This window comes from Streptomyces sp. DH37 (assembly GCF_029813835.1).
In the GTDB taxonomy this organism is placed as follows: Bacteria; Actinomycetota; Actinomycetes; order Streptomycetales; family Streptomycetaceae; genus Streptomyces.
This window is the reverse complement of record NZ_JARVKV010000027.1, coordinates 1-55,286: the sequence shown is the minus strand read 5'-3', so window position 1 is coordinate 55,286 and position 55,286 is coordinate 1. Positions and strand designations below refer to the sequence as shown.

Here is a 55,286-nt window from a genome sequence, read left to right as displayed (position 1 = left end):
GCGGCCGGTGGCCAGCGCGTGGTAGCCCGGGTCGATGTAGTCCGGGCCCACCTTGTGCGGGGAGACGTCCAGCCCGGCCGCCGCGAAGGCGGCCATCAGGCCGGTGGCCACGGTGGTCTTGCCGCTGCCCGAGGAGGGCGCGGCCACGACCAGCCGGGGAAGGGTCGTCCTCATGGGGCTGTCACCGCTCGGTTCACCGCTCGGTTCACCACTCGATGCCCCGCTGGCCCTTCTGGCCGGCGTCCATGGGGTGCTTGACCTTGGTCATCTCCGTCACCAGGTCGGCGGCGTCGACCAGTGCCCGCGGCGCGTTCCGCCCGGTGATCACCACGTGCTGGACGCCGGGACGGGTCCGCAGGACCTCGACCACCTCGTCGGTGTCCACCCAGCCCCAGTGCATCGGGTAGGCGAACTCGTCCAGCACGTACAGCCGGTACGTCTCGGCCGCCAGATCGCGCTTGACCTGCTCCCAGCCCTCGCGCGCCGCCTCCTCGGAGGAGAGGGCGTCCCGGGCGTCCCGCTGGATCCACGACCAGCCCTCGCCCATCTTGTGCCAGGCGACGGTGCCGCCCTCGCCGCTCGCGCCCAGCACGCGCAGCGCCCGCTCCTCGCCCACCCGCCACTTGGCGGACTTCACGAACTGGAACACCCCGATCGGCCAGCCCTGGTTCCAGGCGCGCAGCGCCAGCCCGAAGGCGGCCGTCGACTTGCCCTTGCCGATGCCGGTGTGGACCGCCAGCAGCGGTCGGTTGCGGCGCTGACGCGTGGTGAGTCCGTCGTCGGGTACGACGCTCGGCTGTCCCTTCGGCACTACGCGGCCCTCCTGTGGTCGTGCGGGGTCTGCAGGGAACGGACGAGTCCGGTGACGGTGTCGGCGCGCAGCTCCCCCAGCGTCACCGCCGGGCCGCCCAGCCCGGCGGCGAGCGCGCCCGCCAGGCCCAGCCGCACCGGCCCGGACTCGCAGTCGACGACCACCGACGCCGTGCCGTCGGCCGCCAGCAGGCGGGCCGCCTGCCGCGCCCGCACGACCGGCTCGGGGCCGCCCGTGGCCCGGCCGTCGGTGACGGCGACCAGCAGCGGACGCCGCGAGGGGTCGCGCAGCCGCTCGACCCGCAGCACGTCGCGGGCCTTCAGCAGCCCGGCGGCCAGCGGGGTGCGTCCCCCCGTGGGAAGCGACTCGAGCCGCGCGGCGGCGGCGTCCACCGACGAGGTGGGCGGCAGGGCCACCTCGGCGCCCGAGCCGCGGAAGGTGACCAGACCGACCTTGTCGCGGCGCTGGTAGGCGTCCAGCAGCAGCGACAGCACCGCCCCCTTGACCGCGCCCATCCGCTGCCGCGCGGCCATCGAGCCGGAGGCGTCCACGACGAACAGCACGAGGTTGGACTCCCTGCCCTCGCGCACGGCCTCGCGCAGGTCGTCCCGGCGGACCACCAGTCCCGGCCCGGAACGCCCCCGCGCCCGCTGGTGCGGGGCGGCCGCCCGTACGGTCGCGGCCAGGTGCAGCCGGGACAGCACGCCGCGGGGACGGCGGGCGCCCGTGACGCGGCCCTGCGTGGTGCGGGCGCGCGAGCGCCGCCCCGCCGCGCCCTCGCCCACGCCCGGCACCGACAGGGCGCGGGCGCGGAACGGCTCGCCGGCGCGGGCGGGGGTCTGCTCGCCGGGGCCGGGACCCTGCCCGGCGTCCTGCCCGTCGTTCTTCCCGGCGTCCTGCCCGCCCCGGGACTGCTCCGGTACGGACGGCCGGGACGGCTCCTCCGATCCGCCCTCCTCCGGCCCGCCCTCCGGCGGCTGCCCCCCGCCGTCCGGACCGCCGCCGGGACCGCCGTCCGGGCCGTCCGGGTCCGGGTCGTCGTCCCCGCCGCCGTTCTGCCGCAGCGTCTCGTCGAGCTTCTCCTCGTCCAGGCCGGGCGCGTCGAAGGGGTTCCTGCGCCTGCGGTGCGGCAGCGCCAGCAGCGCGGCCCGCCGGATGTCCTCGGCCGCCACGTCGGTGCGTCCCGCCCAGGCCGCCAGCGCGGTGGCGGTGCGCGCCATCACGATGTCGGCCCGCATCCCGTCCACGTCGAAGGCCGCGCACGTCGCGGCGATCTGCCGCAGCGCCGCGTCGCCCAGCCGCACGTCCGGCAGCAGCGCCCGCGCCGCCGCGATCCGCTCCCGCAGCGCGCTCTCCTCCGCGGCCCAGCGGGCGGCGAAGGCCGCCGGGTCCTCGTCGTACGCCAGGCGCCGCCGGACGACCTCCATCCGCTCGCCGGTCTCGCGGGAGGCGGCGACCTCCACGGTCAGCCCGAAGCGGTCCAGCAGCTGCGGGCGCAGCTCGCCCTCCTCGGGGTTCATCGTCCCGACCAGCAGGAAGCGGGAGGCGTGCCGCACCGAGACGCCCTCGCGCTCGACGTACGAGGCGCCCATCGCGGCGGCGTCCAGCAGCAGGTCGACCAGGTGGTCGTGGAGGAGGTTGACCTCGTCCACGTAGAGCACGCCCCGGTGCGCGTCCGCCAGCAGCCCCGGCTCGAAGGCCTTCACGCCCTCCGCCAGGGCCCGCTCGATGTCCAGCGCCCCGACGAGCCGGTCCTCCGACGCGCCGACCGGCAGCTCCACCATCCGTGCGGGCCGCCGCGCGCCCGGCCCCGTCTCGTGCGGCCCGTCCGGGCACCCCGGGTCGGGACGGCGCGGGTCGCAGGAGAAGCGGCAGCCGGGGACGACCGCGACCGGCGGCATCAGCGCCGCCAGGGCCCGCACGGCCGTGGACTTGGCCGTGCCCTTCTCGCCGCGCACCAGCACGCCGCCGACGGCCGGTGAGACCGCGTTCAGCAGCAGCGCCAGCCGCAGGTCGTCCATCCCGACGATCGCGGTGAACGGGTAGGGGGTGGTGGTGCTCATGCGTCGTTGCCCTCCGAGTCGCCTTCGGGACCGCCTTCGAGGTCACCCTCCAGATCGAGGTAGACCTCCCGGAGCCGGTCCAGGGTCGCCTGGTCCGGCTCGGCCCACAGCTCGCGGTCGGCGGCCTCCAGCAGCCGCTCGGTGATGCCGCGCAGCGCCCACGGGTTGGAGCGCCTCATGAACTCCTGGTTGGTCCCGTCGAAGACGTACTCCGCCGCCAGCCGCTCGTACATCCAGTCGTCCACGACACCGGCCGTCGCGTCGTAGCCGAAGAGGTAGTCGACGGTCGCCGCCATCTCGAAGGCGCCCTTGTAGCCGTGCCGCCGCATCGCCGCCATCCAGCGGGGGTTGACCACCCGCGCGCGGAAGACGCGGTGGGTCTCCTCGCCCAGCGTCCTGGTCCTGACCTGGTCGGGGACGGCGGAGTCGCCGACGTACGCCTGCGGCGAGCCGCCCGTCAGGTGCCGCACCATCGCCACCATGCCGCCGTGGTACTGGAAGTAGTCGTCGGCGTCGGCGATGTCGTGCTCGCGCGTGTCGACGTTCTTCGCCGCCACCTGGATGCGGCGGAACGCCGTCTCCATGTCGCCGCGCGCGGGGCGGCCGTCCAGCCCGCGCCCGTAGGCGTAGCCGCCCCACACCGCGTACACCTCGGCCAGGTCCGCGTCCGAACGCCAGTTGCGGGCGTCGATCAGCGGCAGCAGCCCGGCCCCGTACGCGCCCGGCTTGGAGCCGAAGATCCGCGCCGTGGCCCTGCGCCGGTCGCCGTGGGCGGCGGTGTCCTCGTCGGCGTGGGCGCGTACGTAGTTGGACTCGGCGGGCTCGTCCAGCTCCGCCACCGCCCGCACCGCGTCGTCCACCAGGGCCACCACGTGCGGGAAGGCGTCCCGGAAGAAGCCGGAGATGCGGACGGTGACGTCGATGCGCGGCCGCCCCAGCTCCGCCAGGGGCACGATCTCGAAGCCCGTCACCCGCCGCGAGGCGTCGTCCCACACCGGGCGGCAGCCCAGCAGCGCCAGGATCTCCGCGATGTCGTCGCCCTGCGTGCGCATGCAGGAGGTGCCCCACACCGTCAGGCCCACCGACTTCGGATACGCGCCCTGGTCGGCCAGGTGCCGGGCCAGCAGCGAGTCCGCCAGCGCGGAGCCCACGTCCCACGACAGGCGCGAGGGGATCGCCTTGGGGTCCACGGAGTAGAAGTTCCGCCCGGTCGGCAGGACGTTGACCAGGCCGCGCGTGGGCGAGCCGGAGGGACCGGCGGGGACGTAGCCGCCGTCCAGCGCGTGCAGCACGTTGCCGATCTCGTCCGCCGTGCGCTCCAGACGGGGCACGACCTCGTCCGCCGCGAACTCCAGGATCCGCACGGCGCCCGGCGGTTCGGCGTCCAGCACCTCGCGGACGACCTCCCCGGCCGCCCCGCGAGCCCAGCCGCGGACCTCCATCGACTCCACCAGCCGCCGTGCCAGGTGCTCCAGCAGGTCCACCGCGTCGGAGGCGGTGCGCGCCGGCCCGTCGGCGAGCGCGGTGAGCGCCTTCGGCACCTCGACGCGGGCGCCCGGCTCGGCCAGCAGCTCGGACTCCACCAGCCCCACGTGCTCGGCCAGCACCGCCCGCAGCCCCGGCAGCGCGCCGCCGACCCCGCCCCACACCTGGGCCGAACGCAGCACCGCCAGCACCAGGTTGACGCGGGGCTCGCCCACCGGGCCGCCGCCCAGCACGTGCAGGCCGTCGCGGATCTGCACGTCCTTGATCTCGCACAGCCAGCCGTCGATGTGCATGACGAACTCGTCGAACTCGTCCTCGTCCGGCTGCTCCTCCACGTGCAGGTCGTGGTGGAGCTCGGCGGCCCGCACCAGCGTCCAGATCTGGCTGCGCACCGCCGGCGCCTTGGCCGGGTCGAGGTCGGACACCAGCGCGTACTCGTCCAGCAGCTGCTCCAGCTTGGCCAGGTCGCCGTAGGAGTCGGCCCGTGCCATCGGCGGCACCAGGTGGTCGACGACCGTGGCGTGGCCGCGGCGCTTGGCCTGGGTGCCCTCGCCGGGGTCGTTGACGATGAACGGGTAGACCAGCGGCAGGTCGCCCAGCACCGCGTCCGGGGCGCAGCCGGCCGACAGGCCCAGGCCCTTGCCCGGCAGCCACTCCATCGTGCCGTGCTTGCCCATGTGCACCACGGCGTCGGCGCCGAAGCCCCCCTCGGACCGCGCGGCGTCCAGCCAGCGGTACGCCGCCAGGTAGTGGTGGGAGGGCGGCAGGTCGGGGTCGTGGTAGATCGCGATGGGGTTCTCGCCGAAGCCGCGCGGCGGCTGGATCATCACCACCACGTTGCCGAACCGCAGCGAGGCCAGCACGATCGCGGCGTCCTCGCCCTCGCCGTCCACGTACAGCGAGCCCGGCGGCTCGCCCCAGTGCTCGCGCACGGCGTCGCGCAGTCCGGGCTCGAGCGCGGCGAACCACCGCCGGTAGTCGGCCAGCGGCACCCGGGCCGGGGCGGCGGCGAGCTGCTCCTCGGTCAGCCACTCCACGTCGTGGCCGCCCGCGGCGATCAGCCGGTGGATCAGTTCGTCGCCGGTCCCGGGGAGTTCGCCGGTCTCGTACCCGGCGTCGCGCAGGGCCCGCAGCAGCCGCACCGCCGAGGCGGGGGTGTCCAGGCCGACGGCGTTGCCGACGCGGGAGTGCTTGGTGGGGTAGGCGGTGAAGACCAGGGCGATCCGCTTCTCCGCGTTCGGCCTGTGCCGCAGGGCGGCGTGCCGCACCGCGATCCCGGCCACGCGGCGGGCCCGCTCGGGGTCGGCGACGTAGACCGGCACTCCGTCGGGGCCGTCCTCCTTGAAGGAGAAGGGCACGGTGATCAGCCGCCCGTCGAACTCGGGGATGGCCACCTGCATCGCCGCGTCCATCGGGGACAGGGCCGCGTCCGAGGCGTCCCACGCCGCGCGGGAGCCGGTCAGGCACAGGCCCTGGACCACGGGGACGTCCAGATCGGCCAGCGCGCCGACGTCCCACGTCTCGTCGTCGCCGCCCGCGCTCGCGTCCGCCGCGTGGGCGCCGCCCGCCGCGAGCACGGTGGCGACCAGCGCGTCGGCGCGGCCCAGCAGCTCGTACAGGCCCGGATCGGCGCCCCGGAGCGAACCGCAGTACACGGGCAGGGCGTTGGCGCCGCACTCCTCGACCGCGTCGCACAGCGTGTCCACGAAGGCGGTGTTCCCCGCCAGCTCGTGGGCCCGGTAGAACAGCACGCCCACCGTCGGACGGGACGGGTCGTGCGCACGGGAGCCGCGCACGCCGTACTCGGGCATCGGGCGCGGCTCGGCGAAGCCGTGGCCGGTCAGCAGCACGGTGTCGGACAGGAAGCGCGCCAGCTCCACCAGGTTGCCCGGTCCGCCCGCCACCAGGTACCTCAGCGCCTCGGCGACCACGCCCGCCGGGACGGTGGACTCGGCCATCAGCTCCGCGTCAGGGACGGACTCGCCGCCCAGCAGCACCGTCGGGATCCCGGTGGCCCTCAGCGCCGCCAGCCCGTCCTCCCAGGCGCGTCTGCCGCCCAGCAGGCGTACGACGGCGATGTCCGCGCCCTCCACCAGACCGGGCAGCTCCCCGGCGACGTCGACGCGCGCCGGGTTGGCGATGCGGTACGGGGCGCCGGAGGCGCGGGCCGCCAGCAGGTCGGTGTCGGCGGTGGACAGCAGCAGTACCGTGCTCATCGAGCCCCCATCGGTTCGTACGTCCTTCGCGTCGGCCGTCTCGGTCGTGTCGCTCCCGCCGGCGGTGCCGGCGGTGTCAGTGCTGTCGGTGGTGCCACCGGTGCCGGCACTGTCGGTGGTGTCGGTGGTGCAGCCGGTGCCACCGGTGCCGGTCGTCCCGGCCGCGGCGTTCACGGCGCCCCCGGCGGTACGAACGGCAGGCCCGCGGGCGCGCCGTCCTCGATCAGCCGCAGCAGCGCGGCGGTGTCGGCGTGCTCCTCCACCAGGTCGCCCAGCCGGTCCAGCTGCTCCTCGCGCAGTGCGGCGAACGAGGTGTCCGGCGCGGGGACGAAGGCCCGCCCCGCGTCGGCCGCCACCCGCCGCAGGAAGGCGCGCCGGAAGCCGTCGCTCTCCAGCGACCCGTGCCAGTGCGTGCCCCACACCGAGCCGGAGCGGCAGCCGTCCAGGAACGGCTCGTCCCCGCCGGCCACCTCGGCCACGCCGTGGTGGATCTCGTAGCCCTCCACGCGCTCGCCCAGCGCCTCGCCGACCGGCCGGGCCAGGGTCTTCTCCGCCGCGAAGCGCACCCGCACCGGCAGCAGGCCCAGGCCGCCGACCGTCCCGGCCCGCGACTCCACCTCGTCCTCGATCCGCTCGCCCAGCATCTGGAAGCCGCCGCATATGCCGAGCACCGGCCGGCCCTCGGCGGCCCGGCGCGCCAGCGCCCCGGCCAGCCCGCGCTCGCGCAGCCAGGCCAGCGCCCGCACGGTGCCGCGGGTGCCGGGCACGATCGCCAGGTCGGCGTCGGCCAGTTCCTCGGGACGGTCGGTGAACCGCACGACCACGCCCGGTTCGGCCGCCAGCGCGTCCACGTCCGTGAAGTTCGACATCAGCGGCACGGGCACCACCGCGATCCGCAGCACGTCCCGGCCGTGCGGCGGCGCGACGGCCGACTCGCGCACGGTGCCGCGCAGCGACAGCCGCAGCCCGTCCTCCTCGTCGATGCCGAGCCCGTGCGCGTACGGCAGGACGCCCAGCACCGGCCGCCCGGTCAGGCCGCGCAGCATCTCCAGGCCGGGTTCGAGCAGCGTCACGTCGCCGCGGAACTTGTTCACCAGGTAGCCCGCCACCAGCGCCTGGTCCCCGGGCGACAGCAGGGCGGTGGTGCCGAAGAGGGAGGCGAAGACGCCGCCGCGGTCGATGTCGCCGACCACCACGACCGGCAGGGAGGCGGCGCGCGCCAGGCCCATGTTGACGATGTCGCTGTGCCGCAGGTTGATCTCGGCGGGGCTGCCCGCGCCCTCGCAGATCACCGCGTCGTGGGTGCGGCGCAGCTCGGCCAGGCAGTCGGTGACCGTTCCCAGCAGGCTCTCCTGCCGTCCCGCGTGGTAGCCGCGCGCGCTCAGCTCGCCCACCGGCCTCCCCAGCAGCACGACCTGGCTGGTGCGGTCGCCGCCGGGCTTGAGCAGCACCGGGTTCATCAGCGCGGTCGGCTCCACCCCGGCCGCCGCGGCCTGCATGGCCTGGGCCCGGCCGATCTCGGCGCCGTCGCGCGTCACGAACGAGTTCAGCGACATGTTCTGCGCCTTGAAGGGCGCCACCCGCACGCCCTTGCGGGCCAGCCAGCGGCAGACGCCCGCCGTGACCACGCTCTTGCCCGCGTCGGAGGTCGTCCCCGCGATCAGCAGTCCGCCGCCCGTCACCGCTTCCCCCTCGTCCCCGCCCGTGTCCCGCGCCGCTCCCGCAGCGCTCCGGCGGCCCCGCACACCGCCAGCGCCAGCGCGCACACCCGGCGCGACAGCCGTACCGCGCGCTCGATGTCCGCCACGCGCACCGGGCGGCCGCCCGCGCCCAGGACCGGCCGGTGCTCGACGCGCCCGCCGTACGACAGCGTCCCGCCCAGCCGTACGCCCAGCGCGCCGGCGAACGCCGCCTCGACCACACCGGCGTTCGGGCTGGGGTGGCGGTGGGCGTCCGCGCGCCAGGCGCGGAGCGCGCCGCGCGGGTCGGGCCCGGCGAGGGAGGCGAGCAGCGCGGTCAGCCGGGCGCCGGGCCAGCCCGCCGCGTCGTCCAGCCGCGCCGAGGCCCAGCCGAAGCGCAGGTGGCGCGGCGAGCGGTGGCCGACCATCGCGTCCAGGGTGTTGACGGCCCGGAAGCCCGCCAGACCGGGCACACCGGCGGCCGCGCCCCACACCAGCGCGCCGACCACGGCGTCGGAGGTGTTCTCGGCGACGGACTCCACCACCGCCCGGGCGATGCCGTCGGCGTCCAGCGCCTGCGGGTCGCGTCCGCACAGGTGCGGCAGCCGGGCGCGGGCCGCCTCGATGTCGCCCGCCTCCAGCGCGGCGGCGATCGTGCGGGCCTCGCGCGCCAGCGTCGTGCCGCCGACCACCGCCCAGGTCGCGGCGGCCGCGAGGGCGGTGCGGGCGGCGGGGGAGCGGCGTACGGCGCGGTCCAGCGCCGCCGCGGCGGCCGCGGCGCCGCCGGCGCACACGGCGGTGTACAGCGCGCCCGCTCCGCGGTGGTCGCGCCACAGCAGCCGCTCGGCGGCGCCGGCGGCGCGCCCGAAGGCGGCGACGGGGTGCGCGCGGCGCGGATCGCCGGCGATCAGGTCGAGCAGGCACCCCAGCGCCGCCCCGCACGCGTAGCCCGCGGCCGGGAGGGCCGGGGCGGCGGGGAGGCGGGCGGCCGGGCCGTCGGCCGGGGCGGGGACGTGGTCGGCACGCATCGCGTCAGCCGGCCGTCACACCTCGTGCGGTTCTCGCGGCGGGAGGCGGAGGCGCGGGGGCAGGCAGGGTGCCGGGCATGGCGGTATGTCCTCACTCAGGGTCCTCGCCCTGGCTCGACGTGACCGGCGGTGAGAGTCTCCTGGCTCCCGGATCGGCGCTGCCCCCGGCCTTCCAGCCCGGTGTGCGGGCCGTGACGCTGGGTGGGGGAGCGCTCCCCGGTGACAGTGGCGGGACCGCGCCGGATTCGCACCGGCTTCCTCTCCTGCCGCCGTTTGGCAACGGGAAGTCCACCATGCCCGGGAAGACGCGTCAACTCACCCGTGACCTGCGACGGCGCACTGTGCGGAAGCGCACACGGCGGTGGTGCGCGGCGTACGCGCCGGGGCGCGCGCCACCGCCCCGGAACGGACGAGGGCGCCCGACGGTGTCCCGTCGGGCGCCCGGAGAGCGCGGGGAAGGCGCGGAGGCCGGTGGGCCGGTCAGGGGCCGGTCAGGCCGCGATGATGTAGATGCCGTAGGCCACCGCCGCCGCGCACAGCGCGTAGCAGGCGTAGGCGCCGACGCGGGCCAGGGCGGAGGAGCCGCCCTCCGCCTTGCCGTTGGTGCCCAGGCCGACGATGCCGAGGGTGAACACGCCCACCAGGCCGACCGTCATCACGAGGCTGACGCCGAAGACCTGGCCGAGGGCTGCCCAGTCGATGTCCATGGTGCTGCTTCTTCCTCTGCGGGGCTCAGGAGGCGGAGACGGTGGTCTTCGCCGGGGTCTCGGAGGACCTCCCGGCCTCCTCCATGCCGGCGGTGGGCGGCGGGGCGACGGCCTGCACGGCGGCCGTGACCACGCCCGCCTCGTCGGCCCCGGCCGTCTCGACGTCGTTGACGTTGGTGTGGTCGACCGGCTCCCGGCGGGAGGCGATCCAGATGGCGGCGATGGCGGCGACGGAGAGGACCGCGACCGCGGTGACGCCCCAGTCGCCCTGGATGGCCAGCAGCGCGGCGCCCGCGGCGACCAGGCCGGCGGCCGGAAGGGTCAGGCCCCAGGCGGCGACCATGCGGCCGGCGGTGCTCCAGCGGACCACGCCGCCCTTGCGGCCCAGACCGCAGCCCATGATCGAGCCGGAGCAGACCTGGGTGGTGGAGAGCGCGAAGCCGAGGTGGGAGGAGGCCAGGATGGTGACGGCCGAGCTGGTCTGGGCGGCGAAGCCCTGCGCCGGGCGGATGTCGGTGAGGCCCTTGCCCATGGTGCGGATGATCCGCCAGCCGCCCAGGTAGGTGCCCAGCGCGATGGCGATGCCGGCCGAGGCGATGACCCACAGCGGTGGGTCGGCGTCGGCGCCGAGCACACCGCCGGAGATCAGCGCGAGGGTGATGACGCCCATCGTCTTCTGCGCGTCGTTGGTGCCGTGGGCCAGGGAGACCAGCCCGGCCGAGGCGATCTGCCCGGCGCGGTAGCCCTTGGCGACCTGTCCCTCCTCGGCGTTGCGGCTGATCCGGTAGGTCAGCCTGGTCGCGAGCATGGCCGCGATGCCGGCGACCAGCGGTGCGACGAGGGCCGGGATCAGCACCTTCATGAAGACCGCGTTGACGGAGACGGCGCCGATGCCGACGGCGGCGACGGTCGCGCCGATGAGGCCGCCCATGAGGGCGTGCGAGGAGCTGGAGGGGAGTCCGGCCAGCCAGGTCAGCAGGTTCCAGATGATCGCGCCGACCAGACCCGCGAAGATCACCGCGGGTTCGATGCCCGAATCCTCGTTGATGAGTCCCTTGGAGATGGTGGCGGCGACCTCGACCGAGATGAAGGCGCCGACGAGGTTGAGGACCGCCGACATCGCCACCGCCGTCTTGGGCTTGAGTGCCCCGGTGGAAATGGTGGTGGCCATGGCGTTGGCCGTGTCGTGGAAACCGTTGGTGAAGTCGAACACCAAGGCTGTGACGATCACGATCCCGATGAGAAGCGTGATGTTTTCCATTCACCCAGGCAATCAGTCGGAGGGCAGGTACTCGGTGAACGTAAGGATCCTTGGTGAACGCAAGGTGAACTGGGAACGGCGTCGGGGTGTCTCATGCCGCCTGTGTGCGCAGGAGCACGTGGTGCTGTAAGCGAGCGCGCCTCCGCACCCCCGGTGCGCCGCGCGCCCCCACGCGCGCCCGCCCCGCGCTACAGTGCTCCGCCGGAGGTGGCGCGGATGCGGCCGGACTGGGCGGAGGCCTGGGGCGAACTGGTGGCCACGGCCCGCCGGACGGTGGCCGACGGCCTGGTCGTGGGCACCTCCGGCAACGTCTCGGTACGGGTCGGCGACACCGTCCTGGTCACCCCCAGCGGCGTCGCGTACGACCGGCTGGCGGCGGACGAGCCGTGCGCCGTCGACCTGGACGGCCGGCAGGTGGCCGGCGCCCTCGCGCCCACCAGCGAGCTGCCGATGCACCTGGCGGTCTACCGCTCCACCGGCGCGGCGGCGATCGTCCACACCCACGCCGTGCACGCCACCGCCGTCTCCACCCTGGTCGACGAGCTCCCGGCGATCCACTACATGACCGCCGCGCTGGGCGGTCCGGTACGCGTCGCACCGTACGCCACCTACGGCAGCGAGGAGCTGGCCGCCCACGTGCTGGAGGCGCTGCGCGACCGCAGCGGCTGCCTGCTGCGCAACCACGGCACGCTCGTGTACGCCGACGGCCTCGGCCGGGCGTACGACCACACCGCCCAGCTGGAGTGGATGTGCCGCGTCTGGCTCGCCGCCGCCTCGGTGCCCGGCCGCGCCCCCGCCCTGCTGCCGCCCGCGGAACTGGACCGCGTCGCCCGGCGGCTGCGCGGCTACGGACAGCCGGGCTGACCCGCCCCGCCCGGGCGCGTCCGCCCGGACCACCCGTACGGGGCGGGAGGGGAGGGGCCGGGGGAGCGGCCCGTCGGACATCCGGCGGATGGCGCCGCGCGGACGGGGTACGTGTGGACCTGACAACCCCGATACCCCCGACAACCCTGGCAACCCGACAGCCCCGGCAGCCCCGGCAGTCCCGACAGTTTCGACAGTTTCGACGACGGGGACCGGCGGCACCGGGCGCGGGACGGGTGGCCTCCGCTCACCCGCCGGAGCCCGTCCGCTGGCCCCGCCGACACCACGCCGTCATCCTGGGAGACGATGAGCCTGCGCAGAACGGCGGCCCTGGCCGCCATCACCACGCTCGGCGCCGGAGCGGCCGCGGTCGCGGCCGGACGGTACGCGGCCACCGCCGCCCTCAGGCCGGTCTCGGGCCGCTCCCTGCCCGCCGGCTTCGAGGGCCCGCCGCTGACGGTCCACGCCACCGCCGCGGGGCAGATCTCACTGACCCGTTCCCTCGTCTCCGGGCTGCCCGGCACCTACGCGCTCACCGGCCCCGGCCGGCACGCCGTCGTCGGCCCCGTGCTCGACGTCCCCTCGGCGGCGGACACCGTCGTACGGCGCCTGGAGCGCGTCGACCGCGGCCGGCTCGCCGCCGGCGACCGGGTGCGGCTGACCCCGCAGCTCCACACCGGCAACCCCGGCGACGCGCTCGGCCTGGAGTACGCGGACGTCGAGGTGCCCGGCGAGCTCGGCCCCCTGCCCGCCTGGTACGTGCCCGCCCTGCGCGACGTGTGGGTCATCGCCGTGCACGGCCTGGGCGCCACGCGCGAGCACCCCATGAACGTCCTGCCCGCCCTCCGGGCGATGGGCGTCCCCGTGCTCGTCCCGGCCTACCGCGGCGACCCCGGCGCGCCGCGGTCGCCCGACGGCGCCGTGCACCTGGGCGACTCCGAGTGGCGCGACCTCGACGCCGCCGTCCGGTACGCCCTCGGCCGCGGCGCCCGAGGCGTCGTGCTGTACGGCTGGTCCACCGGGGCCACCATGGCGCTGCGCACCGCCGCCGCCTCCCCGATCCGCGACCGCATCAGCGGGCTGATCCTGGACTCGCCCGTGCTGGACTGGCGCGCGACCCTGCGGGCCCTGGCCGCCGCCCACCGCGTCCCCGCCCCCCTGCTGCCGCTGGCGGTGCGCGCCGCACAGGGCCGCGCCCGGCTCCATCCGGAGCTCCCCGCGGAGCTGGGCGACCCCGCCGCGCTGCGGTTCCCCACCCTCGTCCTGCACGGGCCCGACGACGCCATCGCCCCCTGGAGACCCTCCCGCGAACTGGCCGAGCGACGCCCGGACCTGGTCTCGCTCCACATCGTCGGGCAGGCTCCGCACGCCGCCATGTGGAACGCCGACCCGCAGGCCTACGAGGAGGCGCTGCGCCGCTTCCTCACCCCGCTCATGTGAGGCCTCCGGACCGGCGTTTGGGCTTTCGGGCCGTCATCAACAACACTGCTCCCGTGACGTCCCGTACCCCGCGAGACACCCGGCTGCGCCTCGTATCCCGGCAGCCTCTCGCCGCCGCGCGCAGAGCCGTGGGCGCGCGCCGCCGGCGGAGCGCGCCCCGACCCCCCGAGGGAGTGCCCCCACGCGACCAACTGGCCCGGCAGGCGAGGGCCTGCCTCAGCGAGGCCGTACGCCTCGCCCGCTGGGCGGACGGCACCGGGCTGTCGCCGGTGTCGGCCGCCGAGCGGGCGGCGGCCGAGCTGCGGATACCCGTGGACCGGGTCCCCGTCCACTGGGACCGCGCCCGGCTCGCCGGCCTCATCGAACTGCACGACGGCACCGCCCAGCCCGGCTGGCGGCTGCGCGCCTGGGACCGCGACGACTCGGCCGTGCTGCGCGGCTGGGTCGCGCTCTTCGACGCCTGGTCGCTCGCCCACCCCGCGCCCGACGGCGCCGATCCGGTGGCGGTCGGCGAGGTCGTCGTGGCGGCGCCGCAGTTCCTGTCCGTGATGCACCTGTCCTCCGGGCCGGTGACCGTGCCGGCCCTGCTGGACCTGCTGCGGCGGCGCATCGCCGAGATCCGGGCCGAGCGCGAGGGCGCGGCCCCGCCCGACGGGGCCGCCGCGGAGTCCGCCGGCGGCGCCGGCCGGGACGCGGACCGGAACGCGGACCGGAACGCGGACCGGAACACGGCGGAGGATCTGCCCGCCCTGCTCGACTGGGCCCTCGACGGACTCGCCTCCGTCGGCGCCCTCACCCGCTGCGCCGAGGACGACCGGGGCCGGCCCGGACAGGCGGTGCTCACCCCGCTGGGCAACTGGGCGGTGTGGGTGAAGCTGGAGCAGATCTGCGTCGCCGCCCAGAGCCCGGCGGGGAACATCGAGCAGCCCGCCGAGGACATGCTGCGCGGCTGCGCCCGCCTCTCGCCGGGGGAGGCCCGCGCCGAGTACCGGGCCTGGCTGGCCGCCCGCCCCACCGGCCCGGCCGTCGCCGAGCTGATCGACGCCGCCCGGGGCGACGACGCCCTCATCCGCGGGCTGGCCTTCGAGGCGCTCCGCGCCGTCGGCGCCCCCGCGGAGCCCGCGGTCCGCGAGGCGGCGGACGAGCCCACCCTGCGGCCCTACGCCCTGCTCTGGCTCGCCGAGCACGACGGCGCCGACCCGGCGGACCTCGCCGACGGCGCCCCGGGCGTGCTGACCCGCGAGGAGGCCACCTGGCTGTGGGTGGACACCGCCGCGGCCGTCGCCGACCACGGCGACGGACGGGTGCTGGTGGAGCACCTGGACTCGGCCGTGCAGCGCAGCGTCCCCGAACTCCTGGAGGCGGTCCGCGCCACCGGCCACCCCCGTACCGTCCAGGTGCTGGTCGCGCTCGCCGCCGCCCACCCGGACCCGGTGATGGCCAGGGCCGTGCGCCGCGCGGCCTTCCAGGTCCACACCGGCGAGGTGTGACGGGCCCGGGCGGCCGGTGACGCCCCGCACGGCGGCCGCCCGCTGTGCGGGGCGTCACCGCCCCGGTACCGCCGGAGGCGGAAATTCGGTTGCGCGCCGCCGTTAGACTGGCCGCATGGTGAGTCTCCTCGTGCATTAGCGGCGTACGCCCGTCTCCCCGTCCCGACCGATGACGTACGCGCGTCCACCCCGCCCAGGAGTATTCCCTTGATCACCGCCACCGGAGTAGAGCTGCGCGCCGGCGCCCGGGTCCTCATCGAGTCCGCCTCCTTCCGCGTCGCCAGGGGCGACCGCATCGGCCTGGTCGGCCGCAACGGAGCGGGCAAGACGACCCTCACCCGCTGCCTGGCCGGGGAGGGCGCCCCCGCCGCCGGGACCATCACCCGCAGCGGCGAGGTCGGCTACCTCCCCCAGGACCCGCGCACCGGCGACCTCGACGCCCTCGCCCGCGACCGCATCCTCTCCGCCCGCGGTCTGGACACCGTCCTGCGCAGGATGCGCGAGAACGAGGACCGGATGGCCAACGGCCGGGGTGCCACCCGCGACAAGGCGATGAAGAAGTACGAGCGGCTGGAGACGGAGTTCCTCACCAAGGGCGGCTACGCCGCCGAGGCCGAGGCCGCCACCATCGCCGCCAGCCTCGGACTGCCCGACCGCGTGCTCGGCCAGCCCCTGCACACCCTCTCCGGCGGCCAGCGGCGCCGGGTGGAGCTGGCCCGCATCCTCTTCTCGGACGCCGACACCCTCCTGCTGGACGAGCCGACCAACCACCTCGACGCCGACTCGATCGTCTGGCTGCGCGACTTCCTGAAGACCTACCGCGGCGGCTTCGTCGTCATCTCCCACGACGTCGACCTCGTGGAGACGATCGTCAACAAGGTCTTCTACCTCGACGCCAACCGCGCCTGCATCGACGTCTACAACATGGGCTGGAAGCAGTACCTGACCCAGCGCGAGGCGGACGAGAAGCGGCGCAGGCGGGAGCGGGCCAACGCGGAGAAGAAGGCCGCCGCGCTCAACGCCCAGGCCGACAAGATGCGCGCCAAGGCCACCAAGACGGTGGCCGCCCAGAACATGGCCCGCCGCGCCGAGCGGCTGCTGGCCGGGCTGGAGGGGGAGCGGCAGGCCGACAAGGTCGCCAAGCTGCGCTTCCCCGACCCCGCGCCCTGCGGCAAGACCCCGCTGACGGCGGAGGAGCTGTCCAAGTCCTACGGTTCGCTGGAGATCTTCACCGATCTCTCGCTCGCCATCGACAAGGGTTCGCGGGTGGTCATCCTCGGCCTCAACGGCGCGGGCAAGACCACCCTGCTGCGGCTGCTCGCCGGGGTGGAGAAGCCCGACACCGGCCGGGTCGTCCACGGGCACGGGCTGAAGCTCGGCTACTACGCGCAGGAGCACGAGACGCTCGACGGCGACCGCACCGTCCTGGAGAACATGCGCTCGGCCGCGCCCGACATGGACCTGGTCGACATCCGCAAGACGCTGGGCTCGTTCCTGTTCTCCGGCGACGACGTGGACAAGCCCGCGCGGGTGCTCTCCGGCGGTGAGAAGACCAGGCTGGCGCTGGCCACGCTGGTGGTCTCCTCGGCCAACGTGCTGCTGCTGGACGAGCCGACCAACAACCTCGACCCCGCCAGCCGCGAGGAGATCCTGGGCGCCCTGCGCACCTTCACCGGCGCGGTGGTGCTGGTCACCCACGACGAGGGCGCGGTGGACGCGCTCCAGCCGGAGCGGATCATCCTGCTGCCCGACGGGGTGGAGGACCTGTGGGGCCAGGAGTACGCGGACCTCGTCGCGCTGGCCTGAGCACGCTCCGGAGCCGCGCGACCGCGCCTCGAGCGCGTGGTGATCACATCGTTCTGGATCATTCGGCCGACGCTTGATCCATCATCTGAGTGAGATCGGCTCGTATTCCGGCGCGGTCGGGCGTCGATGGCGCGGGTGGTGTGGCATAGACCTCCCGCGCTCGGTGTTTGAGCCCGGCACACCCCTCTGACCTGCTCCTTCTCTCCCTCGCATGGGCCCGGGTCCGCCGGGATGGATGCGGAATGCCTCACTCCGGAGTCTCCGGGCCCTTGTCCGGCCGTCGACGACGTTCTACGGACCTTGTCGAATGGGTGGCCAGAAAACCGGCAAGGGGTGATCATGAGAGTCCAGAGCGCACTTCCCATGAGGAGGCACGGGTGGCCGAGACTCTGAAGAAGGGCAGCCGGGTGACCGGCGCCGCGCGCGAGAAGCTCGCGGCTGACCTCAAGAAGAAGTACGACTCCGGTGCGAGCATCCGGGCGCTGGCCGAGGAGACCGGCCGTTCCTACGGATTCGTGCACCGGATGCTCAGCGAGTCCGGCGTGACCCTGCGCGGTCGCGGCGGTGCCACGCGGGGCAAGAAGACCGCGGCGTCCTGAGACCCAGGGCGTCCCGAGGGGCGCCACCCGGTCGGCCATCCGACCGGCCGGGTGGTTACTCTTCAGTCACTTGACTGCGGAAGTCCCCGGGAGACCCTCATGACCCTGCTCGACAAGGACGGCGTCCGACTCACCGTGGACGGTGCCGTGGCCACGGTCACGCTCGACCGCCCGGCCAAGCGCAACGCCCAGACCTTCGCGATGTGGCGTGCCCTGACCGAGGCCGGACGGCTGCTGCCCGGTGAGGTCCGCGTCGTCGTCCTGCGCGGAGAGGGGCAGTCCTTCTCCGCCGGACTCGACCGGCAGGCCTTCACCCCCGAGGGCCTCGACGGCGAGCCGTCCTTCGTCGACCTGGCGCGCGGGTCCGACGCCGAGGTCGACGCCGCCATCGCCGGCTTCCAGGAGGCGTTCACCTGGTGGCGGCGGAACGACATCGTGAGCATCGCCGCCGTCCAGGGGCACGCCGTGGGCGCGGGCTTCCAGCTCGCGCTCGCCTGCGACCTGCGGGTGTGCGCCGACGACGTGCAGTTCGCGATGCGCGAGACCGGCCTCGGACTGGTTCCCGACCTCGCCGGCACCCACCCGCTCGTCTCCCTCGTCGGGTACGCCCGCGCGCTGGAGATCTGCGCGACGGGCCGCGCGGTGCGCGCCGAGGAGGCCGAGCGGACCGGCCTGGCCAACCTCGTGGTGCCCGCCGCCGAACTCGAGGCCGCCACCGCCGACCTGGCCGCGGCGCTGCTCGCGGCCCCGCGCGACGCCGTGATCGAGACCAAGACGCTGCTGCGCGGCGCGGCGGACCGCACCTACGACGAGCAGCGCGCGGCCGAGCGCGCTGCCCAGGCGCGCAGGCTGCGCGATCTGGCCGGCATCGGCGACTGACCGCCCGTCACCCCGGATCCCGCACCACCTCCGTCACCACGACCGCGACCGTCACGGGCCCGGGCGCGCCGGCCGCCGCGGCCCGCGCCACCGCGCCGCGGACCCCGCGCGCCACGTCGAGCGCGCGGTGGTCCGCGGCGACCGCGATCTGGATGCGCACGTGGCGGCCGGGGGCCGCGCCGGTCCCGTCGCCGGGGGCGGTGTCCACGGTCCGCAGCGCCCGGGCCGCGCCCCCCAGCTCGGGTGCGAGGCGCACCACGCCCGGAACGGCCAGCGCCGCGGCGCCCACCGCGGTCCCGACCTCTCCGGTGTCCGGGGCCTCTCCGGTGTCCGGGACCTCTTGGGCGTCCGGGGCCTCCGCGGGGCGGGGCCGCTCCCGGGAGGACTCCTCGCCCGGCCCGTCCAGCAGCCCGGTGACCCGCAGGTCGACCTCCGCCACCACCAGCCCCAGGCGGTTCTCCGCCGCTTCGGCCAGGGCCGCGCGCAGGCGCTCGGCCGTCGCCGGCAGCGGCTCCTCCGTACCGGCCTCGAACTCCGCGTCGATCCGGACCGGCCCGGGCGGAAGCGCGCCGGGAGGCATCGGCACGGCCGGCTCGCCGGCCGCGCCGGGTGCGGCCGGCGCGAGCCGCAGCGCGCCCGTCCGCACCCCCGGCAGCCCGTCCGCCGCCTGCCGCAGCACACCGGCCGCGGCCCGCTCGGCGAGCCAGGTGCCGTCCTCCGCCCCACCCAGTGGGAGCAGGCGGCCGAAGCCGATCTGCCGCCGTACGGTCCGAGCCAACCGGTCCGCGACCATGGATCTGCGCTCCTCTCCCGGGATCCCGGTGTTCTACCAGGTCCCCGGTGCTCTGCCGATGCTCTGCCGATGCTCTCCGGGGTTCTCCCCCAACGGTGCCCAGCCTCCCGCGACAGGCCTCCTGCGGCCGCGTGCTTCCTCCGTGCGGCGGTACATCCGTGAGGCAAAAGGTAGCGAATGTGTCTAGCGTGGACATAGCGGCACAAATATTTCTATGCCGAAGGTAAGGGGTGACGGAGATGGCGGAGGTCACACAGCAGAACCGCTCGGGCCCTCCCGGCGGGCGGCTCGGCGAAGGGCGCGGCGCCAGCGACCCGCGCGTCCGCGGGAAGACCACGATCGCCGACGGCGTGGTGGAGAAGATCGCCGGGATGGCGGCCCGCGAGGTCGACGGCGTCCACGCGATGGGCGCCGGCATGAGCCGGACCTTCGGCGCGGTGCGCGACCGCGTACCCGGCGGCTCGTCCGTCACGCGGGGAGTGAAGGTCGAGGTCGGTGAGACCCAGGCGGCGATCGACCTGGACATCGTGGTCGAGTACGGGGTGTCGATCACCGATGTGGCGAACGACGTGCGCGAGAACGTCATCGGCGCGATCGAGCGGATGGCCGGGCTGGAGGTCGTCGAGGTCAACGTCACGGTCGACGACGTCAAGCTGCCCGACGAGGGGGACGAGGAGGAGCAGTCGCCCGAGAGGCCGCGGCTGCAGTAGGGCGCCGCGGACCGCAGGGGTCCGGCGGAGCATGGAGCTAAGGAGCGCACGATGAGCATGGCCGCAGTCGGCTTGGTCGCAGGCATGGCGCTGGGCTTCGCCGGATACTTCGGCGGTTTCGGGGCTTTCCTCCTGGTGGCGGCGCTGGGCGCGGTCGGCTTCGTCGCCGGCCGGGTCTTCGACGGCGATCTGGAACCGGGGCAGCTCTTCCGCGCCGGTGGCCGCGGGCGGCGGTGACCGGTGGCACAGGAGTTCCGCACCGCCCGGACGTCCTGGGTGCCCGCCGCCGAGCGGGGGGCGACGAGGATCGCCGACCGGGTCGTCGCCAAGATCGCCGCGCGGGCCGCCCGCGAGGCACTGGAGGATGCGCCGGAGGAGGCGTCCGGGGCGCCGCGCGTGCGGAGGGAACCGCGGGCGACGATCGCCGTCCGCCGCCCTCCCGACCGGAACGGGCTGAACGGCGAGGCCCGGGTGGTGGTCGCCGTCGAGCTCCCCTACCCCTGCGACATCGGCGCGCGGTGCGGCACGGTGCGCAAGCGGGTCGTCTCACGGGTGCGGGAACTGGCCGGTGTGGCGGTCAGACAGGTGACCGTCGAGGTGACGCGGCTGCACACGGGCCCGCCCGGCGGCCGGGACGGAGGAAGGGTGCGGTGAGGGCACGATGAGTCATGACGCCCAGCGGCAGCCGGCCCCGGAGAGCGCCGTCGGCACGGCCCCGGACGACGGGGAGCCGCCCTCCTCGGAGGCCTCCGCCGCGGACCGCCGACCGGACGGCGGGGGAGGGAGCGGGGGAGACGGGGGAGGCGGGAGCACCCGGCGCTTCTGGTCGGCGCGGCGCGTGCCCGCCGCGATCGCGGCGCTGGTCCTCACCGTCGCGGCGGCCGTGCTGCTGTACGAGGCCGTCGCCGCGAGTACCGGCGAGCCCCCCTCCGCGTGGCGGCGCGAGATCACCGGCGACCTGGCCGCCCGGCCGCTCGACGACCCCTGGGCGATCGCCGGCGCGGTGCTCGCGGTCCTGCTGGGACTGTGGCTGGTGGTGCTGGCGGTCACCCCCGGACTGCGCGGCCTGCTGCCGATGAGCGGTGGCGCCTCCGGCGGGATCCGGGTGCGCGCGGGTCTGGAGCGGTCCGCCGCCGAGGCGGTGCTGCACGACCGGCTGCTGGACGTGCCCGGGGTGCGGTCGGCCCGGGTGAAGGCCGGACGGCGCCGGGTCAGGGCACGGGCACAGGCGCACTTCCGGTCCCTGGACGAGGTGCGGGGAGATCTGGAGAGAGCGCTGGAGGACGGCGTGCGGCAGCTCGGGCTCGCCCGGAGCGTGCGGCGATCGGTCCGGGTGCGGCGCCCGACCAAGGGCTGAGGAAGGGACGAGGTGGGCCGGATGCTCACGGTGGTGAACCGGGTCCTGCTGGGACTGCTGGGGCTGGCGCTGCTGATGCTGGGGGTGGCGGCCCTGCTGGGCGGACTCGACCTCCAGCGGCGCTGGGGCTTCGACCTGCCCTCGGGGTGGCCCTGGAGCGGGCCGGACGAGGTGCTGCTCGGCCGGGGGGAACCCGCCTGGTGGCAGGAGGCGGACTGGTGGCGGTGGCTCCTGGCGATCGGTGTGCCGGCCGCCGTGCTCCTGCTCGCCCTGTGGTGGCTGGTGGCCCAGCTCTGGCGGCAGCGGCCGGACATGGTGCTGGTCGACAGCGGCGACGGCTACGGCGCCCTGGTCGGGACGCGGACGCTGGAGGACGCCGTGACCGACGAGGCCGGGGCCCTGCCGGGCGCGGAACGGGCCCGGGTGAGGATGGGCCGCCGCCGCACGGGGGTGCGGGCCCGGATCGCGCTGGCGGTCGCCGCCCACGCGAGCCCCGCCGAGACCCTCGCACGCCTGCGGGACGAGGCGCTGGAGCACGCCCGTGCCTCGGCGGGGCTGGACGAACTCGCGGCGGAGGTCCGGATCCGTCCGGCGCGGCACCGCGGCGGACGGACGGGCTGAGGCGCGCCTCCGCCGCCCGCACCGCCGTCCCCGCCGTCCCCGTCCTCACCGCCGTCCCCGTCCGGTGCCGGACGGGGACGGCGGCGGCGTGGTCAGAAGCCGCGGCGGGCGCCGCCGTCGACCGGGAACATCACTCCGGTGACGTACGAGGCGGCGGGGGAGAGCAGGAACGCCGCCGCCCTGCCGAACTCCTCCGGCGCGCCGTAGCGGCGCATCGGGATCGCGGCCGAGCTGCGCTCGCGGGCGGCGTCGGCGTCCCCGGTCATGGCGTCCAGGCTGCGCACCCGGTCGGTGTCGATACGGCCCGGCAGCAGCCCGATGACCCGGATGCCGCGCGGACCGAGCTCGTCCGCGAGCGACTTCGCGAAGCCCGCCAGCCCCGGCCGCAGCCCGTTGGAGACCGTCAGCCCGGGGATCGGCTCGTGCACCGAGCCGGAGAGGACGAAGCCGATCACCCCGCCCTCGCCCAGCCGCGCGGCCGCCGTGCGGGCCAGCCGCACGGCGCCGAGGAAGACCGTCTCGAACGCCGACTGCCACTGGTCGTCGGTGATCGTCTCGTAGGAGCCGGCGGGCGGTCCGCCGACGCTGATCAGCACCCCGTCCAGGCGGCCGTACCGCTCGTGGGCCGCCGTCACCAGGCGGTCGGCGGCGGTCGGGTCGGCGTTGTCCGCCACGATGCCGAGGGCGCCGTCGCCCAGCCGTCCGGCGGCCTCGGCCACCGACTCCTCGCTCCGGCCGGTGACGATCACCCTCGCGCCGTCGGCGGCCAGTTCCCGGGCGGCGGCGAAGCCCAGCCCGCGGGTGGCGCCGGTGACGAGGTACACCCTGTCCTGCAGTCCAAGATCCATGGTGCTCAGTCTGCCCGCCGGTCCGCCGTTCCGGGAGCGGAGGGGGCGAGAGCGGGCCGTCCGTCCGGCGTTCCGCCCGTGCGCCCGCCCGTGCCGGCCCCCTGCTCCGGGCGCTCCTGCCCCGGGCGCCCGGAGGCCCCCGCCAGGCGGTCCCGGCGCTCGCGGCGGACCAGGACCGCCCAGCCCACGGGGACGGCCGCGGCGAACAGCCACCACTGGAACGCGTACGCCAGATGCGGGCCGATGCCGCTGTGGTCCGGCTCGGGAAGGAGCTCGGGCTGGTCGCCGGAGGGCTCGGGCGAGGTCTTCTCCAGCGCGACGTAGCCGCCCAGGACCGGCCGGTCCAGTTCCTCGGCCATCCGCTCGCTGTCGATCAGCATCACCTGGCGGGGCGGCAGCCCCCGCTTGTCCTTGACGCCGCTGCCGGTCTCCTCGTCGGCCATCAGCCGCCCGGTCACGGTGACCTCGCCGGAGGGGGGCGCGGGCACCTCGGGGAACTTCGTCAGGTCCTCGCCGGCCGGCACCCAGCCGCGGTTGACCAGTACGGCCGTGCCGTCCTCGCGGACCAGCGGGGTCAGGACGTGGTAGCCGATCCTCCGGTCGTCCCGGCCGGTCCGCTGGCGCACGACCACCTCGCCGCCGGTGTCGTAGGCGCCCGTCGCCGTCACCCGGCGGTACCGGTCGGCGTCGGCCGGTCCGCGGCCCGGGGCGGTCAGCTCCCGCACGGGCACCGGCTCGGCGGCCAGGCTCTCGGCGACCAGCTCGTTGCGCGCGACCCGGTCCTCGTGCCGGTGCAGCTGCCAGAAGCCCAGTCTGACCATCGCCGGGATCAGCAGGATCGCGACGAGGGTGAGGATCACCCACTGCCGGGACAGCAGGAAGCGGTACGCGGAGGCGGACGGTGTGGACGGTACGGACGGCACAGTCATCGACGGTACCCCGCCGGACGTCACTCCCCGGGAGCGGGGGCCACCTCCCGCAGCAGCTGGGTGAAGGCCGCCTCGTCGATCACCGGGGTGCCGAAGGCGCGTGCCTTGGCGACCTTGGAGGTGCCGGAGTCGGGGTCGTTGGTGACCAGGAGGCTGGTGAGGCGGGAGACGCCGCTCGCGATGTGGAGCCCGGCCTCCACCGCCCGGTCTTCCAGCAGCTCCCGGTCGACGGAGGTGTCCCCGGAGATCGCCACCCGCATGCCCTGGACGAGCGGCTTGCCCGGCTCGTACCGGCCGGGGTTGGGGTGGGGGCAGGGGGGACGCTTGCGCGAGGGGCGCCAGCTCGCCGCGTAGGACCGCGGACGCGGCCCGCCGGAGGCGCCCGAGGAGGCGATGCTGTCGGTCCACTCGGTCAGCGGCTGGCAGGCCAGCAGGGGCAGGCGTATGCGGCCGGCGGCCGCCAGGTGCAGGCTCGGCCGGAACGCCTCGGCCAGCACCCGGGCGTCGTCCAGCGCGTGGTGCGCCCGCCGCTGGACGACGCCGTAGTGCGCGGCGAGGGTCTCCAGCCGGTGGTTGGCCAGCGGCAGCTCCAGCTCCTTGGACAGGGCGATGGTGCACAGCCGCTGCCGCACGGGGGCCGTCAGCCGGGCGCGGGCGTACTCGCGGGCGATCATCGACCAGTCGAAGACGGCGTTGTGCGCGACCAGCACCCGGCCCCGCAGCCGCTCGGCGAACTCCTCGGCGATCTCCGGGAAGAGGGGGGCGTCGGCCAGCATCTCGCTCGTCAGCCCGTGTATCCACGTCGGGCCCGGATCCCGCTGCGGATTGACCGGGGTGTACCAGTGGTCGACCACGTCGCCCCGCGCGTCCAGCCGGTAGACGGCCGCGGAGACTATGCGGTCGTCCCGGGCGAGCCCCGTGGTCTCCACGTCCACCACCGCGTAGGCGTCGGGGTATTCGGTGGGCCAGGCCGGGGTGCTGGGCTGCGCTGCGGGCCGCGCTTCGGCCGCCGACTGGTCATCGAGCATGGTTCCAGAGAATACGGGCCGCCACTGACACCTCCGCATCCCCGCAGGTCACTCCGGGGCGCCAGCCTGCTGACGGCTCATCTCACATACTTGCCGGTAACGGGCTCTGGCCGCGGGCCCGGGGCGGCTCTACGGTGCACGCATGCCGAGCGTGCCGAACCTCCCCGATGTCGTGCTGTGGTCCGTCCCCGCCTTCCTGCTGCTGACGGTCCTGGAGATGGTCAGCTACCGCCTGCGCCCCGAGGAGCCCGACCGCCCCGCCGCGGGGTCCACCGCCGGATATGAGGGGAAGGACGCCGCCACCAGCCTCTCCATGGGCCTGGGCAGCCTCTTCTTCGACGCCCTGTGGAAGATCCCCATCGTGGCGGTCTACTCGGCGGTCTACGGGCTGACCCCGCTGCGGATCCCCGTCGAGTGGTGGACGCTGCTGCCGATGCTCCTCGCCCAGGACTTCTTCTACTACTGGTCCCACCGCGGCCACCACGTCATCCGCATCCTGTGGGCCTGCCACGTGGTGCACCACTCCAGCCGGAAGTTCAACCTCACCACGGCGCTGCGCCAGCCCTGGACGTCCCTGACCGGATGGCCGTTCTACGTGCCGCTGATCGCCTGCGGCGTGCACCCGGCCGCGCTCGCCTTCTGCCACTCGGTCAACCTGGTCTACCAGTTCTGGATCCACACCGAGCGCATCGGCAGGCTGCCCCGGCCGGTCGAGGCCGTCTTCAACACGCCCTCGCACCACCGGGTCCACCACGCCTCCCAGGGGAGCTACCTGGACCGGAACTTCGGCGGGATCCTCATCGTGTGGGACCGGCTCTTCGGCTCCTTCGCGCCCGAGACCGAGCCGTGCGTGTACGGGCTCACCAAGAACATCGAGACCTACAACCCGCTGCGCGTGGCCACCCACGAGTACGCCGCCATCGCCCGCGACCTGCGGGCGGCGCGCGGCTGGCGCGAGGCCGCCGGGCGCCTCTTCCGCGGGCCCGGCTGGCAGCCGCAGGCCCCGGAACCCGTCCCCGCGGCCCCCGTGCCGGCCCCGGCCCCCGTGCCGGCCCCGGGCGCGGCGCGGACGGCGGAAGGGGCCGGGCCCGCCGGGCCCGGCCCCTCCGTGTCCGCCGCTCCCTGACGGGCGGCCAGGAGCGCTTCCGCAGGCGCTACTTGACGGCGTCCAGGGCGTCGACGATGCCGTGGCCGTAGAAGCCGTTGACGCGCTCGCCGCCCTCGCAGGTGGAGTCCTCGACGCCGTTGCCGTCCGGGTCGTAGGTCTCCGGGCAACCGGGGTTGTCCGCCTGCGCCTTCAGCATGAGCTGGATCATCGCCGGGCTCGCCCAGGGGTGCTCGCTCTTGAGCAGCGCCGCCACGCCCGCGACGTGCGGGCTGGCCATCGAGGTGCCCTGCAGGAAGGCGTAGGAGTCGTTGGGCATGGTCGACAGGATCCGGCCGTTCTTCGACGGGGTGTCCGGGATCTGGTACCGGTCGCCGCCCGGGGCCGCGACGTCGGCGACCCGGTGGCCGTAGCTGGAGTAGTACGACTTCAGGTCCTGCACGCCCGTGGCCGTCACCGTCACCACGCCCGGCAGCTGGGTGGGCAGGTCCAGGCACTCCGACGGGTCGACGGTGCGCTCGACCGGGACGGTGTCGTTCGGGCTGGAGTCGTCGAGGATCGCGTCGGAGGCGAGGTCGTGGTTGGAGTTGCCCGCCGAGGCGATGTGCAGCGTGCCCCTGCGCTCGGCGTAGCGCGCGGCCCGGCCGATCGCCTCCACGACCGCGCCCTGGTCGGCGTCGTCCTTGCAGTTGTACAGGTACGGGTCGACGTAGTAGCTGTTGTTGGTGATCTCCACGCCCTTGTCGGCCGCGAAGACGAACGCGCAGATCACGGCCTCCGGGTAGAAGAGGCTGGTGTCGGGCTCGCTCACCTTGATGGAGGAGACCTTCACGCCCGGCGCGACGCCCGCCACACCGATGCCGTTGCGCGCCGCGGCGATGGAGCCCGCGACGTGCGTGCCGTGGTAGTCGCCGGCGGTGTACGGGCGCCAGGCGCCCTCGCTGGTGTCGGCGACGCCGCCGACGCAGTTCGCCGACTGGCCCGCCGAGAAGTTCGGGGCCAGGTCCGGGTGGGTGTCGTCCACGCCGGTGTCGACGACCGCGACGGTGACCTTGTCGCTGCCCGGGTTCACCTTGGCGGCCTCGTCCGCGCGGATGGCGCGCAGGCCCCACAGGTCGGCCTCCATCGGCTCGCCCTCGGCGGCGGCGGTGGCCGCGCCGGTGCGGGCCTCCTCCGCCACGTACTGCGGGGCGCCGACCTCGGTCGTGCCCGCGGCCTTGAGCGGTGCGGTGCGGGTGGCGCCGGCGGAGTGCACGCCGCGCACCTCGCGCATCCGCTCCGCGAAGTCGGGGTTCGCCGAGTGGACGACGATCACACCGATCTTCTCGTGCGTGACGACGACCGTGCCGCCCGCCCTGGCTATCTCCCTCTTCACCCGCTTGACCGTGCCGGGGCTGGAGGAGGTGTTGACCACGTACGACAGCTGCTCGCCGTCGGCGGCCGCCGTGACGGCCGCCGGGGCGCCGGCTTCCTGGGCCAGCGCCGTGCCGGCGCCCGGCAGCAGGGCCAGGGACGCGGTCAGTGCCAACCCGACCGGCACCGCGATGGCGCGGCGTCGGCTGGAGGGTCTCGATGCCATGGGTTCTCCGTGTCTGTGTGAACGCAGGGGTCCGCAACTTTCCGTTCGGTTATCGGACCTGACCGTACGGATGTATGACGACGGAAGCTATCGCTCACAAGGGGGAAGCGGCAATGGTCGAACTGTCCGGACCGCGGCAGGCCCCCCGTTCCCCCCGTTCCCGGCCGGCGGCCCACCGGATGTCACGGGCGTCGCGTACGCTGCGAGGCAGACGTCCAACCGCGGGAGGGTGCTGTCGGCATGCTGCTGGACACCTACGGCCGGGTCGCCACCGATCTGCGCGTGTCGCTCACCGACCGGTGCAATCTGCGGTGCACCTACTGCATGCCGGAGGAGGGCCTCCAGTGGCTCTCCAAGCCCGAGCTGCTCACGGACGACGAGATCGTCCGCCTCGTGCGGATCGCCGTGACCCTGCTCGGCGTGGAGGAGGTCCGCTTCACCGGCGGCGAACCGCTGCTGCGCCCCGGACTGGTGGGCATCGTCGAGCGCTGCGCCGCCCTGGAGCCGCGGCCGAGGCTGTCGCTGACCACCAACGGCATCGGCCTGGAGCGCACCGCCGCCGCGCTGCGCGCGGCCGGGCTGGACCGGGTCAACGTCTCCCTCGACACCCTCGACCCCGAGGTCTTCCACCGGATGACCCGCCGCAGGCGCCACGCCGACGTCCTGGCCGGTCTGGCCGCCGCCCGCGAGGCGGGACTCACGCCGGTCAAGGTCAACGCCGTGCTGATGCCCGGACTCAACGACACCGAGGCCCCCGACCTCCTCGCCTGGGCCGTCGAGCACGGCTACGAGCTGCGCTTCATCGAGCAGATGCCGCTCGACGCCCAGCACGGCTGGCGGCGCGAGGGCATGATCACCGCGGGCGACGTCCTCGCCTCCCTGCGCACCCGCTTCTCCCTCTCGCCCGAGGGGGAGGACAGCCGGGGCTCGGCGCCCGCCGAGCGCTGGACGGTCGACGGCGGCCCGCACCGCGTCGGCGTGATCGCCTCCGTCACCCGGCCCTTCTGCCGGAGCTGCGACCGCACCCGGCTGACGGCCGACGGCCAGGTCCGCACCTGCCTGTTCGCCCGCGAGGAGTCGGACCTGCGCGGCGCGCTGCGGGCGGGCGCGGACGACGCGGAGATCGCCCGGCTGTGGAAGGCGGCGATGTGGGGCAAGAAGGCCGGCTCCGGGCTGGACGACCCGTCCTTCCTCCAGCCTGCCCGTCCCATGTCAGCGATCGGCGGCTGACCCCTCCCGGTCCTCCCCGCTCTCCCGGCCCTCCCACTCGGCGAGGGTCACCACGTCCTTCAGGAACCCCCGCACCCCCAGGAACTGCGACAGGTGCTCGCGGTGCTCCTCGCAGGCCAGCCAGGTCTTGCGGCGCTCCGGGGTGTGCAGCTTCGGGTTGTTCCAGGCCAGCACCCACACGGCGGCCTCGCGGCAGCCCTTGGCGGAGCAGACGGGAACGGCGGTGTCGGTCACGGGATCGGTCACGGTCCCATCCAAACACGGCGACGCCGGGCAGCCACGGGGGGAGCCGCCCGGCGTCGGTCTGTCGCTCCGACGGGGGATGCGGAGCGTGTACGCAGTATGGCACGTGCACCCATCGCCGGGGCACCGGAACGGCATGATTGATCTGAGGTTTTCCTGAGCTTCCCGCCGGGGCGGTTCAGCCCCGCCGCTCGGGCCCCGAGCGGCTCGGTTCCTGTCCGGGGTCCGGATGCCGGTGCTCCTCCCGGTGGCCCGGTTCCTGCTCACGGCCCGGGTCCCGCTCATGGCCCGGTTCCCGTTCGCGGCCCGGCTCCCGCCCGGGTTCCGGTACCGGTTCCGGTCCGTCCGGCTCCCACGGCCCCTGCCGTATCGTGCGCACCCGGGGCCCGGGCGCGTGCTCCTCGTCGTCCGCCGCCGGGCCCAGTGCCTGCCGCGACGGTGCGGGGACGAAGGAGTCGGGGAGACCGGGCGCGTTCTCCCGTCCCGCGTTGGCGATCACCACCGCCACGTACGGCAGGGCCGCGCCGAGCACCAGCGCGGCCACGGCCAGTGGACGCTGCACGTTCCACAGCACGACGGTCAGCAGGACCGCCGCGGTGCGCACCAGCATCGAGATCACATAGCGCCGTTCCCGGCCCCGGACGTCCTCCGCGAGGCCCTGCCGGGCTCCGGTGATCCGGAAGACCTCGGGACCGCGCTGCCTGCGCCTCACACTCACCACCCGCTCGTAAGGCCGGTACCCGGGGCTTTCCCTGTGGTTCCCGGCCTTTTCCACACTACGCCCAGACTCCGCCGCATACGACGCGGGGTAGAGGGCACTCGATGCGCCAGGGACGCCCCCACCCGTACGGTCCAACGGCCGTACGGCGGCGGTGTCCCACCGCACGAACCGAAAGCGCAGCGCACAGCGCGCGCCGCACGAGGAGGCGACATGAGCTGGTTGTGGGCGATCATCGTGGGTCTGGTCCTGGGTGTGCTGGCCCGCGCCATCCTTCCCGGCAGGCAGAACATTCCCCTGTGGCTGACCGCCATCTTCGGAATCATCGGCAGCGTCATCGGAAACGCTGTGGCCAGCGGGATCGGCGTGGGTGACACCGCGGGCATCGACTGGATCCGGCACCTGCTCCAGCTTGCCGGAGCCGTCCTGATCGTCGCGCTGGGCACCCCCCTGTACGCCAAGGTCAGGGGCGGCAGCAGGCGGACCGCCTGACGGGTCCCGCAGGACGGCGCAACCGTCACGCCGCGGAGGAAGGCCGCAGGGGCCGGCGCACACACCGTGCGCCGGCCCCTGTCGCGTACGCCGGCGGCCCGGTGGCGTCCACCGGGCGCCCGGTCAGAGCCCCCGGACCTCGGCGACCTTGCGCCCCGCCTTGAGGTAGACCGCGCCGGAGGCACCCGCCTGGGCCAGCTTCTCCGGGACGACCTCGCCCAGCGGGCGCAGCGCGTCGGCCTCCGACAGCACGACGGCCTTCTGGCCGCCGTCCGTCTCGACCATCAGCCGCAGCCCGTTCTGCTTGGCGACGCGCCGGGCGGCCGAGGCGCTCGGGGTGAACTCCAGGACGGTCGCCAGGATCGCGGCGACGCCCTTCTCCCCGTGCTCGGCCGCGTCCACCACCGGCAGGCTCTCCACGTCGGAGAAGGACTTCCTCGAGAACTGCGCGGTGAAGCCCGCACGGGCCGCCATCGCCGCCTTCACGCCGTGGATGGCGGCGACGACCTCGCCGGCCAGGACCTTCTTCAGGTCCATCGGGTGCAGCGAGCCCTCCTCGATCCGGGCGGTGACCCGGTCGATCTCGGCGTCGGTCCACTCCGTCCAGGCCCGCAGGTACGGCACCATCAGCCGGTCCGGAATCGACATGATCTTGCCGAAGACGTCGTCGGCGGAGGCGTTCAGGGCGATGTAGTTGCCCTTGGACTTCGACATCTTCGCGCCCGAGCCGTCCGTGCCCTCGATCAGCGGCATGGTGGCGATCATCTGCGGCTTCTTGCCGTAGATCTCCATCACCTTCCGGCCCATCTGCATGTTCAGCAGCTGGTCCACACCGCCCAGCTCGATGTCGGCGTCGATCTCGGCGGAGTCGATGGCCATGGCCACCGGGTAGATCAGCTCCGACATGGTCAGCCCGTGCCCGGCCGAGAGCCGGCTGCGGAAGTCCTCGCGCTGGAGCAGGGACGAGGCCGGGACCTGGGCCAGGATGCCGATCAGCTTCGGCAGGGCGATCCCGGCCAGCCACTCGCTGTTGTGCCGGAAGCGCACCCGCTCGAAGTCGAAGAACGGTTTCACCTGGTCCCGGTAGCCCGCCAGGTTCCGCGCGATGTCCTCGTCCGTCAGCGGCGGGCGCTCCGAGGAGCGGCCCGAGGGGTCGCCGATCCTGGCCGTGATGTCGCCGATGATCAGCGTGACGTCGTGGCCCATCCGCTGGAAGCGGCTCAGGACGATCATCGGCACCGTGTGGCCCAGGTGCACGTCCGCCGCCGTCGGGTCGATGCCCAGCTTGACGTTGAGACCGCGCCCGGCCTCCCGGGCGGCGCCGATCCGCTCGGCCAGCCCCTCCACCGACGGCAGCACGTCCACCGCCCGCCCGGCGATCAGCCCGGCCTGCTCCTCGGCGGACAGGTCGGTCAGGTCGAGATAACGGCGCGCGCCCGTCTCCGCGAGCAGCCGCTCGACGGTCTCGTCGGAGGAGAGGTCCTGTGCCAGCAGTTCGCCGGCACGCTGCACGGAGTCGCCGAGGCGTGTCACGTTCGTTCCCGGTGATCGAGTCGGATGGATGGACGGGTGCGGACGCCGGTACGGGCGGCCGCGCGGGTGCGCGGCCGGTGCCGGTCCCGGTGAGAGTCTATTGCGCTCACACCCCCCGGCTGACGGAGCTCATGTTGAAGTCCGGCACGCGCAGGGGAGGCATCGCCGCCCGCGTGAACCAGTCCGACCACTCGCGCGGCAGCGTGCGCTCGGTCCGCCCCGCCTCGGTGGCCCTCGACAGCAGGTCGACCGGCGACTCGTTGAAGCGGAAGTTGTTCACCGCGCCCGTGACCTCGCCGTTCTCCACCAGGTAGACGCCGTCGCGGGTCAGCCCGGTCAGCAGCAGCGTCGCGGGATCGACCTCGCGGATGTACCACAGGCAGGTCAGCAGCAGGGCCGGGCCGTCGTGCCCGGCGCCGGCGACCATCTCCTCCAGCGTGGCGGTGCCGCCCCCCTCCAGGATCAGGTTGTCGATCCCGGGCGCCACCGGCAGGCCCGTCAGCTCCGCGGAGTGCCGGGTGGTCAGCAGACGGCGCAGCTCGCCGTCGCGCACCCAGTCGGTGGCGGGCAGCGGCAGCCCGTTGTCGAAGACCGAGGCGTCGTCGCCGGAGGAGTGGGCGATCACGAACGGCGCCGACTCCAGGCCGGGGGCGGCCGGATCGCTGTAGAGCCTCAGCGGCAGCCGCGACAGCCGCTCGCCGATCCGGGTGCCGCCGCCGGGCCTGCTGAACACCGTGCGCCCCTCGGCGGCGTCGCGCCCCGCCGACGACCACATCTGGTAGATCAGCAGGTCGGCCACGGCGCTGGGCGGCAGCAGCGTCTCGTACCGCCCGGCCTCCAGCTCCACCTGCCGCTCGGCCCACTCCAGCCGCCGCGCCAGCTCGGCGTCCAGCGCCTGCGGGTCGACGTCGGCGAAGTCGCGGGTCGCCCGCCCGGCCCACGCCGACCGGGTGCGGTCGTGGGACTTGGCGTTGACCTCGAGGGTGCCGGTGGGCTGGTCGTGGCGGAGCCGCAGCCCGGTGGAGGTGCCCAGATAGGTGGAGACCACCTGGTGGTGGGCGAAGCCGTACAGCTCGCGGCCCTCGGAACGGGCCCGCGCGAAGGACTCGCCCAGCGCCGGGGCGAAGGCGGCGAACACCGACGAGGAGGTCTCGGCCGGCGCCTCGGCGAAGTCGGGGGAGGCGGGCACGCCCTCCACCAGCGGCCGCGCGTCCTCGGCCGGACCGGCGGCCCGCGCCGCCTCCTCCGCGGCCCGCACCAGCGGCTCGATGTCGTCGTCGGTGACGGCCGAGCGGGAGACCACCCCCGACGCCGTCCCCTCGGCGCCGTCGACGGTCGCGACGACGGTGAGGGTGCGGCCGCGGGTGACGCCGTTGGTGGTCAGCGCGTTGCCCGCCCACCGCAGGTTGGCGGTGGACTCCTCGTCGGCGATGACCACGCAGCCGTCGGCCCGCGACAGCGCCAGGGCGCGCTCGACGACCTCGTGGGGAGCGGGGGACGCGGAGGACGCGGGGGACGCGGAGAACGCGGAGAACATGGTCATCGGCCGGCCTCCTGGGCGGTGTTGAGGATGTTGACGCCGCGGAAGAGCGCGGAGGGGCAGCCGTGCGAGACGGAGGCGACCTGGCCCGGCTGGGCCTTGCCGCAGTTGAACGCGCCGCCGAGCACGTACGTCCGCGGCCCGCCGACGGCCTCCATCGACCCCCAGAAGTCGGTGGTGGTCGCCTGGTAGGCCACGTCGCGCAACTGCCCGGCGAGCCGTCCGTTCTCGATCCGGAAGAAGCGCTGCCCGGTGAACTGGAAGTTGTGGCGCTGCATGTCGATCGACCACGAGCGGTCGCCGACCACGTAGATCCCCCGCTCCACGCGGGAGATCAGCTCCTCGGTGTCCGGCCCGTCCGGGTCCGGCCGCAGCGAGACGTTCGCCATGCGCTGCACGGGGACGTGGGAGGGGGAGTCGGCGTAGGCGCAGCCGTTGGAGCGGCCGAGGCCGGTCAGCTTCGCGATCCGCCGGTCGAGCTGGTAGCCGACCAGGATCCCGTCCTTCACCAGGTCCCAGGACTGCGCCTCGACGCCCTCGTCGTCGTAGCCGATCGTGGCCAGCCCGTGCTCGGCGGTGCGGTCGCCGGTGACGTTCATGACCGGCGAGCCGTACCGCAGCGTGCCGAGCTTGTCGAGGGTGGCGAAGGAGGTGCCCGCGTACGCCGCCTCGTAGCCCAGCGCCCGGTCCAGCTCGGTGGCGTGGCCGATCGACTCGTGGATCGTCAGCCACAGGTTGGAGGGGTCGACCACCAGGTCGTACGTGCCCGCCTCGACGCCGGGGGCGCGCATCTTCTCGGCCAGCAGCTCCGGGATGCGCGCCAGCTCCGCGTCCCAGTCCCAGCCGGTGCCGGTCGTGTACTCCCAGCCGCGTCCGGCCGGGGGCGCCAGGGTCCGCATCGAGTCGAAGTCGCCGGAGTCGGCGACGGACACGGCCGTCAGCTCCGGGTGCAGGCGGACGCGCTGCTGGGTGGTGACCGTGCCGGCGGTGTCCGCGTAGAACTTGTTCTCCCGGACGGTCAGCAGCGAGGCGTCCGCGTGCGAGACTCCCTCGGCGGCCAGCAGCCGCCTGCTCCAGTCCGCCAGCAGCGCCGTCTTCTCGGCGTCCGGCACGTCGAACGGGTCGACCTCGTACGACGAGACCCACGTCCGCTCGCCGTGCACCGGCTCGTCCGCCAGCTCCACCCGCTCGTCGGAACCGGCCGCCTCGATGACCTTCGCCGACAGCTTCGCCATCTCCACGGCCCGGCCCGCCACCTTCGCGGCGGCGTCCATCGTCAGGTCCACTCCCGAGGCGAAGCCCCACGCCCCGCCGTGCACCACCCGCACCGCGTACCCGGCGTCGGTGACGTCCGAGGACCCGGCCGGCTTCGCGTCGCGCAGCCGCCAGGAGGCGCTGCGGATCCGCTCGAAACGGAAGTCGGCGTGCTCGGCCCCCAGGGCCCGGGCCCGCGCGAGCGCCGCGTCGGCGAGCGCGCGCAGCGGCAGCGCGAGGAAGGACTCATCGATCTCGTGCACCACGGGCGCTCCTCCTTGTCGATGCATGACCGCAGTGAACCACGACCCGCCCGCCGGACGCGGCCGATAAACGAGGGCCCCGGCCGGGGCCCGGTCTACCCTGCCCGGCGCGGGGGCAGGGGAAGCGGAGAGGGAACCACCGGGGAGGGACGCATGGGGAACGACGACGGGGGCCGGCCGGGCTTCCCGTGGGTGTGGCTGCTGCCGCAGCTCGCCGTCCTGGTGGGGCTGGCGGTCTGGGGCGCCGCGGTGTACCCGCACCTGCCGGAGAGGGTGCCGCGGCACATCGGCCCCGGCGGGGTCGACGCCTGGGCGGACAGGTCCGTCGGCGCGGTCTTCGTCCCCGTCTTCGTCCACGCCGGGACCGTCGTGATGACGGCCGCCGCCGCGGTGGCGGCGCTGCGCGTGCGCCCCGCGGACGAGCTCGCCCCCGGGGAGCGGGCCTCCTCCCTGGTCAACCGCCCCTCCACCCGTGCCTCGGCGCTGCGGACGGCCAGGGCCACGCTCCAGCTCGGCTTCTGCGTCGGCCTGTCGATCGCCGTGACCTGCGCGGTGATGTGGCGCACCGAGCCGGACCCGCACGTGCCCTCATGGCTGCTCGCCGCGGTGCTCGCCCCGGTCGTCCTCGGACTGGTGCCCGTCCTCGCCGCGGCCGTCCGGGACCGCCGCGAGCGGCGGAAGTGACCCGGCCGCCGGTGTGTTCCCGCGCGGCGCCGGGTACTCGCGGCGCCCCGGGCTCCCGCACCGGGACCAGCGCGGAGGAGATCAAGGAGATGCGGACATGAGCGACTACTCCGGCCCCTACGACGGCAGGGAACACGATCCGTCCGAGATGAGGAGCGGCGGGGAGAGGGCGAAGGAGACGCGGCGCCCCGAGGGGGAGGACCGGGCCGAGGGCGAGCGCCCCGGCGACGAGCGCCCCGGCGACGAGCGCCCCGGCGACGAGGGCGAGGGGGACGAGGGCGGGGAGCAGGACCGCGGCCGGGGCACCGGCCCCGCCGTCACCGGACCGCCGCCGTCCCCGGAGAGCTGACCGGGGACGGCGCCCCGCCCGCCGGCGGTCCGCACCCTCGTGCCCCTCGTGCCCCTCGTGCCCCCGCCCCGCCCCGCCCCGCCTCGCCCGTGCGCGCCCCGGCACGGCGCCCCGGAACGCCGTGTGACCTTCGGATTCTCGTACGATCTCCGGCGCACGGGGGCGGCGCCGGCGTGCCCGGGCGGCTTTCTGTAGGGATCCCACAGGACCCCGGCAGAGCCCCTGTCGGGGACCCGTTCCCCGGCGCGGAGAGCCGGACGATAGTTTCTTGAGGAGTACCTGCTCCCTACGGAAGAGGGTGTTCCCTTGAGCCGCTCGGTTCTCGTCACCGGAGGCAACCGCGGCATCGGCCTGGCCATCGCCCGGGCGTTCGCCGACGCGGGCGACAAGGTCGCCGTCACCTACCGGTCGGGTGAGCCGCCGGAGGGCTTCTGCGCCGTCAGGTGCGACATCACCGTCCCCGAGCAGGTGGAGCAGGCCTACAAGGAGATCGAGGAGAGGCAGGGCCCGGTCGAGGTCCTGGTCGCCAACGCCGGTGTCACCCGGGACCAGTTGCTCCTGCGGATGTCCGAGGAGGACTTCACCTCCGTCCTGGAGACCAACCTCACCGGCACCTTCCGGGTCGTCAAGCGCGCCACCAGGGGCATGCTCCGCGCCCGCAGGGGCCGCATCGTGCTGATCTCCTCCGTCGTCGGCCTGCTGGGCTCGGCGGGGCAGGCCAACTACGCCGCGTCCAAGGCCGGCCTGGTCGGCTTCGCCCGCTCGATCGCCCGGGAGCTGGGCTCCCGCAACATCACCTGCAACGTGGTCGCGCCGGGCTTCGTGGACACCGACATGACGCGCGCGCTCACCGACGAGCAGCGTGCGAACATCGTCGGCCAGGTCCCGCTGGGCCGCTACGCCCGGCCCGAGGAGATCGCCTCCTCGGTGCGCTTCCTGGCCTCGGAGGAGGCCGCGTACATCACCGGAGCCGTCATTCCCGTGGACGGCGGATTGGGCATGGGTCACTGAACGTCATGAGCGGACTTCTCGCCGGAAAGCGCATCCTCGTCACCGGGGTGCTCACCGACTCCTCGATCGCCTTCCACGTCGCCAGGCTGGCCCAGGAGGAGGGCGCCGAGGTCGTCCTCACCGGTTTCGGGCGGCTGACGCTGGTGCAGCGCATCGCCAGGCGGCTTCCCAAGGAGGCCCCGGTGATCGAGCTGGACGTGCAGAACAAGGAGCACCTGGACACCCTGGCCGGCAAGGTCTCCGAGCACCTCGGCGACGGCATCGGGCTGGACGGCGTCGTGCACTCCATCGGCTTTGCGCCGCAGGACGCGCTCGGCGGCAACTTCCTCAACACCGGCTGGGAGTCGGTCGCCACGGCGGTCGAGGTCTCGGCGTACTCCCTGAAGTCCCTGACCATGGCCCTGATGCCGCTGCTGGAGCAGCGCGGCGGCTCGGTCGTCGGCATGGACTTCGACGCGCAGGTGGCCTGGCCCAAGTACGACTGGATGGGCGTGGCCAAGGCCGCCCTGGAGTCCACCTCCCGCTACCTCGCCCGCGACCTGGGCCACAAGAACATCCGCTGCAACCTGGTGTCGGCCGGGCCCATCAAGTCCATGGCCGCCAAGTCCATCCCGGGCTTCGAGGAGCTGGCGGACGTGTGGAACACCCGCGCCCCGATCGGCTGGGACCTCAGCGACCCCGAGCCCGCCGCGCGCGGCGTGGTCGCCCTGCTCTCGGACTGGTTCCCGAAGACCACGGGCGAGATCGTGCACGTGGACGGCGGCGTCCACATGATGGGCGCGTAGCGCGCACCGCCGCCCGAACGCACGAGCCGCCCCCGGTCCCGTCGCGGGACCGGGGGCGGCTCGCGCGCGTCGCACGGCGCCCTCGCGGGGGAGGGGGAGCCGGTCAGTCGCCGGGCCCGGAGCCGCGGCAGGTCTGCGCGTACGAGCCCGCCTCCCGTGCCGCGGTCTCCGCGTCGCGGTCCTGGATGGCGGCCACCAGCCGACCGTGGTCCAGGTACTCCTCCGAGCGCAGCTCCTCGCCCACGTCGTGGCGGAGGAAGGTGCGCAGGACGGTGCCGAGGTCCGCGTAGAGCGCGGTGAGCACCTCGTTGTGGGACGACTTGACGATCGCCAGGTGCAGCGTGACGTCCGCCTCCACGAAGCGCTCCACCTCGCCCGTCTCCCAGGCCGCCTCGCGCCGCCGGAGCAGCGTCCCCAGTTGGCGCAGGTCCTGCTCGGTGCGGCGGTGCGCGGCCAGCCGGGCGGCCTCGGCCTCCAGCACCGAACGCAGCTCGGCCACGTCGCGCGGATCGGCGTCCGCGAAACGGCGGTGCATCACCCCGGCCAGCTCGCTGGTGGCCACCACGTAGGTGCCCGAGCCCTGCCGGATGTCCAGCAGCCCGTTGTGGGCGAGGGCCCGTACGGCCTCGCGCACGGTGTTGCGGGCCACGCCGAGCTGTTCGACCAGTTCGGGCTCGGTCGGGATGCGGGAGCCCACCGGCCACTCGCCGGAGGTGATCTGGTCGCGCAGGGCGTCGATGACCTGGTCGGCCAGGGCGGAGCGGCGGGGCGAGGTCAGAGGCATGGCACTTCCCGGGTCTGCGGGTAGGTGGAGGGGCGCACTGGGTGGCCTCGATTCATCCGATGATTCTATGATGCTTGTCATGGCCAACGATCCCGCGACCATCGACCACCGGGCGGACGGGAGGCTCCCGAACAGCGTAGGCACCCGCGCCACCCCGGGAGCCGGCGCGGGGAACTCCCCGTGGGCGCGGCGGCTGCTGGCCGCCGGCCTCGTCCTCGCCGCCCTCAACCTGCGCCCCGCCATAGCCGGGCTCGGCCCCCTCCTGGAGGAGGTCCGCGCCGCCCTGGCGATGAACGGCACCGTCGCCGGACTGCTCACCTCCGCGCCCGCCCTGTGCTTCGCCGTCTTCGGCGGCGCCGCGCCCAGGCTGGCCCGCCGCCACGGCCCGGCCGCGGTGGTGCTCGCCGGGATGGCCGCCGTCACCGCCGGGCTGGCGCTGCGCCCCCTCGCGGGCGGCACGGCCCTGTTCCTGGCCGCCAGCGTGTTGGCGCTGGCGGGCATCGCGGCCTGCAACGTCCTGATGCCCGTGGTCGTCAAGCGCTGGTTCCCCGACCGGATCGGCCCGATGACCGGGCTGTACTCCATGGCGCTGTCCCTGGGCACCGCCGCGGCGGCCGCCCTCACCGTCCCGGCGACCGAGGCGCTGGGCGGCGACTGGCGCCTCGGGCTCGGGATGTGGGCGCTGCTCGGCGCGCTCGCGCTGCTGGTGTGGGTGCCGGTCGTACGCGGCGGCCGGGACCGTCCCGCGGGCTCCGCCGCGTCCGCCGGAGCCGGCTCCGCCGAGGACGGCCCCGCGCCCGTGATCCGCATCACCCGCTCCGCCACCGCCTGGGCGCTCGGCGTCTTCTTCGGCCTCCAGGCCACCGCCGCCTACGTCATCATGGGCTGGCTGCCGCAGATCCTCCGCGACGCAGGCCTCCCCGCCTCCACCGCCGGGCTGCTGCTCGCGGTCACCATGGGGCTGGGCATACCGCTGTCCTTCGTCCTGCCCCGGATCGCCGCCCGGCTCGGTCACCAGGGACCCCTCGTCGCCGTCCTGGCCTGCTGCGGACTCGGCGGGTACGCCGGGCTGTGGTTCGCCCCGGCGCAGGGCGCCCTGGTCTGGGCGCTGCTGCTGGGCGTCTCCAACTGCGCCTTCCCGCTCGTCCTCACCATGATCGGCATGCGGGCGCGGACCGGCGCCGGGGTCGCCAAGCTCTCCGCCTTCGCGCAGGGCACCGGCTATCTGATCGCCACCCCCGGGCCGCTGCTGGTCGGAGCCCTCCACCAGCACGGCGGAGGCTGGCACGCGCCCCTGGCCCTGATGGCCGCCCTGATGGTCGCCCAGCTCTCGGTGGGCCTGGTGGCGGGCCGGGACCGGTGCGTCGAGGACGGCGGCTGAGTGCGACACTGGGCGCATGCCAGTGCTCGAACCCGATCCCCCCAACGGCCAGAAGAAGCTGCTCCTCATCTTCGGCGCGATGCTCGGCGTCACCGTCGTGATCGGCGTCCTCGCCTCCCTCATCGCCCCGTAGCGCCCCGCGGCGGCGCCCCCGGGCCGGCCCCGCCACGGGGCCGTGGTGGGGCTGGCCCCACCATCCCCTAGGGGGTCGGGCTCAGGGGGCAATGGGTGGATCACCGGATGGGACCGCCGTCCCGCGGCCCGTAGCGTCGGAGCACACCGCTCAGACGCCACGGAAGACGACGGAGGCGAAGCCCGATGACGGCCCACGCACCCACCCGGTCCACCCGCCGACCGGCGGCCGGCGGCGCGGACGCGCGGCTGCCGTGGTGGGCGCTGGCGCTGCCCGCGCTCGCCTTCGCCGCACTGCTGTCGCTGCTCCTCGGCGGCGAGGCGGAGGCCGCCGAGTCCCCGCAGTACCTCGCGCGGCTGCTGGAGCGCCTCTGGCAGCTCCTGGCGCACTGAGGGCGGGCCCCGCCCGCCCGCGGGTCACCCGGTCGAGGAGGGTCCCCAACTCCCCGCGCCGCACGCCGCCATTCGTGCGAAGCTGGAGGCATGAGCGTCGATGTGCCCCGCAGGATCGTCATCCTCCGTCACGCCAAGGCCGACTGGCCCGACGGCGTGGCCGACCACGACAGGCCGCTCGCGGAACGAGGCCGCAGGGACGCACCGGTCGCCGGCCGCTGGCTCGCCGCGAGCGGCATCACCCCCGACCTCACCCTCTGCTCCACCGCCGCCCGCACCCGCGAGACCTGGAAGCTGGTCGTCCACGAGTTGCCGCAGCGGCCGAGGACGGTCTACGAGGAGCGGCTCTACGAGGCCTCGCCCGGCGAACTGATCGCGGTGGTCAACGAGGTGCCGGACGACGTCGGGGACCTCATGCTCGTCGGCCACAACCCCGGTATGCACGCCTTGGCCGACATCCTCGCGGGCGAGGCCGAGGAGGAGGCCAGGACCCGGCTCGGCCACACCGGCTTCCCCACCTCCGCCATGGCCGTCATCTCCTTCGCCGGCTCCTGGAAGTCCGTGGAGCACGGGGTCGGGCGCCTCGAGGCGCACTGGGCGCCGCACGACTGACGCGGGGGCGGGGCGCGGCCGGGTGGGAGGCGGGGCGCGTCCGCACCGCGTATACCCCGCCTCCCACCCGCCCGCACCCCCGCCGGGCCGGAACCGCTCCGGCCCGGCGGATCCGGCGCCGTGCCCGGTCGGCGGCCTCACACCGCGGTGTCGGCCGCCTCGACCTCCTCGCGCGTGACGCCCAGCAGGTACAGCACGGTGTCCAGGAACGGCACGTTCACCGCCGTGTGCGCGGCCTCCTGCACCACCGGCTTGGCGTTGAACGCGACCCCGAGCCCGGCGGTGTTGAGCATGTCCAGATCGTTGGCGCCGTCGCCGATCGCCACGGTCTGGGAGAGCGGGACCCCGGCCTCCGACGCGAAGCGGCGCAGCAGACGCGCCTTGCCCGCCCGGTCCACGACCTCCCCGACCACCCGGCCGGTCAGCTTCCCGTCCACGATCTCCAGGGTGTTGGCCGAGGCGAAGTCGAGCCCCAGCCGCTCCTTCAGATCGTCGGTGACCTGTGTGAAACCGCCCGAGACCACGCCCACCTGGTAGCCCAGGCGCTTGAGGGTGCGGATGAGGGTGCGCGCGCCCGGCGTGAGCCGGACCTCGGAGCGCACCTTGTCGACGACCGACTCGTCCAGCCCCTCCAGCAGCGCCACCCGGGCGTGCAGCGACTGCTCGAAGTCCAGCTCGCCGCGCATCGCGGCGGCGGTCACCTCGGCGACCTTCTCCTCGCAGCCCGCGTGCGCCGCGAACAGCTCGATCACCTCGTCCTGGATGAGCGTGGAGTCCACGTCCATCACCACCAGGCGCTGCGCCCGGCGGTGCAGCCCGGCGGCGACGACGGCGACGTCCACGCCCAGGGCCGCCGCCTTCGGGGCCAGCGCGGTCCGCAGCGCCTCCGTCTCGGCGCCCGAGACGGCGAACTCCACCGCCGTGACCGGGTACTTCGCCAGCCGGAAGATCCGGTCGATGTTGCCGCCGACACCGGTTATCCGGGCGGCGATGGCGGCCGTCGCCTCGGCGGTCAGCGGATGGCCGAGCACGGTCACGTGGGAGCGGCCGGTGCCGCGCGGCCGGTTGTCGCCCCGGCCGGAGATGATCTCCGCCTGGAGCCGTACCGACTCCGCCCAGGAGTGGACGGTCGCCCGCAGCCTCCCCTCGGCGCCGCTCCCGCCCGGCGTGGTGACCAGGGCGCACAGGGTGATGCGGCCGCGGGTGACGACCTGCTCGATGTCTATGACGTCCAGGGAGTAGGCGGCCAGCGTCTCGAAGAGACCTGCGGTGATGCCCGGCCGGTCCTTGCCGAAGATCTTCACCAGGAGGGTGGGGGCGCCCTCGTCGGCGGTGGCGGCGGGGACGGGCGGCGGGGTCTGCGAAGCGCTCATGATGATCCCTACGGTATCGAGCACCGAAGCGGTTCCGTACGCACGTCCGTACCCCGGACAGGCCCGGGCGGGCCCTCGCCGGTCCACCGGCCGGGGCCGGCGCGCGAGCCGGGGCGGACCGGTCCGCGCCGGTCCGCCCGCTCTCTCCCGGGGGACGGAGCGGACCGTAGCGGTTCGGCAACCATCCGCCGGGGGCGGCTTTCTGGACGGCCGCCGAGCCTGGAATAGTTCCTCCACGATCGTTCGCCATCCCTAGCCCCCTCGTCACAGGGGGTAGCTCGGGGGACAACTTTGTGGGGCATGGAGTGCCGGAACTCGTACTGGAATTGAACGGACACACCTGGACGCTCGACCCGTCCCGGTCGTACACCCTGGGACGCGATCCGCAGGGTGACCTCGTGGTCGAGGACGCCAGGGTCTCCTGGCGGCACGCCACACTGCGCTGGGGCGGCGACGCCTGGGTCGTCGAGGACCACGGCAGCACCAACGGCACGTACGCGCAGGGGCAGCGGGTCCAGCGGCTGGAGGTCGGCGCGGGCTCGGTCGTGCACCTGGGCAACGCCACCGACGGCCCCAGGCTGAGCTTCTCCGGCCGGGCCGCCGCGGCCGTGCCGCACTCACCGGTGCAGGCGCCGGTGCAGTCACCGGTGCACACGCCGGTGCGGACTCCCGAACAGGCGGTGCCCGCCCAGCAGCCGGCGGCGCAGTCCCAGCCGCAGCCCCAGCCCCAGCCGCAGGGCGGCCCCGGCTGGGGCCACCCGCCGCAGACCCCGCAGCAGCCGGTGCCGCAGCAGTACGCGCCGCAGCCCCCCGGGGGCGGCGTCCCCGCGCAGGGCGCCCCTCCGCAGGGCGGCGCGCCGCGGCAGGCGGGCGCCCCGGCCCACGGCGACCACCGCAGCCCGACCACCTTCCACCAGTTCTCGCTGGGCCGGGTGATGCGGATCGGCCGTGCGCTGGAGAACGAGCTGGTCGTCTCCGACCTCCAGGTCTCCCGCCACCACGCGGAGTTCCGCTCCACGCCCGACGGCCGCTTCGAGATCCGCGACCTGGGCAGCCACAACGGCACGTACGTCAACGGCCAGCCGCTGCCGAAGTCGGGCTCGGCGCTCATCGGGCCCGCCGACATCGTCGGCGTCGGCCACTCGACCTTCCGGGTGGTGGGCGACCGGCTCGAGGAGTTCGTCGACACCGGCGAGGTCTCCTTCTCGGCCCGCCACCTGACGGTCAAGGTGGACGGCGGCAAGGTGATCCTCAACAACGTCACCTTCGGCGTCCCGGAGAAGTCCCTGGTCGCCGTCATCGGCCCGTCCGGCTCCGGCAAGTCCACGCTGCTGCGCGCCCTCACCGGTTACCGCCCGGCCGACATCGGCGAGGTCCTCTACGACAACCGCAACCTCTACAAGCAGTTCGCCGAGCTGCGCCAGCGCATCGGGCTGGTCCCGCAGGACGACATCCTCCACAAGGAGCTGACCGTCCGCACCGCCCTGCGCTACGCGGCCAAGCTGCGCTTCCCCGGCGACGTCGCCGAGGCCGAGCGCAACGCGCGGATCGAGGAGGTGCTGGCCGAGCTCAAGCTCGACATCCACGCCGGCAAGAAGATCACCTCCCTCTCCGGCGGCCAGCGCAAGCGCGTCTCGGTCGCGCTGGAACTGCTCACCAAGCCGTCGCTGATCTTCCTGGACGAGCCGACCTCCGGCCTGGACCCGGGCATGGACCGCGACGTGATGAAGCTGCTGCGCGAGCTGGCCGACGACGGCCGCACCGTGCTGGTGGTCACCCACTCGGTCGCGGAGCTGGGGCTGTGCGACCGGGTCCTGGTGATGGCGCCGGGCGGCGGGGTGGCCTACTTCGGCCCGCCCGAGGAGGCCCTGAACTTCTTCGGCTACGAGAGCTGGGCGGACGTCTTCTCGGCCTTCGAGAACTACCGCGACTACGACTGGATCGGCCGCTGGCAGGGCTCGCAGCACTACCAGCTCTACGCCGCCGACATCGACGCCGCCGTCCCGCAGCAGGCGCACCAGCAGTACGCGGTGCCGACGCCCTCCGCACCGGCGGCCCGGCCGCGCAAGCCGCAGAGCTGGGGCTCCCAGCTGTGGACCCTCACCAGGCGCTACACATCGGTCATCGCGTCCGACAAGGGCTTCCTGGCGCTGATGGTCATCCTGCCCGTGATCCTGGGCGTGGTCAGCACGGTGATCCCCACCGAGTACGGCCTCACGCGCAACCCCAAGGGCTACAACCAGCACGCGGGCACGATCCTGCTGATCCTCGCGGTCGGCATGTGCCTGTCCGGCGCGGCCAACTCCGTGCGCGAGCTGGTCAAGGAGCGGGTGATCTACGAACGGGAACGGGCCACCGGCCTGTCGCGTTCGGCGTACCTGATGTCCAAGGTGATCGTCCTCGGACTGATCACCGCCTTCCAGGGCGTGATCATCTGCGCCATCGGCTTCTCGGTGCGCGACCTGCCCGAGGAGGGCCTGGTCCTGCCCACGGCCGTCGAACTGTGCGTGGGGATCATCGCGTTCGGCCTCACCGCCATGATGGTCGGCCTGGTGATCTCCTCGCTGGTGAAGACCTCCGAGATGACCATGCCCCTGCTGGTGGGCTTCGCGATCGTCCAGCTGGTCTTCACCGGCGTGCTCTTCCAGGTCTTCGACGCGCCCGGCATCGAGCAGGTGGCCTGGCTGATGCCCTCGCGCTGGGCGGTCGCCGCCACCGGCGCCACCGTCGACCTCTCCCGCACCATGGCCCCCTGGGACCGGGAGAACCCCACCAGCCTCGACCCGCTGTGGGAGCACAGCGCGGGCGTGTGGGCGATGGACCTGCTGATCCTGCTCGCCATCGGCGTCGCCTGCGGCTTCGCCGTGGCCCGCCTCCTGCGCCGCCACGAGCCGGAGGTCATGCGCGAGTGACCGCGCGCCCCGCGCGCGGCGTACGAGGGCGGCTCCCCCGGGCTCCGGGGGAGCCGCCCTCGCCGTATCCCTCGCCCGCCCCCCCGCCCGCTCCGCCCGCCCCCGACCGCGGTCCCGGGACCATCGTCCGGCCGCGGCCGGGACGGCGGACCGATCCGCCCCCGCGCACCCGCCGGTACCGTGGCCGCATGCTCCCGAGAACCGGGCTGGCGGCCGTCAGCGCCGCCCTGCTCGCCATGAACCGCCGGCTGGAGGTCCGCGACGTCCTCCAGACGATCACGGCCTCCGCCCGCGAACTCCTCGACGCCGAGTACGCCGCCCTCGGCGTCCCCGACGACCACGGGGGCTTCGCGCAGTTCGTCGTGGCCGGGGTCGACGAAGAGCGGTGGCGGGCGATCGGGCCGCTGCCCCGCCAGCACGGCATCCTCGCCGCCATGCTGCGCGACGCCTCGCCGCAGCGCCTCGCCGACGTCCGCCGGGACCCGCGCTTCGAGGGCTGGCCCGCCGCCCACCCGGAGCTGGCCGACTTCATCGGCATGCCCGTCGCCGACGGCGAGGAGGTCCTCGGAGCGCTCTTCCTCGCCAACAAGCGGTGCGACCGCCCCGCGGGCGGCTGCGGCTTCACCGAGGAGGACGAGGAACTGCTGCGCCTGCTCGCCGAGCACGCCGCCATCGCCCTCACCAACGCCCGCCTCTACGAGCGCAGCCGCGAGCTGACCATCGCCGGGGAGCGCGCCCGCATCGCCCACGAACTGCACGACGCCGTCTCCCAGAAGCTGTTCTCCCTGCGCCTGACCGCCCAGGCCGCCACCGCCCTGGTCGACCGGGACCCGGAGCGCGCCAAGGAGGAGCTGCGCCAGGTCGCGAAGCTGGCCGCCGAGGCCGCCGACGAGCTGCGGGCCGCGGTCGTCGAGCTGCGCCCCGCCGCCCTGGAGGAGGACGGCCTGGTCGCCGCCCTCCGCAGCCAGGTGCGGGTCCTGGACCGGGCGCACGGCGCCTCCGTCGTCTTCGACGGCGAAGGCGTGCGGGCGCTGCCGGCCGCCCGGGAGGAGGCGCTGCTGAGAGTGGCGCAGGAGGCCCTGCACAACGCCCTGCGGCACTCCGGGGCCCGGCGGGTGACCGTCACCCTCGCCCGCCGCGGCGCCGCCGTCGTGCTGCGGGTGGCCGACGACGGCCGCGGCTTCGACCCCGCCGCGGTCCGCCGCGCCGGCCGCCGCCTGGGCCTGGTGTCGATGCGCGACCGGGCCGCCGGGGTCGGCGGAACCCTGAGGGTGGAGTCGGAGCCCGGCAAGGGCACCGTGATCGAGATGGAGGTGCCCGGTGGCTGACGGGATCGCCGAAGTGATCAGAGTCCTGCTGGTGGACGACCACCAGGTCGTGCGCCGGGGGCTGCGCACGTTCCTGGAGGTCCAGGACGACATCGAGGTGGTCGGGGAGGCCGCCGACGGGGCGGAGGGCGTGGCCCGCGCCGAGGAGCTGCGGCCCGACGTGGTCCTGATGGACATCACGATGCCCGGCACCGACGGCGTCGAGGCGCTGCGCACGCTGCGCGGGCTGCACAACCCCGCCCGGGTGCTGGTCGTCACCAGCTTCACCGAGCGGCGCACCGTCGTCCCCGCCCTGCGCGCCGGAGCCGCCGGCTACGTCTACAAGGACATCGACCCCGACGCCCTGGCCGGAGCCATCCGCTCGGTGCACGCCGGACACGTCCTGCTCCAGCCCGAGGTCGCCCAGGCCCTGCTCACCCAGGAGGGGACCGGGGGCGGGCCGGGCCGGGGCACCGCCCTGACCGAGCGGGAGCGCGAGGTGCTCGCGCTGATAGCCGACGGGCGCTCGAACCGGGAGATCGCCCGGCACCTGGTGCTGTCCGAGAAGACCGTCAAGACGCACGTGTCCAACATCCTGATGAAGCTGGACCTCGCCGACCGCACCCAGGCCGCGCTGTGGGCCGTCCGGCACGGCGTGACCGGCTGACGGACTGACGGACGCCCGGACCGCGGGATCGCCCGGCGCCGGGCCCGGACCCCTCCCGGACGCCCCAGCGCCGTCCGGGCCCTCCCCGCGGAAATCCATGCCTAAATTCATACGAACGTGTGGATGTCACCGGTTCGGCGTATCGCGACGGGACCCGGCCCGTTCTCCAGTGCGTGCCGCGGCGGACGGCCGCGGCGAACGCAAGGAGGATCGAGAAGTGAAGAACCTGAAGAGGATCACCGCCGTCGCGATGGTGACCGGCGGGCTCGTCGCCGCCGGTGCGGGCGTGGCCTCGGCCAGTGCGGGCGCGCAGGGCGGCGCCGCCTACTCGCCCGGCGTCGGCTCGGGCAACGTGGTCCAGGTCCCGCTCCACGTGCCGGTCAACGTCTGCGGCAACACCGTCAACGTCATCGGCCTGCTGAACCCGACCTTCGGCAACGGCTGCGCCAACGCGTGAGCGCGAACGCACGGAGGTGACGGGCGGCTCCGCACGCCCACTCCACGTGACCGGCCTCCCGGGCCCGACCGGGAGGCCGGTTCCGCGCTCAGCCCCGCTCGCGCTCCTCCACGTACGCGTTGTACGCCGCCACCATCGCCCGCCGGGCCGTACGCTCCACCGGCCGCAGCGCCTCGGCCCGCGCCGCCATCGCCCCCGCGCTCACCGCGCCGCCGTGCTCCGGCCCGTACGCGATGTCCACCAGCGCGCCCACGCGCTGCGCCAGCTCCAGGACGCGCACCGCACGCGGCGGATAGCCCGGCGCCAGCAGACGGCGGTCCGCCGCCGCGCGCGCCCGGTACGCCTCCAGCGCCGCGTTCGCCACCGGCCCCGACCCGGCCACGTCCAGCCGCGTCAGCACCTCCGTCGCCTCGCGCAGCGCCTCCGCCAGCTCCCGCTCAGCCTCCCCGAGCGACGGCACGTCCGCGGGCGGCGCCACGCGCACCGGCAGGCAGTGCCACACCACCTCGGTGTGCACGTCGCCCTCCGGTCCCGCCTCGCGCACCTGCGGCACCAGTCCCAGCCCCGCGCCCGTCCCGACCACCGCCTCACCGGCGTCCAGGGCACGCGCGTTGAACTCCGGCGGGCCGCTCAGCCCCAGCGGGTGCCCCGGCGCGGGCATCGCCAGCCGCAGTCCCGTCACCCCCGAGGCGCGCAGCCGGCCGAGCGCGAGGGTGAGACCCACCTCACCGGACTCGCCCGGCAGGCCCGCCACGCGGTGCACCGTGTCGTCGCCCACGATGCGCGGCGCGGCGTCGTCGGGCGACACCACTCCGGCGAACAGGGCATTTCCCCAGGCGGTCAGCCGCCCGGAACGAGGTTCGTCGAGCATGCCCCCAGCCTAAGGACAGCGGGCCGGGAGGCGTGGCGTAGGTTTTCCCTGGGGACTGTGCCCACAGGCACAGGCGACAGCTGCGACTGCAATGGGAGACAACGCGCCATGAGCGATGTACTGGAGCTGGTGGACGTATCCGTGGTCCGCGAGGGTCGGGCTCTGGTGGAAGACGTCTCCTGGTCGGTGAAGGAGGGCGAGCGCTGGGTGATCCTCGGCCCCAACGGCGCGGGCAAGACCACCCTCCTCAACATCGCGTCCAGCTACCTCTACCCGACCTCCGGCACCGCCACCATCCTCGGCGAGAGGCTCGGCGCCGTGGACGTCTTCGAACTGCGCCCGCGCATCGGCATGGCCAGCAGCGCGCTCGCCGAGAAGCTCTCGCGCGGCCAGACCGTGCTCCAGACCGTCCTCACCGCCGCCTACGGCATGACCGCGGGCTGGCGCGAGCAGTACGACGCCGTCGACGAGCAGCGGGCGCTGGCCTTCCTCGACCGCCTCGGGATGAGCGAGTACCTCGACCGCAGGTTCGGCACCCTCTCCGAGGGCGAGCGCAAGCGCACCCAGATCGCCCGCGCGATGATGACCGACCCCGAACTGCTCCTCCTGGACGAGCCCGCGGCCGGACTCGACCTCGGCGGCCGCGAGGACCTGGTGCGCCGGCTCGGGCGGCTCGCCCGCGACCCGTACGCCCCCTCGATGATCATGGTGACCCACCACGTCGAGGAGATCCCCCCGGGCTTCACCCACGTGCTGATGATCCGGCAGGGCAAGGTGCTCACCGCCGGGCCGGTCGAGACCGAACTGACCTCCGCCAACCTCTCGCGCTGCTTCGGTCTGCCCCTGGTCGTGGAGCACAACGGCGGCCGCTGGACGGCGCAGGGTCTCCCGCTCGGCTGACCCGGGCCCTACCATGACGGTGTGGACGCATGGGTGTGGTGGCTGATCGCCGCCGTAGGGCTCGGAATCCCGCTCGTACTGACGGCCATGCCCGAGTTCGGCATGTTCGCGGTGGGCGCCGTGGCCGCCGCGGCCGTCGCCGCGCTCGGCGGAGGGCTGGTGGCGCAGGTGGCCGTCTTCGTGGTGGTCTCCACCGCGCTGGTCCTCGTCGTCCGCCCCGTCGCCAGACGCATGCAGACCCAGCGGCCCGAACACCGCAGCGGCGTCGACGCGCTGACGGGGCGCCAAGCCGTCGTGCTGGAGCGGGTCGACGGCTCCGGAGGGCGGATCAAGCTCGCGGGCGAGGTCTGGTCCGCGCGCGCCCTCGACACGAGCATGGCCTACGAGCCGGGTGACCAGGTGGACGTGGTGGAGATCGACGGGGCGACCGCCGTCGTGATGTGATGGGCGGTAACCGCACGGTCACACCCGTCGGCGACGCCCAGCACGCAGTCGGCCGTGCCAGTCACCGCAGTCAGCGTGAAATCCTAGGAACGCAGGGGGAGACACGATGGACGCCATCATCATCGTGCTGATCATCCTGGTGGTGCTGGTCTTCATCGCACTCATCAAGACGATCCAGGTCATTCCGCAGGCCAGCGCCGCGATCGTGGAGCGCTTCGGCCGCTACACCCGGACGCTGAACGCCGGCCTCAACATCGTCGTCCCGTTCATCGACACCATCCGCAACCGCGTCGACCTCCGCGAGCAGGTCGTCCCCTTCCCGCCCCAGCCGGTGATCACCCAGGACAACCTGGTCGTGAACATCGACACGGTCATCTACTACCAGGTCACCGACGCCCGGGCCGCGACGTACGAGGTCGCCAGCTACATCCAGGCCATCGAGCAGCTCACCGTCACCACCCTGCGCAACATCATCGGCGGCATGGACCTGGAGCGCACCCTGACCTCCCGCGAGGAGATCAACGCGGCGCTGCGCGGCGTCCTGGACGAGGCCACCGGCAAGTGGGGCATCCGCGTCAACCGCGTCGAGCTCAAGGCGATCGAGCCGCCGACCTCCATCCAGGACTCGATGGAGAAGCAGATGCGCGCCGACCGCGACAAGCGCGCCGCGATCCTCCAGGCCGAGGGCGTGAGGCAGTCGCAGATCCTCACCGCCGAGGGCGAGAAGCAGTCCTCCATCCTGCGCGCCGAGGGCGAGGCCAAGGCCGCCGCCCTGCGCGCCGAGGGCGAGGCCCAGGCGATCCGCACGGTCTTCGAGTCCATCCACGCCGGAGACCCGGACCAGAAGCTGCTGTCCTACCAGTACCTCCAGATGCTCCCCAAGATCGCCGAGGGCGACGCCAACAAGCTGTGGATCGTCCCCAGCGAGATCGGGGACGCCCTCAAGGGCCTCGGCGGCGCGCTGGGCAACTTCGGCCCCGGCGCTCCCTCCGGCGGCTCCTCCGGCGACGGCGGCACGGGCCGCTCCGACCTGACCAAGCGCCGCGAGCAGCCGCCGATCGACTAGACACGCCCCACGCTCGGGCCGCCCCCGGGCACACCCCGCCCGCGCCCCTCAGGCATGATCGGTTCACCGGACACCGATCGGCTGAGGGGCGTTGCGCGTGGACATCTGGGAGGCGGTGGCGGTCTGCGCCGCCGGCATAGGCGCGGGCACCATCAACACGATCGTCGGATCGGGGACCCTGATCACCTTCCCGGTGCTGCTCGCGGTCGGGCTGCCTCCCGTCACCGCGAACGTCTCCAACACACTGGGCCTGGTGCCCGGCTCCATCAGCGGCGCCATCGGCTACCGCCGCGAACTGCGCGGACAGCGCGACCGCGTCCTGAGACTGGGCGCCGCGGCCCTCGTCGGAGCGGTGGCCGGGGCCGCCCTCCTGATCACGCTGCCCTCCGAGGCGTTCGGCACGATCGTCCCGGTGCTCATCGCGCTGGCCCTGGTGCTCGTCGTCGCCCAGCCGCGACTGGCCCGCGCGGTCCGGCTCCGCCGCGAGCGCGCCGGGGGGCCCGCCAACCCCCACGGCGGCCCCGTCCTCCTCGGCGGCATGACCCTGGCCAGCATGTACGGCGGCTACTTCGGCGCCGCCCAGGGCGTCATCTACCTCGCGCTGATGGGCCTGCTCATCAACGACGACCTCCAGCGGATCAACGCCGTCAAGAACGTCCTCGGCGCCCTCGTCAACGGCGCCGCCGCGGTCTTCTTCCTCTTCGTCGCCGACTTCGACTGGACCGCCGTCCTGCTCATCGCCGTCGGCTCGGCGGCCGGCGGGCAGCTCGGCGCCCGGCTGGGACGCAGACTGCCGCCGGCCGCCCTGCGCGCGGTCATCGTCGCCGTCGGCGTGGTGGCCATCCTCCAGCTCGTGCTGGACTGACCGAACCGGCCGCGTGCGGGCATCAGGCGGAGGCGGGCACCGCCAGCCACTCCGGCAGCGCCTCGCCGTCCCGCAGCCCCAGCGCGAGGACCAGCGCGTCCGCCGGCGTCGGCTCGAACGGCTGAGTCAGCAGCCGCATCCCCGCCTGCGCGGGCGTGCGGTCGGCCTTGCGGTGGTTGTCCTCGGCGCACGCCGCGACCGTGTTCAGCCAGGTGTCGCCGCCACCGCGCGAACGCGGCACGATGTGGTCCACCGTGGTCGCCCGGCGCCCGCAGTAGGCGCAGCGGTGCCGGTCCCGTACGAGCACACCGCGCCGCGACCACGGTGCCCGTTGTCGGAACGGGACCCGTACGTACCTGCGGAGTCTGATCACCTGCGGCACCGGCAGCTCGACGTGCGCCGCGCGCACCCGCAGCCCGGGGTGCGCCTGCTCCACGACGGCCTTGCCCTGCATCACCAGCACCACCGCACGCCGCAGCGACACCGTCGACAGCGGCTCGAAACTGGCGTTGAGCACCAGCGTCTCGCGCATCTCGCCCACCTCCGGACCCGTCCCGCCCCCGCGGCGGGGTGGCACCACTGTGCCGCTGCCCGGCAGGGTGGACAACGCAATTTCCCCACGCTGTACGGGAGATGAGAAGAGGCCGACGGCCGGGTGAAGCGGGCGCCGGGGAAGCGGAGGGGGAAGCCATGGGGGAGGCGCGGGACCGGGGGCGGGCGGCGCGGCCGTCCGGCCCTGCCGGACCCCGCCGGGCGGCGGGCGTGGGCGCACCCCGCCGCCCCCGCGGTGCCGGCTGCCCGGCCACCACTGTGCGATTCGGGGACGACGGGGCGCAAAGCCTTTTCCCGCCCGCGGAACGGCCGGCGGGACGGCCGGGGATCAGCCCTCGGCGGGCACCTCGTACTCGCCGATCAGCTGTGCGCGCGCCAGCGTGTGGAACCGCAGGTTGAAGCCGACCACCGCGGGCGACGCGTCCGCGTCCACCCCCAGCTTCTCGGTGTCCACGGCGTAGACCGTGAACACGTAGCGGTGGGGGCCGTCCCCGGGCGGCGGCGCGGCCCCGCCGAAGTCGCGGGTCCCGTAGTCGTTGCGGACGTGCACCGCCTCCTCGGGCATCCCCTTCATCTCACCCGTGCCGGCGCCCGCGGGCAGCTCCGTCACGGTCGCCGGGATGTCGAACACCGACCAGTGCCAGAAGCCGCTGCCGGTCGGCGCGTCGGGGTCGTAGCAGGTGACGGCGAAGCTCCCGGTCCCCTCCGGAAAGCCCTCCCAGCGCAGGTGCGGGGACCTGTTGCCCCCGGCGTAGACCTGCTCGGGCTTCAACGGGGCGCCCTCCGACACGTCGTCGCTCACGACCGTGAACGACGGCACCGGGGGGTGGAAGTCGTGGGGGAGCGGGCGCCGCTTCTGCTCGGTCACGTGGGAAAACCTCCTCGGTAGCGCGACATCGCTGCGCCCGCCAGCCTAACGATCCCGGTGCCGCGTACGGCCGCACGGCGCGGTCCGGTGCGGCCCGGTGCGGCCCGGTGCGGCCCGGTGCGGACACCGGACCGCACCGTGCGCGGAACGCCCCGAACGCTCAGAACCAGTTCCGCTTCCCGCCGACCTCGGCCAGCCACTGGTTGAGGTAGGCGGTCCAGTCGGTCTGCTGGAAGCTCGCCAGCCCCACGGTGAAGGAGCGGTACGTGTCGCTGCCCTCGGTGAACAGGCCGGGCCTCTTGTCCATCTCCAGGACGACGTCCATCTCGTGCTCGTCCGCGACGAAGCTCAGCTCGACCTGGCTGAGCCCCCGGTACTGCTGGGGCGCCAGGAACTCGATCTCCTGGTAGAAGGGCAGCTTCTGCCGGGTGCCGCGGATGTGCCCCTGCTCCATGTCCGCGTTCTTGAAGCGGAACCCGAGGGCGCCGAACGCGTCGAGGATCGCCTGCTGGGCGGGGAGCGGGTGGACGTTCACCGGGTCGAGGTCACCGGAGTCCACGGCCTTGGCGATCGCCAGCTCCGTCGTCACGCCGATGTTCATCCCGGTCAGGTGGCGGCCCATGAACATGGTGATCGGGGTCTCCCACGGCACCTCCAGCCCGAAGGGCACCGTGTGCACGGCCCCCGGCTGGAGTTCGAAGGCGCCGCCGAGCTGCTGGCGGTGGAACTCGACGTTCTTGCTGAACTCCTCCTGCCCGCTCTCCACCTCGACCCGCGCCTGGAGGCCGACCGACAGCCCCTGGACCTCCTGGGCCGCCGACCCGCCCTGGATCCGCACCTCGCCCTGGACGACGCCGCCCGGCACCACGTTCGGCTCGGTCAGCACCGTCTCCACCGACGCACCGCCGATGCCCACGCTCGCGAACAGCTTCTTGAAGCCCATGTTCTTCCTCCCCCAGGCCCTGGCCTGTGTGTCGTGCCGATCCCATAGAACGCCCGCAGTCTGCCCGACGGTTCCGCCGGCCAGGGCCGTCGTCCGCAGTTGTTACCCGATGGCTGCACTAGGCTCGACGGGCGTGAGCGCCGACCATGACCGTAAGCCCCTGCCCCGCGACTTCTTCGACCGGCCCGTTCTGGAGGTCGCCCCGGACCTGCTCGGCCGTGTCCTGGTCCGCACGACCGACGACGGCCCGATCGAGGTCCGCCTGACCGAGGTCGAGGCGTACGCGGGCCGGATCGACCCGGGATCGCACGCCTACCGCGGCCGCACCGAACGCAACGCCGTGATGTTCGGCCCGCCCGGCCACGCGTACGTCTACTTCACCTACGGCATGTGGCACTGCCTGAACCTGGTCTGCGACGGGGAGGGCACCGCCAGCGGTGTGCTGCTGCGCGCCGGCGAGGTGCTGACCGGCCACGAGCACGCGCGCCGGCGGCGCCCGAAGGCGCGCAACGACAGCGAGCTGGCCAAGGGACCCGCCCGCCTGGCCACCGCCCTGGGCGTGGACCGCGCCCTCAACGGCACCGACGTCTGCGGCGACGGCGAGGACGCCCCGCTCCGCGTCCTCACGGGCGCCCCGGCCCCGGGCGACCGCGTACGCAACGGTCCCCGCACGGGGGTGGGCGGGGAGGGAGCGCTCCACCCGTGGCGCTACTGGATCAGCGGCGACCCCTCGGTCAGCCCGTACCGAGCGCACCAGCCACGTCGCCGCCGGGAGGCGCTTGACGCGGGACCGAAGGGCGTCTAACGTAGACCGAGCCGCTGGAACGGGACGAGGTCCACGGCGACCGGACAGGTCGCGTGAGAGAGGCCCGGAGCGGACACCACCCACACGGACTCCCATTCGGGAGTCGTTTCCGTTGCGGCGAGACTGCGCGGGAATTCGACTCGAATGGCTCGATTATGAGTCACCGGGGAGATCCGCTAAAGTGGTGAACACCGAAGGGAAGCGCCCGGAGGGGCCCCGGACAGGGGTGCCGAAGGAAGCGTCCGTTCCTTGAGAACTCAACAGCGTGCCAAAAGTCAACGCCAGATATGTTGATACCCCGTTCCCGCGGCCGAGTAGACGGCCGAGGGGCGAGGTTCCTTTGAAACACAACACAGCGAGGACGCTGTGAACGGCCGGGCCCATTCCGCCCGACCGTTCCGCTCCCGCGGATGTGTCCTCCGGGGAGACCCGGAAAAGCATTCACGGAGAGTTTGATCCTGGCTCAGGACGAACGCTGGCGGCGTGCTTAACACATGCAAGTCGAACGATGAACCTCCTTCGGGAGGGGATTAGTGGCGAACGGGTGAGTAACA

54 protein-coding genes, 1 rRNA gene, 1 pseudogene and 1 riboswitch (1 of these 57 running past the window's edge) are annotated in these 55,286 nt (G+C 74.3%); of the genes and pseudogenes, 32 read left to right on the top strand and 24 right to left on the bottom strand.

All coding sequences use genetic code 11. The features are described 5' to 3' along the window. The 8 genes from QC029_RS15640 to QC029_RS15605 all read right to left on the bottom strand — a co-directional run. Nucleotides 1-174: the 5' portion of a cobyrinate a,c-diamide synthase gene (locus QC029_RS15640; RefSeq protein WP_279556266.1), read on the bottom strand. Its footprint begins 1,218 nt before the window's first position; only the first 174 of its 1,392 coding nucleotides appear in the window; it begins with the start codon at nt 172-174; the stop codon falls past the left edge of the window. Between the two features lie 31 nt (nt 175-205). Beyond that, nucleotides 206-811, bottom strand: coding sequence for a cob(I)yrinic acid a,c-diamide adenosyltransferase (cobO, locus tag QC029_RS15635; RefSeq protein ID WP_279556265.1), 606 nt, complete (start codon nt 809-811; stop codon nt 206-208). Further along, a complete protein-coding gene (locus QC029_RS15630) occupies nt 811-2,874 on the bottom strand; it encodes a putative cobaltochelatase (protein ID WP_279556264.1) in 2,064 nt (687 codons plus the stop codon). Before QC029_RS15630 ends, cobO begins: the two co-directional genes overlap by 1 nt. Next, nucleotides 2,871-6,575 carry a cobaltochelatase subunit CobN gene (gene cobN / locus QC029_RS15625; protein WP_279556285.1) on the bottom strand — a complete coding sequence of 1,235 codons (3,705 nt, stop codon included), beginning with the start codon at nt 6,573-6,575 and terminating at the stop codon, nt 2,871-2,873. Before cobN ends, QC029_RS15630 begins: the two co-directional genes overlap by 4 nt. A gap of 170 nt (nt 6,576-6,745) precedes the next feature. Continuing rightward, on the bottom strand, nt 6,746-8,257 hold the full coding sequence (locus tag QC029_RS15620; RefSeq protein WP_279556263.1) for a cobyric acid synthase: 1,512 nt from the start codon (nt 8,255-8,257) through the stop codon (nt 6,746-6,748). Then, nucleotides 8,254-9,282, bottom strand: coding sequence for a cobalamin biosynthesis protein (locus QC029_RS15615; protein WP_279556262.1), 1,029 nt, complete (start codon nt 9,280-9,282; stop codon nt 8,254-8,256). Before QC029_RS15615 ends, QC029_RS15620 begins: the two co-directional genes overlap by 4 nt. A gap of 133 nt (nt 9,283-9,415) precedes the next feature. Then, nucleotides 9,416-9,544, bottom strand: a riboswitch (cobalamin riboswitch). A 229-nt stretch (nt 9,545-9,773) separates the two neighbouring features. Continuing rightward, nucleotides 9,774-9,989: a hypothetical protein gene (locus QC029_RS15610; protein WP_279556261.1), complete on the bottom strand. Its 216-nt coding sequence runs from the start codon at nt 9,987-9,989 to the stop codon at nt 9,774-9,776. A gap of 25 nt (nt 9,990-10,014) precedes the next feature. Beyond that, nucleotides 10,015-11,250 carry an inorganic phosphate transporter gene (locus tag QC029_RS15605; protein WP_279556260.1) on the bottom strand — a complete coding sequence of 412 codons (1,236 nt, stop codon included), beginning with the start codon at nt 11,248-11,250 and terminating at the stop codon, nt 10,015-10,017. Nucleotides 11,251-11,466: 216 nt separating this feature from the next. Between QC029_RS15605 and QC029_RS15600 the strand changes: the two genes are divergently transcribed. From QC029_RS15600 to QC029_RS15575, 6 genes are all read left to right on the top strand, one after another. Then, nucleotides 11,467-12,114 (top strand): class II aldolase/adducin family protein, encoded by a 648-nt coding sequence (locus QC029_RS15600; RefSeq protein WP_279556259.1) that lies wholly within the window; start codon nt 11,467-11,469, stop codon nt 12,112-12,114. A 312-nt stretch (nt 12,115-12,426) separates the two neighbouring features. Then, nucleotides 12,427-13,554 (top strand): alpha/beta hydrolase, encoded by a 1,128-nt coding sequence (locus QC029_RS15595; protein ID WP_279556284.1) that lies wholly within the window; start codon nt 12,427-12,429, stop codon nt 13,552-13,554. Between the two features lie 53 nt (nt 13,555-13,607). Beyond that, nucleotides 13,608-15,044 (top strand): hypothetical protein, encoded by a 1,437-nt coding sequence (locus QC029_RS15590; RefSeq protein WP_279556258.1) that lies wholly within the window; start codon nt 13,608-13,610, stop codon nt 15,042-15,044. A gap of 207 nt (nt 15,045-15,251) precedes the next feature. Next, nucleotides 15,252-16,850, top strand: coding sequence for an ABC-F family ATP-binding cassette domain-containing protein (locus QC029_RS15585; protein WP_279556257.1), 1,599 nt, complete (start codon nt 15,252-15,254; stop codon nt 16,848-16,850). A gap of 377 nt (nt 16,851-17,227) precedes the next feature. Then, a complete protein-coding gene (locus QC029_RS15580; RefSeq protein WP_177213862.1) occupies nt 17,228-17,449 on the top strand; it encodes a helix-turn-helix domain-containing protein in 222 nt (73 codons plus the stop codon). A 99-nt stretch (nt 17,450-17,548) separates the two neighbouring features. After that, a complete protein-coding gene (locus QC029_RS15575) occupies nt 17,549-18,328 on the top strand; it encodes an enoyl-CoA hydratase/isomerase family protein (protein ID WP_279556256.1) in 780 nt (259 codons plus the stop codon). Between the two features lie 7 nt (nt 18,329-18,335). Here the strand turns inward: QC029_RS15575 and QC029_RS15570 are convergent, their stop codons facing one another. Beyond that, nucleotides 18,336-19,121: a nucleopolyhedrovirus P10 family protein gene (locus QC029_RS15570; RefSeq protein ID WP_279556255.1), complete on the bottom strand. Its 786-nt coding sequence runs from the start codon at nt 19,119-19,121 to the stop codon at nt 18,336-18,338. Nucleotides 19,122-19,360: 239 nt separating this feature from the next. Here QC029_RS15570 and QC029_RS15565 point away from each other — a divergent pair, with 239 nt between their 5' ends. From QC029_RS15565 to amaP, 5 genes are read left to right on the top strand one after another with little or no spacing between them, the layout of a single operon-like run. Continuing rightward, nucleotides 19,361-19,831 (top strand): Asp23/Gls24 family envelope stress response protein, encoded by a 471-nt coding sequence (locus QC029_RS15565; RefSeq protein WP_279556254.1) that lies wholly within the window; start codon nt 19,361-19,363, stop codon nt 19,829-19,831. 51 nt (nt 19,832-19,882) lie between these two features. Beyond that, nucleotides 19,883-20,068, top strand: a complete 186-nt coding sequence (locus QC029_RS15560; RefSeq protein ID WP_279556253.1) for a hypothetical protein — start codon at nt 19,883-19,885, stop codon at nt 20,066-20,068. Between the two features lie 3 nt (nt 20,069-20,071). Then, a complete protein-coding gene (locus QC029_RS15555) occupies nt 20,072-20,485 on the top strand; it encodes a hypothetical protein (protein WP_279556252.1) in 414 nt (137 codons plus the stop codon). A gap of 7 nt (nt 20,486-20,492) precedes the next feature. Continuing rightward, on the top strand, nt 20,493-21,188 hold the full coding sequence (locus QC029_RS15550; protein ID WP_279556251.1) for a DUF6286 domain-containing protein: 696 nt from the start codon (nt 20,493-20,495) through the stop codon (nt 21,186-21,188). Between the two features lie 21 nt (nt 21,189-21,209). Beyond that, on the top strand, nt 21,210-21,809 hold the full coding sequence (amaP, locus tag QC029_RS15545; protein ID WP_279556250.1) for an alkaline shock response membrane anchor protein AmaP: 600 nt from the start codon (nt 21,210-21,212) through the stop codon (nt 21,807-21,809). Between the two features lie 92 nt (nt 21,810-21,901). Here amaP and QC029_RS15540 read toward each other — a convergent pair whose 3' ends face one another. Genes QC029_RS15540 through QC029_RS15530 form a run of 3 tightly spaced genes read right to left on the bottom strand, consistent with a single transcriptional unit; the run spans nt 21,902 to nt 24,614 of the window. Beyond that, nucleotides 21,902-22,657 (bottom strand): SDR family oxidoreductase, encoded by a 756-nt coding sequence (locus QC029_RS15540; protein ID WP_279556249.1) that lies wholly within the window; start codon nt 22,655-22,657, stop codon nt 21,902-21,904. Between the two features lie 5 nt (nt 22,658-22,662). Next, nucleotides 22,663-23,586: an SURF1 family protein gene (locus QC029_RS15535; protein WP_279556248.1), complete on the bottom strand. Its 924-nt coding sequence runs from the start codon at nt 23,584-23,586 to the stop codon at nt 22,663-22,665. Between the two features lie 20 nt (nt 23,587-23,606). Beyond that, complete coding sequence (locus QC029_RS15530; RefSeq protein WP_279556247.1) at nt 23,607-24,614, bottom strand: DEDDh family exonuclease; 1,008 nt, start codon at nt 24,612-24,614, stop codon at nt 23,607-23,609. Between the two features lie 142 nt (nt 24,615-24,756). Between QC029_RS15530 and QC029_RS15525 the strand changes: the two genes are divergently transcribed. After that, complete coding sequence (locus QC029_RS15525) at nt 24,757-25,740, top strand: sterol desaturase family protein (RefSeq protein WP_279556246.1); 984 nt, start codon at nt 24,757-24,759, stop codon at nt 25,738-25,740. Nucleotides 25,741-25,768: 28 nt separating this feature from the next. Here QC029_RS15525 and QC029_RS15520 read toward each other — a convergent pair whose 3' ends face one another. Next, nucleotides 25,769-27,298: a S8 family serine peptidase gene (locus QC029_RS15520; RefSeq protein WP_279556245.1), complete on the bottom strand. Its 1,530-nt coding sequence runs from the start codon at nt 27,296-27,298 to the stop codon at nt 25,769-25,771. 240 nt (nt 27,299-27,538) lie between these two features. Here QC029_RS15520 and moaA point away from each other — a divergent pair, with 240 nt between their 5' ends. Further along, nucleotides 27,539-28,528 (top strand): GTP 3',8-cyclase MoaA, encoded by a 990-nt coding sequence (moaA, locus tag QC029_RS15515; protein ID WP_279556244.1) that lies wholly within the window; start codon nt 27,539-27,541, stop codon nt 28,526-28,528. Here moaA and QC029_RS15510 read toward each other — a convergent pair. Together QC029_RS15510 and QC029_RS15505 are read right to left on the bottom strand one after the other, a co-directional pair. Next, nucleotides 28,511-28,774 carry a hypothetical protein gene (locus tag QC029_RS15510; RefSeq protein ID WP_279556243.1) on the bottom strand — a complete coding sequence of 88 codons (264 nt, stop codon included), beginning with the start codon at nt 28,772-28,774 and terminating at the stop codon, nt 28,511-28,513. The two genes, moaA and QC029_RS15510, sit on opposite strands and share 18 nt — an antisense overlap. A 427-nt stretch (nt 28,775-29,201) precedes the next feature. After that, nucleotides 29,202-29,483: pseudogene (locus tag QC029_RS15505) on the bottom strand (DUF3099 domain-containing protein); the annotation flags it as partial. A 219-nt stretch (nt 29,484-29,702) separates the two neighbouring features. Between QC029_RS15505 and QC029_RS15500 the strand changes: the two are divergent. Further along, nucleotides 29,703-29,981: a GlsB/YeaQ/YmgE family stress response membrane protein gene (locus QC029_RS15500; RefSeq protein ID WP_279556242.1), complete on the top strand. Its 279-nt coding sequence runs from the start codon at nt 29,703-29,705 to the stop codon at nt 29,979-29,981. 123 nt (nt 29,982-30,104) lie between these two features. Here QC029_RS15500 and tyrS read toward each other — a convergent pair whose 3' ends face one another. The 3 genes from tyrS to QC029_RS15485 form a co-directional block, all read right to left on the bottom strand. Continuing rightward, on the bottom strand, nt 30,105-31,514 hold the full coding sequence (gene tyrS, locus QC029_RS15495; RefSeq protein WP_279556241.1) for a tyrosine--tRNA ligase: 1,410 nt from the start codon (nt 31,512-31,514) through the stop codon (nt 30,105-30,107). Between the two features lie 106 nt (nt 31,515-31,620). Next, nucleotides 31,621-33,051, bottom strand: coding sequence for a metallopeptidase TldD-related protein (locus tag QC029_RS15490; protein WP_279556283.1), 1,431 nt, complete (start codon nt 33,049-33,051; stop codon nt 31,621-31,623). 2 nt (nt 33,052-33,053) lie between these two features. Continuing rightward, nucleotides 33,054-34,574, bottom strand: a complete 1,521-nt coding sequence (locus QC029_RS15485; RefSeq protein WP_279556240.1) for a TldD/PmbA family protein — start codon at nt 34,572-34,574, stop codon at nt 33,054-33,056. 150 nt (nt 34,575-34,724) lie between these two features. Between QC029_RS15485 and QC029_RS15480 the strand changes: the two genes are divergently transcribed. From QC029_RS15480 to fabI, 4 genes are all read left to right on the top strand, one after another. Next, nucleotides 34,725-35,255: a DUF1648 domain-containing protein gene (locus tag QC029_RS15480; RefSeq protein WP_279556239.1), complete on the top strand. Its 531-nt coding sequence runs from the start codon at nt 34,725-34,727 to the stop codon at nt 35,253-35,255. 97 nt (nt 35,256-35,352) lie between these two features. Beyond that, a complete protein-coding gene (locus tag QC029_RS15475; protein WP_279556238.1) occupies nt 35,353-35,604 on the top strand; it encodes a hypothetical protein in 252 nt (83 codons plus the stop codon). 306 nt (nt 35,605-35,910) lie between these two features. Further along, nucleotides 35,911-36,615 (top strand): 3-oxoacyl-[acyl-carrier-protein] reductase, encoded by a 705-nt coding sequence (gene fabG / locus QC029_RS15470; RefSeq protein WP_279556237.1) that lies wholly within the window; start codon nt 35,911-35,913, stop codon nt 36,613-36,615. Between the two features lie 5 nt (nt 36,616-36,620). After that, entirely contained in the window at nt 36,621-37,400 is a 780-nt protein-coding gene (gene fabI, locus QC029_RS15465) for an enoyl-ACP reductase FabI (RefSeq protein WP_279556236.1), read from the top strand. A 103-nt stretch (nt 37,401-37,503) separates the two neighbouring features. On the opposite strand, the gene QC029_RS15460 is transcribed toward fabI, so the two are convergent. Beyond that, on the bottom strand, nt 37,504-38,184 hold the full coding sequence (locus QC029_RS15460; RefSeq protein WP_279556235.1) for a FadR/GntR family transcriptional regulator: 681 nt from the start codon (nt 38,182-38,184) through the stop codon (nt 37,504-37,506). 79 nt (nt 38,185-38,263) lie between these two features. Between QC029_RS15460 and QC029_RS15455 the strand changes: the two genes are divergently transcribed. The 4 genes from QC029_RS15455 to QC029_RS15440 all read left to right on the top strand — a co-directional run bounded on the left by QC029_RS15455 (nt 38,264) and on the right by QC029_RS15440 (nt 40,702). Next, nucleotides 38,264-39,565 carry an MFS transporter gene (locus tag QC029_RS15455; RefSeq protein WP_279556234.1) on the top strand — a complete coding sequence of 434 codons (1,302 nt, stop codon included), beginning with the start codon at nt 38,264-38,266 and terminating at the stop codon, nt 39,563-39,565. 16 nt (nt 39,566-39,581) lie between these two features. Next, nucleotides 39,582-39,698, top strand: coding sequence for an SGM_5486 family transporter-associated protein (locus tag QC029_RS15450; protein WP_279556233.1), 117 nt, complete (start codon nt 39,582-39,584; stop codon nt 39,696-39,698). A 185-nt stretch (nt 39,699-39,883) separates the two neighbouring features. After that, nucleotides 39,884-40,090, top strand: coding sequence for a hypothetical protein (locus QC029_RS15445; protein WP_279556232.1), 207 nt, complete (start codon nt 39,884-39,886; stop codon nt 40,088-40,090). A gap of 90 nt (nt 40,091-40,180) precedes the next feature. Continuing rightward, nucleotides 40,181-40,702 carry a histidine phosphatase family protein gene (locus QC029_RS15440; protein WP_279556231.1) on the top strand — a complete coding sequence of 174 codons (522 nt, stop codon included), beginning with the start codon at nt 40,181-40,183 and terminating at the stop codon, nt 40,700-40,702. A 137-nt stretch (nt 40,703-40,839) separates the two neighbouring features. Here the strand turns inward: QC029_RS15440 and serB are convergent, their stop codons facing one another. Beyond that, the gene (gene serB, locus QC029_RS15435) at nt 40,840-42,075 is read right to left on the bottom strand and encodes a phosphoserine phosphatase SerB (protein WP_279556230.1); all 1,236 of its coding nucleotides are present in this window, start codon (nt 42,073-42,075) and stop codon (nt 40,840-40,842) included. Between the two features lie 293 nt (nt 42,076-42,368). Here serB and QC029_RS15430 point away from each other — a divergent pair, with 293 nt between their 5' ends. The 4 genes from QC029_RS15430 to QC029_RS15415 all read left to right on the top strand — a co-directional run bounded on the left by QC029_RS15430 (nt 42,369) and on the right by QC029_RS15415 (nt 47,418). Then, on the top strand, nt 42,369-44,987 hold the full coding sequence (locus tag QC029_RS15430) for an FHA domain-containing protein (protein WP_279556229.1): 2,619 nt from the start codon (nt 42,369-42,371) through the stop codon (nt 44,985-44,987). A 188-nt stretch (nt 44,988-45,175) separates the two neighbouring features. After that, nucleotides 45,176-46,315: a GAF domain-containing sensor histidine kinase gene (locus tag QC029_RS15425; RefSeq protein ID WP_279556228.1), complete on the top strand. Its 1,140-nt coding sequence runs from the start codon at nt 45,176-45,178 to the stop codon at nt 46,313-46,315. 4 nt (nt 46,316-46,319) lie between these two features. Next, the gene (locus QC029_RS15420) at nt 46,320-46,961 is read left to right on the top strand and encodes a response regulator transcription factor (protein WP_279556282.1); all 642 of its coding nucleotides are present in this window, start codon (nt 46,320-46,322) and stop codon (nt 46,959-46,961) included. Between the two features lie 250 nt (nt 46,962-47,211). Continuing rightward, nucleotides 47,212-47,418: a chaplin gene (locus QC029_RS15415; protein ID WP_279556281.1), complete on the top strand. Its 207-nt coding sequence runs from the start codon at nt 47,212-47,214 to the stop codon at nt 47,416-47,418. 88 nt (nt 47,419-47,506) lie between these two features. Here the strand turns inward: QC029_RS15415 and QC029_RS15410 are convergent, their stop codons facing one another. Then, complete coding sequence (locus QC029_RS15410; protein ID WP_279556227.1) at nt 47,507-48,289, bottom strand: hypothetical protein; 783 nt, start codon at nt 48,287-48,289, stop codon at nt 47,507-47,509. A 108-nt stretch (nt 48,290-48,397) separates the two neighbouring features. Here QC029_RS15410 and QC029_RS15405 point away from each other — a divergent pair, with 108 nt between their 5' ends. From QC029_RS15405 to QC029_RS15390, 4 genes are all read left to right on the top strand, one after another. Beyond that, nucleotides 48,398-49,189, top strand: coding sequence for an ABC transporter ATP-binding protein (locus QC029_RS15405; protein ID WP_279556226.1), 792 nt, complete (start codon nt 48,398-48,400; stop codon nt 49,187-49,189). Nucleotides 49,190-49,210: 21 nt separating this feature from the next. Continuing rightward, nucleotides 49,211-49,633: an NfeD family protein gene (locus QC029_RS15400; protein WP_279556225.1), complete on the top strand. Its 423-nt coding sequence runs from the start codon at nt 49,211-49,213 to the stop codon at nt 49,631-49,633. Nucleotides 49,634-49,739: 106 nt separating this feature from the next. After that, on the top strand, nt 49,740-50,699 hold the full coding sequence (locus tag QC029_RS15395) for an SPFH domain-containing protein (RefSeq protein ID WP_279556224.1): 960 nt from the start codon (nt 49,740-49,742) through the stop codon (nt 50,697-50,699). A gap of 97 nt (nt 50,700-50,796) precedes the next feature. Next, entirely contained in the window at nt 50,797-51,564 is a 768-nt protein-coding gene (locus QC029_RS15390; protein ID WP_279556223.1) for a sulfite exporter TauE/SafE family protein, read from the top strand. Between the two features lie 22 nt (nt 51,565-51,586). Here QC029_RS15390 and QC029_RS15385 read toward each other — a convergent pair whose 3' ends face one another. The 3 genes from QC029_RS15385 to QC029_RS15375 all read right to left on the bottom strand — a co-directional run bounded on the left by QC029_RS15385 (nt 51,587) and on the right by QC029_RS15375 (nt 53,927). Beyond that, complete coding sequence (locus QC029_RS15385; RefSeq protein WP_279556222.1) at nt 51,587-52,096, bottom strand: HNH endonuclease; 510 nt, start codon at nt 52,094-52,096, stop codon at nt 51,587-51,589. Nucleotides 52,097-52,444: 348 nt separating this feature from the next. After that, entirely contained in the window at nt 52,445-52,984 is a 540-nt protein-coding gene (locus tag QC029_RS15380) for a YbhB/YbcL family Raf kinase inhibitor-like protein (RefSeq protein ID WP_279556221.1), read from the bottom strand. Nucleotides 52,985-53,144: 160 nt separating this feature from the next. Beyond that, a complete protein-coding gene (locus QC029_RS15375) occupies nt 53,145-53,927 on the bottom strand; it encodes a sporulation protein (protein WP_279556220.1) in 783 nt (260 codons plus the stop codon). Between the two features lie 133 nt (nt 53,928-54,060). Here QC029_RS15375 and QC029_RS15370 point away from each other — a divergent pair, with 133 nt between their 5' ends. Continuing rightward, the gene (locus QC029_RS15370) at nt 54,061-54,732 is read left to right on the top strand and encodes a DNA-3-methyladenine glycosylase (protein ID WP_279556219.1); all 672 of its coding nucleotides are present in this window, start codon (nt 54,061-54,063) and stop codon (nt 54,730-54,732) included. Nucleotides 54,733-55,172: 440 nt separating this feature from the next. Further along, a 16S ribosomal RNA gene (locus QC029_RS15365) occupies nt 55,173-55,286 on the top strand; the annotation flags it as partial.

What these genes read in the sequence shown, in the direction of transcription:
- QC029_RS15630 (WP_279556264.1), bottom strand. Translation starts at nt 2,874, where the DNA reads ATGAGCACCACCACCCCCTACCCGTTCACCGCGATCGTCGGGATGGAC.
- cobN (WP_279556285.1), bottom strand. Translation starts at nt 6,575, where the DNA reads ATGAGCACGGTACTGCTGCTGTCCACCGCCGACACCGACCTGCTGGCG.
- QC029_RS15615 (WP_279556262.1), bottom strand. Translation starts at nt 9,282, where the DNA reads ATGCGTGCCGACCACGTCCCCGCCCCGGCCGACGGCCCGGCCGCCCGC.
- QC029_RS15610 (WP_279556261.1), bottom strand. Translation starts at nt 9,989, where the DNA reads ATGGACATCGACTGGGCAGCCCTCGGCCAGGTCTTCGGCGTCAGCCTC.
- QC029_RS15605 (WP_279556260.1), bottom strand. Translation starts at nt 11,250, where the DNA reads ATGGAAAACATCACGCTTCTCATCGGGATCGTGATCGTCACAGCCTTG.
- QC029_RS15600 (WP_279556259.1), top strand. Translation starts at nt 11,467, where the DNA reads ATGCGGCCGGACTGGGCGGAGGCCTGGGGCGAACTGGTGGCCACGGCC.
- QC029_RS15575 (WP_279556256.1), top strand. Translation starts at nt 17,549, where the DNA reads ATGACCCTGCTCGACAAGGACGGCGTCCGACTCACCGTGGACGGTGCC.
- QC029_RS15570 (WP_279556255.1), bottom strand. Translation starts at nt 19,121, where the DNA reads ATGGTCGCGGACCGGTTGGCTCGGACCGTACGGCGGCAGATCGGCTTC.
- QC029_RS15565 (WP_279556254.1), top strand. Translation starts at nt 19,361, where the DNA reads ATGGCGGAGGTCACACAGCAGAACCGCTCGGGCCCTCCCGGCGGGCGG.
- QC029_RS15560 (WP_279556253.1), top strand. Translation starts at nt 19,883, where the DNA reads ATGAGCATGGCCGCAGTCGGCTTGGTCGCAGGCATGGCGCTGGGCTTC.
- QC029_RS15550 (WP_279556251.1), top strand. Translation starts at nt 20,493, where the DNA reads ATGAGTCATGACGCCCAGCGGCAGCCGGCCCCGGAGAGCGCCGTCGGC.
- amaP (WP_279556250.1), top strand. Translation starts at nt 21,210, where the DNA reads ATGCTCACGGTGGTGAACCGGGTCCTGCTGGGACTGCTGGGGCTGGCG.
- QC029_RS15540 (WP_279556249.1), bottom strand. Translation starts at nt 22,657, where the DNA reads ATGGATCTTGGACTGCAGGACAGGGTGTACCTCGTCACCGGCGCCACC.
- QC029_RS15535 (WP_279556248.1), bottom strand. Translation starts at nt 23,586, where the DNA reads ATGACTGTGCCGTCCGTACCGTCCACACCGTCCGCCTCCGCGTACCGC.
- QC029_RS15530 (WP_279556247.1), bottom strand. Translation starts at nt 24,614, where the DNA reads ATGCTCGATGACCAGTCGGCGGCCGAAGCGCGGCCCGCAGCGCAGCCC.
- QC029_RS15525 (WP_279556246.1), top strand. Translation starts at nt 24,757, where the DNA reads ATGCCGAGCGTGCCGAACCTCCCCGATGTCGTGCTGTGGTCCGTCCCC.
- QC029_RS15520 (WP_279556245.1), bottom strand. Translation starts at nt 27,298, where the DNA reads ATGGCATCGAGACCCTCCAGCCGACGCCGCGCCATCGCGGTGCCGGTC.
- moaA (WP_279556244.1), top strand. Translation starts at nt 27,539, where the DNA reads ATGCTGCTGGACACCTACGGCCGGGTCGCCACCGATCTGCGCGTGTCG.
- QC029_RS15500 (WP_279556242.1), top strand. Translation starts at nt 29,703, where the DNA reads ATGAGCTGGTTGTGGGCGATCATCGTGGGTCTGGTCCTGGGTGTGCTG.
- QC029_RS15490 (WP_279556283.1), bottom strand. Translation starts at nt 33,051, where the DNA reads ATGTTCTCCGCGTTCTCCGCGTCCCCCGCGTCCTCCGCGTCCCCCGCT.
- QC029_RS15480 (WP_279556239.1), top strand. Translation starts at nt 34,725, where the DNA reads ATGGGGAACGACGACGGGGGCCGGCCGGGCTTCCCGTGGGTGTGGCTG.
- QC029_RS15475 (WP_279556238.1), top strand. Translation starts at nt 35,353, where the DNA reads ATGAGCGACTACTCCGGCCCCTACGACGGCAGGGAACACGATCCGTCC.
- fabI (WP_279556236.1), top strand. Translation starts at nt 36,621, where the DNA reads ATGAGCGGACTTCTCGCCGGAAAGCGCATCCTCGTCACCGGGGTGCTC.
- QC029_RS15460 (WP_279556235.1), bottom strand. Translation starts at nt 38,184, where the DNA reads ATGCCTCTGACCTCGCCCCGCCGCTCCGCCCTGGCCGACCAGGTCATC.
- QC029_RS15455 (WP_279556234.1), top strand. Translation starts at nt 38,264, where the DNA reads ATGGCCAACGATCCCGCGACCATCGACCACCGGGCGGACGGGAGGCTC.
- QC029_RS15450 (WP_279556233.1), top strand. Translation starts at nt 39,582, where the DNA reads ATGCCAGTGCTCGAACCCGATCCCCCCAACGGCCAGAAGAAGCTGCTC.
- QC029_RS15445 (WP_279556232.1), top strand. Translation starts at nt 39,884, where the DNA reads ATGACGGCCCACGCACCCACCCGGTCCACCCGCCGACCGGCGGCCGGC.
- QC029_RS15440 (WP_279556231.1), top strand. Translation starts at nt 40,181, where the DNA reads ATGAGCGTCGATGTGCCCCGCAGGATCGTCATCCTCCGTCACGCCAAG.
- serB (WP_279556230.1), bottom strand. Translation starts at nt 42,075, where the DNA reads ATGAGCGCTTCGCAGACCCCGCCGCCCGTCCCCGCCGCCACCGCCGAC.
- QC029_RS15425 (WP_279556228.1), top strand. Translation starts at nt 45,176, where the DNA reads ATGCTCCCGAGAACCGGGCTGGCGGCCGTCAGCGCCGCCCTGCTCGCC.
- QC029_RS15415 (WP_279556281.1), top strand. Translation starts at nt 47,212, where the DNA reads ATGGTGACCGGCGGGCTCGTCGCCGCCGGTGCGGGCGTGGCCTCGGCC.
- QC029_RS15410 (WP_279556227.1), bottom strand. Translation starts at nt 48,289, where the DNA reads ATGCTCGACGAACCTCGTTCCGGGCGGCTGACCGCCTGGGGAAATGCC.
- QC029_RS15405 (WP_279556226.1), top strand. Translation starts at nt 48,398, where the DNA reads ATGAGCGATGTACTGGAGCTGGTGGACGTATCCGTGGTCCGCGAGGGT.
- QC029_RS15395 (WP_279556224.1), top strand. Translation starts at nt 49,740, where the DNA reads ATGGACGCCATCATCATCGTGCTGATCATCCTGGTGGTGCTGGTCTTC.
- QC029_RS15385 (WP_279556222.1), bottom strand. Translation starts at nt 52,096, where the DNA reads ATGCGCGAGACGCTGGTGCTCAACGCCAGTTTCGAGCCGCTGTCGACG.
- QC029_RS15375 (WP_279556220.1), bottom strand. Translation starts at nt 53,927, where the DNA reads ATGGGCTTCAAGAAGCTGTTCGCGAGCGTGGGCATCGGCGGTGCGTCG.